The following is a 57,671-nucleotide window of genomic DNA, read 5'->3' as shown; positions in this document are numbered from 1 at the left end:
GCGGGACATTCACCGCACCCGTCACCTTTCACTCCGTTATAGCAGGTTAAGGTGTTTTCACGTATATAATCCAGTACTCCGAGACGATCGGCCATCTCCCAAGTCTGGGCTTTATCAATCCACATCAGCGGTGTGTGAATCACAAATTGTGCATCCATCGAGAGATTGAGTGAAACATTCAATGATTTCACAAAGATATCCCTGCAATCCGGATAGCCGCTGAAGTCCGTTTCACAGACCCCCGTTATGATATGTTTAGCACCGATCTGCTTCGCCAGCACCCCGGCAAATGAAAGAAACAGTAGGTTCCTCCCCGGAACAAATGTAGAAGGCAATTCCCCTTCCTCATGTGTAATGGCTTCATCCTTCCTTGTCAATGCACTCGGAGCCAGCTGATTCAATAGACTCATATCAAGCGTATGATGTGCTACATTTAAATCCTCAGCTATTTCTTTTGCACAATCCAGTTCAGCTGCATGCCGCTGCCCGTAATTGAACGTGACCGCTTCAACTTCTCTGAATTCCTTTTTTGCCCAGAACAGGCATGTGGTGCTGTCCTGTCCCCCGCTGAATACAACCAAAGCTTTTTCTTGTTTCATTATGATTCTCCTCTCTTTTTGCAGGCATCAACTTCACCTTGAAAAGAAGAAAAAAAGATTCCTTTATTTCTCTATAATCATGCTTTTCCCTCTGAATATCTGATACAACAGAGCGAAACTGTAAATGACAGCTATGAAAATCCGCTTAAACAAAAACAAACGACACCAAAGGATGCCGTTTCCCTTAGTTTTTTATAGAGGGTTGTGCTAGAACCTCTCGGGAATGTTCCTATCCCAATTCTTCTTTTGTCCTCAATCAATATAACGCGTTTTGAAATAAAAATCCACCGTTTTCCCGTATTTTTTTGCTAACAAGCCATTTAGCGAGATCCAAAAAGCCGATTCGGTTTATTTAAGCTTTAGCAGCCTTTTTCTTCTCCTTCTTTTTCTCCCACCAAATTTCAACCAGCCGATTTTTACAAAGAAACCGAACATGACCGCTGCAATAAGAGCCATTACTGTCAGGACAACGAAGTATCCGTTATGTTCATTCAGCTCCGGCATGTATACAAAGTTCATGCCATAAAGGCCAGCTATGAATGTAAGAGGCATGAAGATAGTAGTGATGACGGTCAGCGTCATCATGATATTATTCATTTTGTCTGAATTGATGGATAGATAATTATCCCGGATATCTGCGGAAAATTCACGATAGGATTCCAGCATTTCAACTTGCTTGATCAAATGGTCATATACATCATTAAAATACAGTTGTTCTTCCTTCAATGAATTCAATCTGCTTGAATTACTGATCCTATATAATAAATCCCTCATTGGAATGAGCGTCCTTCTCAACTTGGACATTTCATGGCGGATATCGAATAATTCATCCATCAGATTTGAATCGGATTCTTCATTCGTATTCTCTTCTATTGTATTCAGCCGGTCTTCAATGCTGTAGATCAACGGAAAGTACTCATCGACCAGCCTGTCGATAATTCCATGCATGATGGTGAACGGAGTCAGCTGTGCACCTTCTTCACTTACCATCTTCCACATATGATCGATTTGATTTACCGGTTTCTTATGAAAAGTAACGATAAATCTGCCATTAACAAAAAGATTCACTTCGTATGAATCAAGTGTATGACGATTTATCGCATGCATCAGCACAAAAATATATCCATCATAAAAATCCAATTTAGGTCTTTCACTAAAGTCATCCAGACAGTCTTCTATAGCCAGCGGATGAAACTGAAAGAAACGTTTCATCATGCGGATATCCTTATCTGCAGGTTCGCTAAAATCGACCCAGTACCATTTAACATTGTCTTCCTTCACCCTTGATAAAGGTATATCCTGAAGGATGTCCCCATTATTCAAAATTGCCGTCGTCCTGATCATTGCTGCTCACCTTCAATGCCATGTTATTTTCTTTTCTAACCATTCCCTGATTCTAATCGATTCAAACAAATGCATTCCTTTACTGCAGTAAAAGATGATAAAATATGTAGCAAATGAAAAAAGCAGGTGTGTATATTGGAACAATACTTGAATCCTAACGTGAGAAATATCAAAATATCAGGCATACGAAAATTTTTTAACTTGGTCGCTGATATAGAAGGAATGATTTCACTGACGATTGGCCAGCCGGACTTCCCGACACCTCTCCATATAAAGGAAGCAGCCAAAAATGCAATCGATGATAACTTCACTTCATACACCCATAATGCAGGATTTCTTCAGCTGAGAAAAGCGGCTGCATCTTTTATGAGCAGAAAATATAATGTGCATTATCAACCTGAATCCGAGGTGATCGTCACGACAGGGGCTTCACAGGGAATAGACGTCGTGCTAAGGACAATATTAGAACCTGGGGACGAGTGTCTTCTTCCTGGTCCTGTATATCCCGGATATGAACCAATCATTCATTTATGTGGTGGAAAAGCTGTACATATAGATACCACAAGTAACAATTTCAAGGTTACGGCCGAATCAATCGAGAAGCACATTACAGAGTCTACAAAATGCATCATCCTTCCTTACCCATCAAACCCGACCGGAGTCAGTCTTGATGCAGAAGAATTGAAAGAAATCGCAGCAGTGCTGAAAGACAGGAATATCTTTGTATTGGCAGATGAAATTTACAGTGAACTGACATTTGAAGGCGCTCACCGATCCATAGCTGAATACCTTAAAGAACAAACCATTTTGATTAATGGACTATCCAAATCACACAGTATGACAGGCTGGAGAATAGGGTTTATTTTTGCTCCTGAATCCATCAGCAAACATCTTTTGAAGATTCATCAATATAATGTGTCCTGTGCCTCTTCGGTCTCACAAAAAGCAGCGTATGAAGCTTTGACAAATGGAATCAATGATGCAGTGGAAATGAAGGAGGAGTATAGGGTCAGAAGAGATTATGTCTTTGATCGCCTGAAAGAAATAGGATTTGAAGATGTTGTGAAACCGGACGGCGCATTTTATTTCTTTGTGAAAATCCCGGAGCAGGTTAAGATGTCTTCATTTGAATTCGCACTTGCGCTTGCAAAAGAGCAAAAGGTGGCTGTCGTTCCAGGTGATGCATTCTCAAGCTATGGTGAAGGCTACGTAAGGATTTCATATGCATGCTCAATGGAGCAATTAAAATCAGGTCTATCAAGGATTCAGTCCTTCATTGACACTAACATTTAAAAGAGCAGACCTTGGTTTCGAAACCAAGGTCTGTCTTTTTCATTACTTCGTATATTCACCGTTGTTTTTAGGTGCTTTTTCTTTTTTTGCTTTATCTTTGTGAATCTTGTTTGCTGCTGCACTGCCCATTTCATGCGCGAATTCTTCATTTAAACGGGAAGAATCAAATCCCTTTTTATTTTTCTGCTGAGGATCATTCTTTTTTGTTCGCTTAGCCATTTTCTCAGGTCCCCTTTTCTCTTCTTATGCTTCTTTACTGAAACACTACAATTAGTATTAATCGCGGACTACATAAGTATTCAATCAAATCCTCCCATAAAAAAGAATAAAAAAAGACTGCCGGCTATAAAACCGGTCAGTCAAAAAAAAGGAAAAGGGGGTGTTAGTGAGAAATTAATCTCCAATTTCATGCTTAATTATAGGTTACCCCCCTTTTAAAATAACTAAACCAAAAAATAAAACTTTTATAAAAAATTTTTTTGGTTGTTAATATATACTGATTATTGCTCTACTCCAGAAGTTGATCGGAGTGCAATACGAAGACTCCAATGGATTATAACTTGTGCTCTCTGAGCCCTGCTGCCGCACAAATGCAAATGGCTTTGATTAGAGGCGGAAGCATAAGACGCCCCGGTGTTGAAGGCTTCCTTTGCTTTTCCAGCACGTCCAACCTATTGTTTGGGTATTTTCGGTAAGTGACGGAATAAATTTTAAAATTAAAAGATCTTCATCCCACAGAATTTGAAGATTATTGCCCGGAATTGAAAGAAAAAGTCCAGTTTTCGAAAGATTACGGGTCAAAATTAAAAGATTTCCCCGATCGCACCCCTTTCCGCAGGCCTCATTTTCGCATTCCCCGAGCCAAAACGCTGCTTTTACCTAATCAGGCGAGTGCAGCCATTTCGTCTCCTGCGTCAAGAACGCCTATAACCTCCATATAACCTACATAAAAATCCCGATCATTGCCCTCGAGGGTCTGGACCCTGGACCTGAACAGAATCTCCTGCGAGAATGCCTGTAGGCTCAACGTACGCCCGCAAAAAGCGAACTCTTGCACGTAAATCAACAGGGGTACAAAACCGGAACACTTTCAACTTTTAATAATTAGAGTATCTAGGTAAATTATTTTTGTGAAATACCTTTAAAAAAGCGCTTTCATAAAGTATAATGAACAAGTAAATTTCTGATAAATGGGGTTCGATCATGTATCGAAAACAACAATTTGTCTTCAGAAAAGATCAAATTCACAAGGCCACTATTCGAAACTATACCACTTCGGATTTCAACGGACTCATTAAAATCCAGAAGCGTGCCTTCCCTCCGCCATTCCCTCCGGAATTATGGTGGAATAAGGAACAACTGGCGAGTCATATTGACAACTTCCCATTAGGAGCACTATGTGTTGAAATCGATGGCAAGATTGCTGGCAGCATGACTGGTCTGATCGTCGACTTTGATCCTGCTCATCCTCATCATACGTGGGACGAAATAACGGATGACGGTTACATCCGCAATCACAGCGGGCTCGGGAATACATTGTATGTTGTCGATTTGTGCATCGATCCTGATTTTCGGGGATTCAAACTCGGGAAAGAATTGATGAATGCCATGTATGAAATTGTGGTGCATTTGCAGCTTGACCGCCTTCTGGGAGGGGGCCGCATACCCAACCTACCACAAATTTTCTGAACATTTAACCATTGATGAATATGTATATAAAATAACTTCGGGAGAGTATAAAGACCCCGTAATCACCTTCCTGCTTCAATGTGGAAGAACTCCATTGAAAGCAGTGAATGGATACCTTGATGATAAAGAATCTTGTAACTATGGCTTATTGATGGAATGGAAGAATCCATTCATTTAACCATAAAAAAAAAGGATTGAAAGCTGTACACTTTCAATCCTTTAGAAAAGGGGGAAATGAGAATGAAAAGGCCGTTTGGGTGCCTCAACTTCTTATTCTTTATTACATTACCCCCGCTTCAGACAAATAAACATTTTTTAGTCATTTGAAACAGCTTTTTCGACCGCCTTGATGACTTCATCATTTGTGTCGAGCTGAAGTACCTCTTCAGCAAGCTTTTTCATATCACTCTTGTTCAGACGATGGATTTGAGAACGTGCTCTCAAAATGGAAGTAGCACTCATCGAGAATTCGTCCAGTCCCAAACCTAGTAAGATTGGAACAGCAATTTCATCTCCAGCCATCTCACCGCACATACCTGCCCATTTGCCTTCTTTGTGAGCGGCATCAATGACCATTTTCACAAGGCGCAGGATAGCAGGATTGTATGGCTGATACAGGTAAGACACGCGTTCATTCATACGATCGGCTGCCATTGTATATTGGATCAAGTCATTTGTTCCAATTGAGAAGAAATCGACTTCCTTCGCGAATACATCAGCCATGACAGCAGTCGATGGAATTTCAACCATGATTCCCACTTCAATGCGGTCAGCAACCTTTGTACCATTCTCTTGAAGTGCTTTTTTCTCTTCTTCAAGAATCGCTTTTGCTTCGCGGAACTCCTGGAGATTTGAAATCATAGGGAACATGATTTTCAGATTTCCGTAAGGACTTGCTTTCAGCAAGGCTCTCAACTGCGTACGGAAGATGTCCTGTTCATCGAGACAAAGACGGATTGCACGATAACCAAGGAATGGGTTCATTTCCTTTGGAAGATTTAAGTATGGAAGCTCTTTGTCTCCCCCGATATCAAGCGTACGCACGACAACAGGTTTTCCTTCCATGCCTTCCAATACTGCTTTGTATGCTTCGTATTGCTCTTCTTCGGTCGGAAGCTCATCTCGTCCCATGTACAGGAATTCTGTACGATAAAGGCCGACTCCCTCACCGCCGTTGTTTCTTACACCTTCTAAATCTTTAGGTGTTCCGATGTTTGCTGCAAGTTCAACATGCTGGCCGTCTTTGGAAACTGTCGGCTCATTGACAAGCTTTGCCCATTCCGCTTTTTGTTCCTCATAGCGGGCATGTTCCTTCTTGTACTCTTCAATGACCTCAGGTGTAGGGTTGATATGTACTTCCCCATTTAAGCCGTCTACGATGACCACGTCTCCATTTTCAACGGAGGAAGTAATCGACTTTGTACCCACCACTGCAGGGATTTCCATTGAACGTGCCATAATAGCGGAGTGAGAAGTCCTGCCTCCGATATCAGTTGTGAATCCTTTAACGAACTGACGGTTTAATTGTGCAGTGTCAGATGGAGTCAGGTCCTCTGCAATGACAATCACTTCTTCAGTCACCATACTTGGGTTGGCAATTTGCACGCCAAGTAAATGTGACAGAACCCGTTTTGTTACGTCTCTTATATCTGCTGCACGTTCTTTCATATATTCGTTATCCATGGACTCAAACATATTAACAAACATATCAGCAGTTTCTTTCAGTGCATATTCAGCATTTACACTTTCAGTTTTCACTTTATCTTCAATAGGTGTCAATAATTCTGGATCGCTTAGTACCAAAAGATGTGCTTCAAAGATCTGGGCCTTGTCTTCCCCCAGGTCTTCCCTTGCCTTATCACGGATCGCTTCCAGCTCTGATTTAGAAGTTGAAATTGCTTTCTGAAAACGAGCAACTTCTTCGTCTGCATTTTCAACAGACTTCTTATCGAAGCTTAAATCAGGTTCTACCAGACGGTAGGCTTTCGCGATGGCAATCCCGTTAGATGCCGCAATGCCTTTTAAAATGCTTGACATTACTCAGCTAAACCTTCTTTATTTAATGTTTCTTCAAGGCTTTTAAGTGCTTCTTCTTCGTCGCTGCCTTCTGTAATGATTGTGATTTGAGCATCTTTACCGACACCTAGAGACATAACACCCATGATTGATTTCAAGTTTACTTTCTTTTCTTTGTATTCAAGATGTACATCGCTGTCGAATTTGCTAGCCGTTTGAACTAATAAAGTTGCCGGGCGGGCATGGATTCCTGTTTCAGCTGTAACTGTAAATGTTTTTTGTGCCATTATGAATCGACTCCTTATTCTACAATGTTTTTGGTTGCTTCATAAAAGTAATGGATTATGAAGAAAACGTCAACTATTTCTAGTGATTAATCCATTCTTCCTATAAGCCTGCTCAATAAAAAAGAATAGCATGCAATGGCGATATACACAATTGTAAAGCTTTATTTTTTTAGTATTTCATATATTTGCCACTATTATGTTTGCCATTTTAAGTTTCCCCCAAAAATGAGTTGCTGCGGTTGATTTCCGTGCAGGACTTCGTTTTCCGCAAGTGACCTGTGAGCCACCTCGGATTCATCTCTGGGAAATTAGCTTTTAACAGAGGGAGCAATCCGTCATTTAAACAAAAAATGAGATATTTCAAAAAGATCGAAGTTAGAATCAATCTCTTTTTTCAATATACTTATTATTCCTAACATTAATAGATGTGTTTTTAAGCAGTGTATTATACCCGATCCTGGCTTTGATCACTGTTCCGCTGAGTGTTGTTTGATGGTCTTCCGAGATATTGGTATATACGTTCACGAGGTCACAAATGCACCGTGCGAACAGTTCAGAGACTTGTTTCAGGTCTCTCGCTTCATAGCACGGTTCATCTTTCATCAATTCTTCTATAACATCCATCGCCAGACTCTTCACCCGAAGTGCTTGCTCTGTTTCATACTTCATAAAGATTTCTCCTCCCTATTCTTCTTTCTCTATCATATGCAGACATATAAGGTAAAAAGAACGGGAGGATCCTTCTTTCTATCATTTTTACCAAAACGGGAGATTAACCTAAATATTCAGCTGGGAATGTTTAGTGAAGAGGAACTTATAGCCTAAGTAAATGAATAGGATGACTGTCAGCGCAACACTTCCTACGATTCCAAGAAGAATGGCGATTTGATACTCGATTGCCACCAGCGGGCTGACACCTGAAAGAATCTGGCCGGTCATCATTCCCGGCAGGAAAATGATCCCCATGCCGATCATATTATTCAGAGTAGGCAGAATGGCAGAGTCGAAAGCATCATCGACATATTTCTTGGATGCCGCTTTTGGTGTAGCCCCCAACATCAATGCACCCTCCACTAATTCTCTCTGGTCTTTCAGCCCTCCGAGGAGCGTATTGAGCCCCAACGTGATCCCTGTCATTGAATTCCCGACGATCATTCCCGCTATCGGAATGAAATACCTCGGTTCATACCAGGGAGTGAAGTGAATGACTACGATATTGAAATAAAACAGGCAGCCAAGGGTACCGACCGTCATCGCAATACTAACCGTGGCTTTAAGCTGTTTACTTAACTCGTGTTTCACCTGTTTAAAGACATTCCGGATTGCGAATACCTCCATGACTAAGATGATCAACAATGTCAGCCACGGACTTGGGTTGTCAAAAATAAAAGTCAGGATGTATCCGGCGATGATCAATTGGAATGTCATTCTCAAAGATGCAATGATGATTTGCTTTTCCCGCGAAATCCCCCTTAGTTTTACGATGATTAACAAAAGCAGGATGAACGCATACGCTGCAATAAATCTCCAAAGCTCAATATTAATGATTCCTTTTTCCACCTGTCAATCGCTCCCTACCTTTTTGAAATCCTGATTATTTCGTCACCATATTGTTCAGCAACATTCGTTGAATGAGTCACCATAACCACTGTCCCCCCATGTTCCCGTGCAGCTACAATAAAGCTCTTCATCACTTCTAATTCTGTTTCCTCATCCAAAGCGGAGGTCGGCTCATCCAGCAGATATGCTTCAGGTTTCATCAGAAGCACCCTCCCAAGCGACAACCGCTGCCTTTCACCGCCGGATAGCTCTTTTGCATCCGTATCCAAATCCTTGTCCAGTTTCACAATTTTCAACGCCTGAGTCATTTCTTCACGGCTTGCGGTTTGCTTTTCAGAGAAAATCAATCCTTTCTGAAGATTTTCTTCTATGGTGTCACCAAAGAGTAAAGGTGTCTGAGATATCATTACCACTTCCCTTCGCAGATTCACAGGGTCCATATCCTTGATTGGATTGCCTTTATAATGAATCGTTCCTTTATCAGGTATGTACATTTTGTTGAACATTTTGAGAAGGGTGGATTTACCCGCACCGCTTTCTCCGATGATGCACGTATTTTTGTTTTCAGGTATGTCCATCTCTCCTATTTCCAGTATATCTTTGTAGACCAGGTCTTTGATGGCAAATAACAATAGCCAAACCTCCCTTTCCTTTATACACTGTTATCTTACCCTATGAACAAGCGAATTAAAAAAGCTGATGCAGGCTAAGCCCGCATCAGTTTATTTATCTATCTCTGTCATTCAAAGCAGTCATATGCTCTTTTGTGCGTTTTACAAAAGAGGATACTTCTTTTTCATCCGGGATCTTGGTTCCATATCTGACTGTTTCATATAGTTTAAAGAAAGCCTCATCTTCATTTAACCCCATTCTGAAAAACCAGGCCCGGATGTTTTCATTAGGTTTCCTGCCAATTTTTTTGGCAGCCGCCTCTTTTTCCAGCTCCTTCACCGCTTGTCGGATGGCATTCCCCGCTGCTGAATAATGAATAGCCCCTGAAATCTCTTTTTGTTTGAGCTCCCTCTTTTTAAACTTTGACATTAGAGGGGACATTTGACCACCGGTTTCTATTTCATATGCTATTTTCTTCTTTTTAATGAAATAGATGATGACACCCAGGATAAAGACAGCAATCAATATTTCGTTCAGCCAAGGATAAGACATTCCATCATAGAAAGCCGCTTGCTGTGCCTCATCAAGCTTTTCTTCAGGAAGCTTCAACCCAAAACCGGACAGCGTATCCCTCGAAATCTTACTCATGATCCAATCCCTTACCTTCACTAACAATGCAAATAAAGGATTGACAAGGAAGGAAAAGAGCCAGAATACTTTATTCAAAATCCAGTAAAACCCCATCCTTGCATATGAACTGAAAACCGATAAAACACCTCCTGCAGCCAACACAACGAGCAATACAGCAAAGGGCTTCATAAGATTTCTTTTATTAGAGCTCCCTTCACCGGTACCGCCTATGAGCATCCGCTGGAAGCTGGTCACGGTTGAAACAAGGGAAAACATTAGCAGGATCAGGGTCAGTATAATCATGCCATTACCCAAATCCCTTGCATTCCCTATGATAAGCGAAAAGGCAGATAGACATAAAAACCCTAGAATAATCGGGCTGGAGACATCAATTTGATCATCTTCACTTTGAAAATATGAGCCTATTCTCCAATGAAGAAATAATAGGATAACCGCCGTCATCCACAGGGTAATGTTAAACAGATAGAAACCTGCTGCCCCTGAAAACAGAAGGACTGAGTACAGTATCAAGGAATGAATGCCTTTCTTCTTGACCCAAATGATCATGGCCGGGTAAAGGAAGAGAAACACAACTGACATAAACGGGACGTATCGGGTCAGGATGCCCTCCTGTTCAATCAGCAGGGTTGCAGAGAGCATCACGAACAGAAGGTCCACCCCAAATAATAAACCTATTTTAAGCAGAAGCTGCTGCTCCCTGACGGTTAAGAAGGAATTTTCGATCTTTGTTTCCATATCGTGACGACTCCTTGTTTATCTTCAATATACATTGAGTAAATTTCCCTGTGACCCGCTCTGATCTTACTTAATCTTTTCTCACTTTCCACCGAAAGTATGCCTGCAGTGATCAATACTGAAGGGACAAGCTGACGGATGGAAAGATGCTGCAATACAATATGAAACGGAATCGTCGAATCGTCAGTCGATAATGCCGAAAGCATTTCAAGAGCTCTTTGCTGATGTTTCCTGCCTGTGCCTGACGGTAAGTAATAGAACGGGGTGATCCCCTGACTCCTGATATTCACTACCAGTGAAAAAGAAATCTGCTGCCCGGCAGCAAGATGCATTAAAAATGCAGTATGTTTAATGATCTTTTCGAGGTCCCTTGTAATCGAGTATTTTTCTGAAAGGTTTACGGCAATCATCCACTCTTTCTTCACTGCGGGTGCAAAGACCTTTGTCTGTAACACTTGCGTCCTTGCGCTTGCTTTCCAGTGTATGTCCTGAAACCTGTCACCAGGTACATATTCCCTTGTGCCTATCGGCTGAAATACATCGTAAAATAACGAATGCAGAGCAGGGACCTCGCCAATGTCATGGGAGTCATGATTATTCTCAAGCAAGACAGGAGCCGGGGTTGGGAATACCATGACAGTAGATTTTACTGGCTCCATCAAATCCATAAGCACTTTACCGCTTCCAAATAAATGAGGAATGAGGATTTGTACTTTCGTCAAACGGCAGAGGCCCCTTCTTTTACCTACAATCGGCAGAGAAACCTTTCCACTCTCCCCTCTCCCCATCGAAAAGGGAATCGACACTTCGATGTTTCCCCCGTGATATGTTTCAAAAGGAGTATCGGCCGGTTCTACGATATCTTTGAAAGTGAGTCTCAAAACAGCCCCCCATAACGGCATTCCTTCATTATCAAAATGGATTTCCCAGTTTCCTTTTTCTTCAGGGTGAAGACGTATGCGCTTCGGCAGCTGCCTTATTTTCAACTCTTTCCCGATATTTTCAAGGTACCATTTATGAATCCGAAAATAAGCGATACAGAGCAAAAATATCCCCGCTCCAGGGTAGAACTGAAAGAATAAGCTCGCTGTTGTCAGAATGATTAAAAGAATTTCACTTAATCCGTTATATGGTCCCTCCTCGATCACTTCACGCTTCCAAGTCACTTCCGCTACCTCGTTTCAACTGGAAGAATGATGGTTTCAATCAAGTTTGCTATAACTTCTTCCTCGGACTTGGTCAGTGAAGCTTCTGCGGTCAGTTGGATTCTATGCTGCAGGACATAAGGAGCTGCAAGTAAAACATCTTCAGGTCTGACAAAATCTCTGCCCTCAATAAAGGCCAGACCCTGTGCGGCTTTCAGAAGTGCCAGACTTGCTCTTGGACTTGCCCCTACTTCAATCAATTCGTGTTCTCTCGTTCCCCTTGTCATTTGCAGGATATATGACTCTATATCAGCTGAGACATGTACCTTCTTTACCTCTCTGGACAAAGCTTCTACTTCAGATAAACTCATGACGGCCCTCACCGCATTCAAAGGCGGTTCCGATTTAAAACGGCTCAAAATCATTCTTTCTTCCTCAAATTCAGGATATGTAAAAGGGATCTTCAGTAAAAATCGATCCAGCTGGGCTGCTGGAAGCGGAAACGTCCCCTGCTGTGATTCGATTGGATTTTGAGTGGCAACTACGATGAAAGGCGGGTTTAATGGAACCGTTTCGCCATCAATAGTAATTTGTTTCTCTTCCATGACCTCAAGTAAACTTGCCTGTGTTCTCGGAGTGGCACGGTTGATTTCGTCAGCCAGCAGGACGTTTGAAATCACCGGTCCGGTCCGGAGTTCAAATTCCTGGGTCTTGGGATTGAAGAACTGTATGCCGGTCACATCGCTTGGCAGGACGTCCGGGGTGAATTGGATCCTCCTGAACATTCCTTCTATGCATTGAGAGAATGTTTTCGCCAGTAATGTCTTGCCTGTCCCCGGAACGCTCTCCAGTAAAACATGACCACCTTGCAGCAAGGCAATCAAAAGCAGGTCTATTTCTTTGTCCTTTCCGACCAGTACCTTGTTCATTTCTTTTTTTATCTCTGTTAATTGTGTCATTCTGATCCCCCTTTTTCTGACCTAATTATAATGAAATAGTAAAAATATAGCAAATATTCATTATATTCATCAGTTCAAGAATCAGGAATCTCAAGTGGTTAATGTTCATAGATCATTTTTCTCGTCATGCCTCCGTCTATAACGAGATTTTCACCGGTGATGAAGTCGTTTTCAAGGTCAGCCAGAAAACGGCATGCCCTTGCAATATCTTCCGGTTTTCCTACACGCCCTGACGGATGCTGACTGTGATCTATTTCACGCAAGGCGGAATAGTCACCTGTTTCAATCCATCCGGGGCTGATGGAATTTACGCGGATGCCGTATTCCCCCAAGGTGATAGCAAGGGAGTGAGTCAAGCTTGAGATGCCCCCCTTGGTTGCAGAATAAGCTTCTGTATGGGGTTCAGACATCTGGGCTCTGGTGGAAGCAATATTGATGATTGCACCCCCTTTATCTTTCATTAGCCCGGCAGCCTCCCGTGAGCAGTGGAAGACACTGCTGAGGTTCGCGGATATAATGCTATTCCAATCCTCTGGCGTCATCTCCCAGAATGATTTGAATTTTGATACCCCCGCATTATTGACAAGTACATCGAGAAACTCGTGATTCCTTCGAATAGCTTGAAATCCGTTTTTGATTTCTTCAGGTGAGGAGACATCAATGTGATGGAACACGACTGAGCTGCCCCTTTTCACTTGTTCCCCCTCAAGCCTAACACCGGCTTCACGGTCTTTATCAAAGAAATGGACTACATCACCTAACTTGGCAAAATGCTCCACAAGCGATTCACCGATTCCATTGGCTCCTCCTGTAATACAGACTACACGCTTTGTCATACATCATCTCTCCTTCCTATTTTATACATAGATTAGATTACCCTTTTTGGGCAGGCAAAAAAACAGCTCCCATAAAAAAGATTAACCTGCCATATTAGTAGAATGGCAGGTTAATCGCTTTTCAACATATGTTGTTAATTTTATTATTTTGCAAAAACGTGGTTCCCGATCGTCAATACCGTATCGGTTGAAGTAATCCAGCTGCTGCTTGAAGTATCCGGGTTATAGAAAAACAGGGAACCCTGGCCCTGACCTCTAAAGGCAAGTGCTTCTTCTACGGCTTTTTTGGATTCATCCGAAGGACTATTATTGATTTCTCCATTTTGGACGGGTGAAAAGGCATAATGTCCATTGGAAACCTCGTATACTACTTCTTTAACTGAATCGGGAAACTCATCCGAGTCGACCCTGTTCAGGACAACAGTAGCAACTGCCACCTTGCCTGCATATGGCTCACCTTTTGCTTCAGCTTGAACCAGTTTTGCAAGCAGTGCTTTATCTTCTTCGCTTACATCTCTTTCCGGAAGGCTTATCGTTTGTCCCGGGTGGATCTCATGTGATTTCAAACCATTCTTTTTCATCAAATCTAGTACAGAAACAGAATTTGCTTTACCGATATCCCAAAGCGATTCACCATTCTTCACGGTGTGAACGCCTTCTGCCGCTGCCGCGGAACTAGTAAAAGCAAGCATGCTGATTGCTGCAAGACCTGAGATAATATGTTTTTTCATGTGATATTCCCCCTTAACGAGATTCACCCTATACAATAACAAGGTTGGTTAAGGATTTCATCCGGAAATGGTTACCTGCTCTAATCAAACCTGCCTTTATATCATAATGCTTGCAACACATTCATCACATCTCAGCTTCTCGGGTTCTCCAGATACTGATAACGTACATGGCCGCCGTGAGCGGCAATTCCCCTGAAATGTTTGAAATCCGGTTGTTTTACCAGGACAGCCCTGAAGGAAAGAAAATCTTCTTTTTCTACAGAGATTTCTTCTACTTCCTTATTCCTCAGTGCTTCCAGCATCTTTATGATTTCGCTTTCCATAATGGTATGAGCCTCCTCCCAAATTGTCTAATCTTATTGTAATCCACTCTAAGAATACTGCAAACATTAGTTTTTTTATTAAATTATTAGAAAACTCTTTACCTTTCAGTTCGTTTCAGTCAAAATATTAGTAATTGATTGTAGAATTTTGGCAAAAAGGAGATGCCTCTAATGAAAAAAGCAGAAATTGGAAATGTTATTGAATTTAAAGAAGGGTTAAAAGGAGTTGTGGAAAAAGTAAACGAGAATTCTGTCATTGTCGATCTGACTTATATGAAAAATTACAGGGATCTGGAACTTGAAGAAAAGACAGTTGTAAATCATAAAAACTATAAAATCATTGAGCAATAATCATTCCTTTTATTAGAGGGGGCCGGCTGCTCTATCATTACTTTTCTCTAAACACTAGCCATAATGGCCGGTGGAAGTGGGTACCGGCTGCCTGTACTAATCTAAATTTTTTACCGCGGGCGAAGGGAATGAATAGTTTCTTTTCTTTCGTTCAGGATATTCTTATAGCATATAAAACAAAAGGTGGCCCAACGAAGATGCATCTGAATGTCCATATCCTGAAAAAAGCCCAAAAAAGCTTTTGGTTCATACCGCTCGTTTTTTCATTGATTTCACTCGTGCTTGCACTTGTCACCTTTTCATTTGATTGGTGGCTGAGCAAGCACGACTATCCGCTGCTCCCTAAAGTATTGTTTGCCAACTTCGACTTAAGCATGACCATCATCAGTACCATTGCCTCTTCAATCATGACCATGACCACCATTACCTTTTCCACTATAATGGTTGTACTCACAACCTTTCTGTCCCAATATTCACCCAGGACACTTCAAAATTTCATCAATGACCGGCCAACCCAGCGCGTTCTTGCCATTTTTGTTTCAGGGGTCGTTTACTGCATCACCCTTCTTATTCTCCTGAAAGACGAATCCGGACAGGAGCTTTTCATTTCTGCTGCATTTGCTGCAATAGTGGCAATCATCTGCCTCTTTGTATTTGTTTATTTCGTTCATCATGTTTCGAACTGGGTTAAAGTCAGTAACCTTATTCATAATATTACGATTAAAACGAACCATAAAATTGAGAATAGCCCGCTTTACAGAAAAAAAGATAAATTGGAATCGACACACACTGGAATCGATCCCTTATCTTTTGAGGATACAGAGGCGTGTTACGTATATAGTAATGAATCCGGTTATCTGCAGCATATTGAAATTGAAGGGCTGCTTCATAGAGCGGTATCAAATGACTGCATTGTATGCATGATCAAGACGCCGGGCGAATATCTCCTGGAGGGAACCGCAGCAATGACAATCTGGTCGGAGGAAGATGATATAAAACCTGAAGAATATTTGAATTTTATTGTTCTGGGCCCGGATAAGGAACCGATCGAAGATATTGATCTCGGGATAAGAAAATTGGTCGAAATCGCCCTCAGAGCCATTTCTCCTGCCATAAATGATCCGAACACTGCTAAAAATTGCATCGAGGAGATAGGGATCATCTTATCAAAATTAGCAAGACACAAGCTTCCGGGATCTCATATTGCAGATGAAGAAGGCAATATACGCATCATCCTTGAGCAGCCGGATTTTGAGGATTATCTGTACCAGAGTTTTTATCAGCTGCGGCATTATGGTAAGCATGATATATCAGTGATCGCCGAAATGCTGAGATCACTCAGGATGATAGCAGAAAATAATAAGAAAGACGTTAAGAAGATCATTTGGACATTCAAGGATTATATCTTGGAAGGAATCGATTATGACAGCCTGCAAAACCTGGACATGAAGTTCTTGATGAAGCACCTCGAAGAACTGGCTTCCAGCTGCGGCCTGCCTGATTGGGACCGGGATGCAGTAAGAAATTCTTTTTTTCCAAATAAATATAAAACCGAAGACGCAAATCAAACGGTTGAAAACAATTAGATCAGCAATATATACAATAAAAGGGGAGTGGCCTGGAGCCACCCCCTTTATTATTTTCCTTTATCCGGCTGCGATAACTCTTTGAATGAAGGTACCTTGCCATGCGGTTTTTGGTCCTCTTTCCTTACATTCCATTGTCTTTCTTTTTCATGCTTCGATTTCGTCATTATGTTTCCTCCTTTATTAGCTACATGTTTATGTTAAGCAAAAAAAGAAGAATTAACCCCCCGAGGAGCGATCATTTTTCGCTGTCATGTTTCATCCAGAGAAGTACTAAAAACAATAGACTCAAATAACCGAACAACGGATATAAATATGATAATAATTCACTGTATTCAAAAAAGCTCAGTAAATAGATCATTGAAAAGATCGCCGTAAATGTAACGAGGGAAGGCCCTTTCCAATAACCTGCCAGCTGTTTCTCCAAACCGAACACACCGCCGATGACAGAAGTAAAGATTTCACCATAAATGATAAGGATATAGATAAAATACAACCCAGCAGCAAATGATTTCATCACTGCCGCCATTGGTATTTCATACAAAGTGACCTCCGGGATCAAGACCAGGGTCATATGGCTCGAGATCAAAATAAGCGTCAGAAACAAACCACCTAAATAACCTCCATATTTAATCACTTTCCTGTCCTCTACTTCACTCGCAACAGGCACAAGGACAGCCTGGGCCATAGCCAAATTGAAAGCAACATACGAAAAAGGGGCTACCACTGATTTCCAGCCGTCATCCACAGGCGGGATAGTCAGGAAAGCTTCTAAAAATCTTGCATCTGTAACCGAGTGTCCCATCAGGAATAAATTGAACATGATCATGAGCGGCACAACGAATGTGTTAACGGCAAAGAGTCCTTTCATACCGATCATCATTGTCAGGAAACCAAGCACGATTGTCAAGAGGACTCCAAACTGTTTTGGCATCAGAAGTTGTTCCTTGAATACTGCGCCTGCACCTGACAGCATGACCGCCGATACACCGATCAGCATCACCATCATCATGATATTCATGAATTTTGAGAACCATTTCCCAAAAAGGTATTCGTTAAATTGTTCAAAGGACTTTGCCTTCATATCATGTGACTTGAGCATGATCCGTGTACCCATTGTAATGAATAAGTATCCACTGAATAAGATGGCGATGAAACCGATGAATCCAAAACGGGTGAAAAATTCCACTATTTCCCTTCCCGTTGCGAACCCTGCACCGATTACCGTTCCGACATACACAGCAGCGATTTGAAATGCCCCTGATATTCTTTTCATTCACTCACCTCATACCTCTTCTACTTCACTCTATGTACAAGCTGAAGAAATCAGAAGCAAAAGGACAATAAATTACCTATTTACTTGAATGAGGTACTTGTTTTAACGAAAGTTTAAGAAGTGACTTAAAACACCGCTATTGATTTTCGTGCAATACTTCGCTTTACGCGAGTAGCCTGTGAGGCTCCTGTCATTTCAGATGCTTATTCTGCCCAAATCCGGCTTCCAGCCCGTTGGGTTCATGATGTCGTTGTTTATAGGGGTAACAGGCGTTCTAACGGGGGAATATGAGATTGCTGTACCCGAATAGTAGGTGTTAATCTGAGTTTTGGCTATATGAACGCTTTAATTCACCCTGCGGAATGAGGGTAAATCAGGGGAATCTTTTAATTTTTGTCCGTAATCTTTCGAAAACAGGACTTTTTCTTTCAATTCCATGCATTAATCTTCGAATTCTGTTCAATAATCTTTGAATTTTAAAATTAATTCCGTCACTTACCAAAAGTATCCAAATTTAACACCGATTGGACTAAAAAGGACACCCCTCCTCCCGGCAAACCCATTTTATGCTTGTCGGGGCTGAGCAATCCGCCTCCTCTTTTCTATTGTCCAGCTGCTGGGCTCAGAAAGCCAAATCGTTCGCTCAGGCAAACAACCCCTTCATGACTGGTACGTCTTATGCCACCATCCTTTGACCAAAGCCCTCCCGCCTTTCGGTCAAGAGTCTTCGTCTTACACTACAAGCAACTGCTGGAAAGTAATGACACATCCAATTGAATAATCAAAAAAAGCCGAACTAATCTATTTTCCAGAAGGCAAATTAGTTCGGCTTTTACTCAGATTGAAACACTTTTGTCCTGCTTGCACGTAAATGGCATGTATCCGTTCTCCAATTAGTATTGAGCAATGGTATTAATACATTCGAATAAAGAAAAAAGGAGTGACAAAATCAATTTGAATTGTCACTCCTTTTATGTGTTATTCGTTTGTACTCTATTCAGTATCTTATGAAAATCGACTGTTTAATTATTTTAAAGATTCTTATCATCTATTTGATCCAGCCACTTTGCGATCGGCTCGACCACTTCTTCTACTGCCCCTTCTTTAAAAGGTGAATCAAGGTTGGCTGAAGCTGCAAGCTCAGTGAACGAAAGACTTCCGCCAAGTTTACAAAGATCTACATAATCATTCCATGCTTCTTCACGATTCTCGTTCATTTTTACCCAGAATTGGAATGCACAGATCTGCGCAAGTGTGTAATCGATATAATAAAAAGGCGAGTTATAAATATGCGATTGACGCTGCCAGAAGCCGCCAGCTTCAAGATAATCGATACCGTCATAATCCCTGCGAGGCAGATATTCTTTTTCAATCTCCCTCCAGGCTGCATTCCTCTCTGCGGGACCCGCTTCGGGATTTTCGTAAACGAAATGCTGGAATTCGTCTACCGCGACTCCATATGGCAGGAATTGAAGGGCATCGCTTAAATGGGAGAATTTATATTTGTCCGTGTCTTCCTTGAAGAACAGTTCCATCCATGGCCATGTAAAAAACTCCATACTCATCGAATGGATTTCACAGGCTTCGTATGTCGGCCACTGATACTCCGGAATATCGAAACCCCTGCTGCTGTATACTTGGAATGCATGGCCGGCCTCGTGAGTCAGGACATCAATATCACCGGAAGTCCCATTGAAATTCGAAAAGATGAAGGGGGACGCATAATTCGGTATGTATGTGCAATAGCCCCCTCCGGCCTTCCCTTTCTTCGCTTCCAGGTCCATCAGGCTGCGCTCTATCATAAAGTGAAAGAATTCTTTTGTTTCCTGCGATAATTCTTCATACATCTTTTTACCATTTTCAATGATGAACTGGGGGTCTCCTTTAGGTACAGCATTCCCGGAAGTGAATTTAAACCCTTCATCATAAAATTTCATGGAACTGATTCCAATTCTGTCAGCTTGTCTCTCTTTTAATTTACTCACCAACGGCACCACATGATTTTTTACACCCTCACGGAACACTTTCACCATTTCCGGTGTGTAATCTGTTCTCGTCATTCGGTAATAGCCGAGTTCAACAAAGTTTTCATAACCAAGAGTGACAGCTATTTTGTGGCGGACCTTGACGAGATCATCAAAGATGCCTTCCAGTTCTTCCTGATTCTCTTCAAAGAAACGGACGGAAGCAAGCGTTGCCTCTTTGCGGGTCTCCCGGTTCACAGCTTGAGTGAAAGGCCCCATCTGAGCGAGTGTCCTTTCTTCCCCTTGGAATGGGATTTTTGCAGAAGCCATTAATTTCGTATACTTGGAAGATAGTTTATTCTCTCCCTGGAGCAGCTTTACCACTTCAGGTGAGTAGGTTTTGATTTCACTTTCCGCCAGTGAAAATAACTGTCTTCCAAAGCGCTCCTCCAGATCCGCCCTGAAAGAAGAATTCAGGAGCTCCTTATAATAATCAGTAACGAGACCCTGGAAATCAGGCATGACTTCATCGAAATAATCCTGTTCTGCTTTATAGAAATCATCATTTGTGTTAATTGAATGCCGGATATAGCAAATGTTTAGCATCGTATCGAAATGAAGTCGCAGTTCATTGATTTCCTTCATTGCTTTTACTTGTTCGTCCGCTGTATCGGCTTGTTTAAACGTTTTCAGTGCCTGGTTGATTCCATCTTTGATTTCAAGCAGATTCGGCCGTTCGTATGTATATTGTTCAAACTTCATATAAAATCCCCCTTTTTAAAGTCCATCTATTGTATTCGACCTGTACTTCTGTTTTTCCTACATAAAAAAAGAGTCTTTCCTTGGAAAGACTCTTTATATCTTTCAATATGATAGATTCTTGATGGAAAGCCCCAGCTTCTTGACCAAATCGATTACATCACTCTTTTCTTCTTGAGTAAGTGCCGACATCAATTCATGAATCCTCATTTCATGATTCGGAAAGATCTTGTCGATCAGACTCCTGCCTTCATCAGTAATTTGTGCATACGTCACACGCCGGTCATTGGGACAGGCAACCCGTTTAAGCAGCCCTTTTTTCTCTAATTTATCCACAACATACGTGATGCTGCCGGAGGCTAACAGGATTTTTCCGCCTATTTGCTGCAGCGGCTGATCCCCTTTGTGATAGAGCAATTCCAGAACAGCAAACTCTGTGGGATTCAAACCATTTTCTTGTATGTTCTTATTAATCTCTTCATTTAATGCTTTATAAGCACGTGAGAGTACGATAAAAAGTTTTAATGATTGTTTTGTATCTTGGTTTTCTGTCATGTTCTTCATTCCTTTGAACTAATATCTCAGTTTCAAAATATTATACTAGAAATTAGTGGATTAGTCAATCTCTTAAAGACAGCAGAAAAACCCCTGTACCAGTCCGTTGCCGATACAGGGGTTTTCACATGGAAGGTAATTTATTTTCATTTTTAATAAATGAAGTTGTTGAATTCATAGTTAGTGGTCATTCTGTGAGGTTTCTTATCCTAAAAGGTGTTATTGTGGGGATATTATGATGCTGTTTTTTTGAGTAAGGTTTTAATCGCCTGGCTGAATTCATAAGGAACAACTTCTTGAAAGTTATAAGTTCGTTTAGTACATTTTTGATATTGGTTCAAGAGATCATCCAATTGCTGGCTGCACTCGATCGTTTCCTGTGCTCCCAGCCCCATGTTTTCCCCGAGCGAAATCATTTCAGCACGCTTTTGATTAATTTTTACTAGTAACCACTTCTTTTTAAGATATTGACCCATTTCGTACTAACTCCTTTTTGTTTTGTGACTGTCGGTCTGAAAATCCAACTGAAATACTTATTGTATACAGTGATAACGCGGCAGTTGATTGTTCGAATCACCTTTTCCCTAAAGCTGATTCTATTAATAAAAACGTTACTTAGTTAGTATCGCAACTATTCTCAGAAAAGTAAATAGATTCGCAAAACAAGACAAAATCCCTAGTAATGTCTGTTTTTTTGACAAAAATCGCCACGTCAGTTGACACGCCCTTTCTGAATTTTCTTTCCCATAATGATGTATTCATAGGGTGTATTCGGAAAGAACCCATCCTTTATTACTTGCCAATTCAACTTTTTGTAAAAAAGAATGGCACCGGCATTATCTTTTCGGACAGTCAGTAACGCTGTGGATTCTTTTCTGTTTTTAAGCAATTGTCCGGTTAATGCTTTAGCTATCCCTGCCCTTCTGTAATGGGGATGGACTCCTAATTCGGCGAGTTCCAGGCAGTCTTTTAACCACATATTTTCCCTCTTGAGATGTTTAGCCAGTAAATCATGATAATACTGCCCATCTCGGGAGGTGTAGCCATAAATGAACCCCGCCAGTTTAGTGCCGTCGATTGCGAAATATCCTTCGAATCCGGGATACGTAAAATGTCTTTTGAATTGTTTCTGCATTTCTGATGGATCGCTGCCATGCAGAAGCCGGTATAAGTTAAGCATGTCAACGAAATAGCTGCTGTTTATTGCAATCGGAACCAGTTTCACCCCAACACTCCTCCATAACTAAGAATTACATTAACTTATGCTCTGGGTTCTTTTATCATACTTTTTATGTTCAATCCTCCTTTAAACAAAAAAGGAGGTTGGGACAAAACTAAAAATTCCATGTCTAAAGACGAACACTTCAGAAAGGACTCAAAACAACGCTAGTGATTTCCGTGCAAGACTTCGCTTTCCGCGGGCAGCCCGTGAGCCTCCCCGCATTCTCGCGGCAGATCCTGTCCAGCTCCGGCGGCTAGCCACTTGAGGTCATCTGCTGAATGAGTTAAAACCTAAATGTGCAATGAACAAATTAAAAACCCGAGCTAATTCGCCTCACCTCATGCAAATTAGTTCGGGTTTTACTTATACTAAATCCTTTTTACCGATATATTCCTTGCTGGCGTGCACTTTTCCAGACTGTACAAGATAGCTTGACTGGCAATTGCTGACTTTTCACCAGGGAATACCAACAATCTTTGTGAAAAGAGCTTACTTAATAGATCGGTACCCAGCCTTCTTGTGTGACAAATATACGGATGGCCACCACTTGTTTATCATCGCTCAGTGTAAAATAATGTCGAATATTTTCCGGTACCGAAATCAAGTCACCCGGATTCAAATGAACCTCGAAGAATCTTCCGTCTTTGCCTTGAATGATGAAGACACCATGCCCGCTCACGATGAAACGGACTTCATCGTCAGTATGATGATGCTCCTGCTGGAAGTTTTTAAGGAGTTCCTCAAGATTTGGTGTAGTGGGAGACAATGAAATGACGTCCCATGCCTTATATCCCCTTCTCGCGGATATATCTTCTATTTCTTCCCTGAACGCTTCGATGATGCTCTCCTTTTCGGAATCGGATAAATCAAACTTTTCATGCAGACTGTCATCCAGCTTTGAAAGTGTCCAGCTTTCATAAATGACCCCCTGGCCTTGTAAGAAAGAGACAACTTCTTCTTGGTTATCTATTATCTCCCGGGATTCCTGTATCTTGATTGTAGTCATATTGATTCCTCCTAAATGGGCTGTTTGATGTTTTTTAAAGTTAATAGTGATAGTTGGTACTGAAATAAAAATTCGCATGCTTCAAGAAGTTTCTTAGCCTCAAAAGCATTGCGTCCCCACACGGTGATTCCATGATTGCGGATCAGCACGGCCCCTTTATCCCCTTTTACATAAGGGGAAAACTCTTCTGCCAGACGGGGAATATGTGCGTGATTATGAATGATCGGAATAGTCAGCGTGTCATCCTCTTGCCATTTATCAAAAGCCTTAATCAATTCCTGGTCCTTGAAAGTAATTTCCCCTCTGTCACCGTACAGCTCACTCACTACGTTATTCGGGACTGTATGGACATGAAGGCTGCAACCAGCCTGACTGCTCTGAAAAATTTTGCTGTGAAGCAGTGTCTCCGCAGATGGGCGCAGGCTGGTTTCTTTAAGTGGTTCTCCTCTTTCGTCTACCAGCAAGAAGTCTTCATCCGTTTGCTTCCTTTTGTCTTTCCCGCTTGCTGTAACGAGAAAGGCGGTCGGAGAAGTACTGACCCTGATGGCCAGGTTCCCGCTCGTCCCCATGAACCAATCCCGGTCTGCAAGCTCTTTTTTCACTTGTGCAAGCTCATCCCATTGAGTACTATAATCATTTCTTGACACTGACAGCAGCCCCCTCTCCCCATAACTTGAGGGCTTCATCCAATTCTTTATTTGCAAATGCCGCCTCAACAAGAGTCGTTCCATCCAATACAGCTTCTATTGCCTGCCGGAAGGCCTTCCCTCCTCCTGCAGCACCATCCGGATGGCCATGCACTCCTCCCCCTGCATTTATGACACACTCATGCCCAAAGTCAGCAATCAACTGTGGTACCAGCCCTGGATGAATCCCTGCGGAAGGAACCGGGAATGTCTCATTGAATTCATCAGGTTTAACTAATTCATCCCTGATGGCCAACACTTGTTTTTTGTCTAATGCCACACTTCCATAAGGAGAAGGGAATAAAGATAAATCTGCGCCGGTCATCCTTAAAAATTTACCAAGCCACAAAGAATAACTCACCCCGTATTGAGGGGATGCAGCTGAAGCACCGGAAAAAGAAGGATGGGCCATAATAGGAAGGCTGATTTCTTCATCTTCCCTTAACTCCTGCAGTACATCCAGTCCATATGTAAACACATTGAACAATAAGGCATCAGCCCCAAGTTCTCTCGCCCTTCTTGCTTTTTCCCTTAATGTGGCTGTCCGTCCGGATAAATTGACTGCGTAGAGAGTGCGGGCCCCTGTTTCTTCAAAAACCTCTCGAAGAATGTTGGTGCCGGCCTTTATCCTTTCTTCAAATGGCGTCAATTCATTATCGAACAGGATTTCATCATCCTTTACCAGATCCACACCACCCAGTGCCTGAGCTCTCAGCTGTGACTGAAGGTAATCAAGATCTCTTCCGATCACCCCTTTAAAAATACTCATTAGAAGCGGTCTGTCGAAAACATTCACTTTTTCCCTGATTCCTCCAATCCCGAACCTTGGCCCGGGATATGCTTTCTTTAAATCATCGGAAAACTCAATATCCGTCAGTTTCACTCGGCCATCTAGAGAAAGTTTGCCAAAGACGGTCGTCAGGATGGCAGGTATATCGTTTGAGTAGTTACCGGATGGATACGCAATTCGAATTTCTGCCGTATCGCTTTCCAGTTCGTTTATTTCCACTACCCTTCCTTTGTACTTTCTTAATTGTTCTTGTTCCAACTGGGGAAGATCTGTCCATGAACCTACCGTCAGTCCAAGTGCGATTCCTTCCGCTTTCTTCTCGAATGTACCGCTCTTTCCGGACAAAACATATGTTGCAATCACTTCACTCATTCACGCTTCCTCCGATCATGTATGTTCTTTTAACGCAACTTTTCAACAAAAAAACCCCTTCGATAAGAAGAGGTTTTTATACAATACTCTGTCTTATCTCTCAGCAAAAATAATGCTGCAAGAATTAGCACCGTGCTTTTTTAAAAGTCGGTTGCCGGGCTTCATAGGGCTGGTCCCTCCGCCTGCTCTTGATAAGAAAAATCATTTGCTATTAATTTAATTTCAGTTGGATTATGGCATCATTTTTCATTTCTGTCAATCTATTTATCGAATAATTTTAAATTTTCAATTCTCTTCACGGCTTCAGAGAGGCGTTCTTCACTGGTCAATAATCCTGCTCGCACATACCCTTCTCCATATTCACCAAATCCCACTCCGGGTGCTACTGCCACATTGACTTCCTCAAGAAGAAAATCTGAGAATTCCACAGATGAGAAACCTTCAGGGACCTTCAGCCAGGCAAAGAATGAACCAGCCGGTGCCTTTACATCCCATCCGATTTCCCTCAGTCCGTTGATAAATGTCTTCCTTCTGGATTCATAGGAAGCCACCAGTTCTTCCACACAATTCTGGGAACCGAGCAAAGCCTCCACTGCCGCTTCCTGGACAGCACCGAAAAGACTCACATACATGTGATCCTGCAAGATATTGATAGCGTCGATCACACTTTTATTCCCGACTGCGAAGCCCACTCTCCATCCTGCCATATTATAGGTTTTAGAGAGTGTGTAAATTTCAATGCCCGTGTCTTTTGCCCCGTCGGCTTCCAGGAAACTGACAGGCTTTTTCCCATCGAAACCGATGGCACCATATGCAAAATCATGCACAACGCAAATCCCGTGATTCTTTGCAAAAGCTGCCGTCTCTTCAAAAAATGTTCGGGAGGCAACCGCTCCTGTGGGGTTATTTGGATAGTTCAAAAACATGAGCTTGGCCTTTTCCCTTTCCTCCAATGTTATATCTCCATAATCAGGCAGGAACTGATTTTCTTCTATGAGCGGCATTGTCACCATTCTGGCCTCTGCCAGGGATACCCCTGAAAGATAATCCGGATACCCCGGGTCCGGTACCAACACCGTTTCCCCAGGATTCAGAAGACATTGAGGCAGTTCAACCAGTCCTGCTTTTCCCCCAAACAACACGGCAACCTCTTCCTGTGGATCGATATCCACACCATACTCCCGCTTATAAAAAACCGAGATGGCTTCCTTGAATGAATCCAACCCCCGAAATGGGGAATATTTGTGGTTGTCCGGCGAGTTTACCGCCTTTATCATCGCATCGACGATATGCGGAGGTGTCGGTTGATCCGGATTTCCCTGACCCAAATTGATTACATCGTGCCCTTGTTTCATCACTTCCTGGACTTTCCCAGTAAGCGACGCGAAAAATTGCTGCGGCAGTGAGTTGATTCGTTCTGCTTTTTTAAAGGTTGTCATCTTTTCACCTTCTGCACTTTTTAGAAAATTATTTACTTTCAAATTCTAGTCACAAATGATATAACGTAAAGTAATGATTGTAAAGTGAAAATTTCAAAAATGAGGTGTTACTTTGAGTATGAAGATTGGACTGGCACAAATGGATATCACATTTGGCCGCCCTGATGAAAATAAAAAACGGGTTCAGATGTGGGTTAAGAAAGCCGTCGAAGCAGACTGCGATATCGTGGTATTTCCTGAATTGTGGACGACCGGTTATGACTTAACAAGAATCGGTGAAATCGCTGATGAAGATGCAAGAGACATTTCTGCATTTCTTTCAGATCTTTCTTCCCGATATTCCATTCATATTGTCGGCGGCTCGATTGCAAAGAAAACAGCAGATGGTGTGTCAAACACCCTCCTTGTTGCCGACAGCAGCGGTAACATCATTAAGCAGTATAACAAACTTCACCTATTCAAGCTGATGGATGAACACCATTATCTTCTCCCAGGTAAGGAAGACGGCCTGTTCAAAATACTGGATACAGTGATGGCCGGCATGATCTGCTATGACATCCGATTCCCTGAATGGTTCAGGAAACATGTCGTCAATGGGGCAAGAGCCGTATTCGTGGTGGCACAGTGGCCAGCAGAAAGAATTTCACACTGGAAGACCCTTTTAACAGCACGGGCTATTGAGAATCAATGCTTCGTCATCGCATGCAACCGTGCCGGAAGCGATCCAAAGAATGAATTCGGTGGCCATTCGCTGATCATCAGTCCGTGGGGGGACATCATAGCGGAAGGAAGCCTTGAAGAGGAATTGATCATTTCGGAAATCGATCTGAATGAAGCAGATGAAGTGAGGAAGAAGATTCCGATCTTTCAAGACCGCCGACCTGAATTCTATTAAAATAAAATTTTCCTAAAAAGTTATTGACTCTGTATTTCAAATAATGATACTATTCAAACCACAAAGCTTACTAACTGAGTTTACACTCGAATGAAACTAAATAACTCTTATCAAGAGCTGGCTGAGGGATTTGGCCCTGTGAAGCCCAGCAACCGACCGTAATACCGTTGTGAAACGGGGCGCTTTTTGCGCCGGAGATTCCATAAGGCACGGTGCTAATTCCAACAGAAAGGTTACCTTTCTGAGAGATAAGAGGCGAATAAGATTCGTTCTTAAAGCCTCTTTCCCCAATGAAAGAGGCTTTTTTCATTTTAGAAAATAAGCCTCCTGACTTTTCAAGAAGATTAAGGAGGAACCATAATGTCAATCAAAGCGATATCCAGCTATCAATCACTAAACGAGCAAACCGCTAAAGAATTAGCGGTCAACCTGAACTTTTTTGAAGAAGATGCCGATTTGACCTGCTGTGAAATAGGTGATGGGAACTTGAACCTTGTTTTCCGGATTACGGAAAATGGCAAAAAAGGGATCATTATAAAACAGGCCCTCCCCTATGCAAAAGTGGTTGGTGAAAGCTGGCCGTTAACAGTGGACCGTGCAAGAATCGAGGCGGATGCATTAAAGCTTCAGGAAATTCATGCCCCTGGGCTGGTACCTCAGGTTTACCATAGTGATGACTTGCTAGCAGTCACGGTGATGGAGGATTTGAGTTTCTTGAATATCTTGCGGGCAGGACTGATCAATGGTGATCCATTCCCGCATTTAGCTGAAGATATAGGCACGTTCCTTGCCAACACCCTGTACTTTACGTCCGACTATGCCCTGCATCCCTTTAAGAAAAAAGAATACGTAAAGAACTTTTCAAATCCTGAACTTTGCAAGATCACAGAAGATCTGGTTTTCACAGACCCTTTTTTCAACAGTGAAACAAACGATTTTGAAGAAGAACTCCTGCCCCTTTTAAAGGAATTTTGGAATGATTTCAGCTTGAAACTTGAAGTGGCAAAGCTGAAGAAAAGTTTCATCACTGAGAGCGAAGCACTCCTGCACGGCGATCTTCACACCGGCAGTATTTTCGCAGATGAAAAACACACTAAGGTCATCGACCCGGAGTTTGCCTTTTACGGCCCCATCGGCTTCGACATTGGGCAGTTCATAGCGAATCTGACTTTTCAGGCCATCACCAGGGAAGATATAACACGTAAAGAAGAGATCCTATTGATCATCACAGACACTTGGAAGGTATTCTCTGAAACGTTTTCAAAGCATTGGCAGGAAAGCGGAGATGCGTATACAAAAGTTCGTGGGTACCTGGAATATGTCTTGAACAAAGCCTTTCAAGACAGCGCAGGATTCAGCGGATGTGAGCTTATTAGGAGAACGGCAGGCCTAGCCCATGTGGAAGATCTTGATGGAATTGAAGGTAAAGAAAAAAGGTTAGACGCTAAAAGAAAATCACTCTCCCTTGGCAGAGAACTCATCCTGAACAGGCACAAACTCTCTTCAATCGAAGAACTGACAGAATTGATCCGAAACCATTCATCTTAAGGAGCCTATCATGACAAACACAACGACCATTCCGACATCACTGAATTTTCGTGATGACTGTTTAGAGATATTAAATCAGCAAAAGCTTCCCCATGAGATTGAATACCTGAAGCTTTCTTCATTAAATGAATTTTATGACGCCATCGTCACCTTGAAAGTAAGAGGTGCACCTGCAATCGGTATTACTGCAGCATATGGACTGGCAATGACCATGAATCAACATCAAACCGAAAACCTGTCTGAGTTCATTTTAGAATTCAGACAGGTTAAGGAATATTTGTATTCATCCCGTCCCACTGCGGTGAATCTCGGCTGGGCATTAGATTCATTGGAAAAAGCAATCGAGAAAGCCAAGTCTGTCAATGAAGCAAAAACCACCCTTCTTCACACCGCGATTCAACTTCATACGGAGGACGAAGTTATCTGCAGACAAATCGGCGAGTACGGCCTTGAGCTTCTTAAAGATAAGTCCACGATCATGACCATCTGCAATGCAGGTTCAATCGCAACCAGCAAGTACGGAACAGCCTTGGCACCTTTTCATTTGGGGAGCGAAAAAGGAAAAAACTTTGATGTATATGCATGCGAGACCCGGCCTGTCCTTCAAGGTTCAAGGCTGACAACGTGGGAATTACTGCAGTCCGGTGTGAATGTCACACTGATTGCAGACAGCATGGCCGCCCATACGATTAAGGAAAAGAAAGTCGAAGCTGTCATCGTGGGAGCTGACAGGATCGCAGCAAATGGTGATACAGCAAACAAGATCGGCACATCGATGCTCGCCATCTTATGCCAGTTTCATACTATTCCATTTTACGTGGCGGCCCCCTCTTCCACCTTTGATCTCAAACTGCCGTCAGGTACCTCCATCCCCATTGAGGAACGGGCACCGGAAGAGCTGACTGAAATCAATGGGGTAAGGATTGCTCCTCAGGGAACCCAAGTTTACAACCCTGCATTCGACGTGACGGCGAATGAACTGATATCGGGCATCATTACCGAAAAGGGTGTCATTTATCCTTCTTATGAAGAGAATATCGGAAGGATGATATCCGGAGGATGACGTAAGGAATTGCAGATTGGAGCACCAGTGTCTTTCCGGTGGTGCTTTTTTATGGACTGTTCCTGAGTTGACTTTGGAAGGTGGATTTGCGCAACGTCTGTTCGTTGCTGCCGGCGTTTTTTGGGATTCACCAACGCTTTTGGGAATTTTCTGACGTTTTTCGGAGTTTACCAACAAAAATTATTCACTTAGCGACAAGACCCGCAAAAGCGCACCTGAGCCACGATCAACCATACGCAGATACCGCCTTCCCCATTTCTCATTCCCCCTTATACAAAGCTGTCGATCCCCACATTTCCCGTGGGTTGACTTCATAAATCCCATTTTCCCTGAACATAAACTGGTGGATGATGAATTCCCTTCTCAGGGTGGCAAAGTCATCATGAAAGTTTTTAATGTACTCATTGATTTCCTTTTCAGTATATTTGGTTCCGGTCTTCAACCCTTCCACCATATGTTCAAGCAGAAAGAGCTTTTTCTTTTGCTGAGCAGGTATGGATTTCATTCTCCCGCTCTTTTCCATGAAATTATTCATGACTTTTTGCTTCTCTTTCAGTATTTTTTCATTCATTTGTGTCGTCACTCCCTTTTGATTGGTGAATCGCTCAAGTACTGCTGCGTGGTGTTCCAGCACTTTTTTATTCAGAAAATAATACATCGTATTCTTGTCCCTTCTCGAGTAGACAAGATTACATTCCTTCAGTTTGTTGAGATGATGGGAAATGGTAGGCGCCGTCAACCCCAATTTTCCGGCAATCGCATTTACATGCAGTGAACCGATCCCCAATAGATGCACTATTTTAATTCGTGTGGGATCTCCCATTGTTTTATGGAAAGCGACTTGTTTTTCCAGCTGCAAAGAACTCACCCCTCTATTTAGATATATATCTAATTAGATGATAATCTAAATGGATTAATATTACAATAAAAAAAGCATTCTTCCGAAGAAAAATGCTTTAAATCCTAAAGGCCCTGCTCGAGTGACAGCAGGATTTCTTTTTTATCCACCTGCTTACCCGCGTAGCCGGTCATTGTTTTATCCTTCCCGATCACCCGGTGACAAGGTATGATGACGGGGAATTTATTGGCTTTATTGGCCTGGCCGATGGCTCTGACGGCTTTCGGTCTATTAATGCGTGCAGCTATCTCTCCGTAGGAACAGGTTGTTCCATAGGGTATTTCGCATAATTCTTTCCATACTTCCTGCTGAAACTGAGTTCCTTCTATTTTAATGGGAAGGTCAAATGCTTTCCTTTCACCATTGAAATACTCTTGCAATTGATGCTTTGCTTCGAGGAGGACCCGGTGATCAGTAACTGCAGGATCCTGCCCTTCTCCCCCGAACCCCACAGATACTAAAGATTCATCATCAGCCAGAAGCTCCAATTGCCCAATCGGACTATCCATCACCAGTTTTGATACGGTCATAAACGTTCAACTCCTTACACCTTTGGCAGGTAGATATGAAAGACAGTGCCTTCCCCTATTTTACTATCGACTTCCACTCTGCCATTATGCTCTTTGATTATATTAAAGCTTACCATAAGACCAAGTCCGGTTCCGCGTTCTTTCGTCGTATAGAAAGGTTCTCCGAGTTTTTTAATTTTATCTCTTGAAATGCCGCTTCCCTGGTCCCTTATCTCGATATGGACACAATCATCATCTGTTTCATGGATGCCAATCGTGATGACTCCGCCATGGGTCATAACTTCAATAGCGTTTTTAATGATATTGATAAAAACCTGTTTTAACTGATTGGGTTCTGCAAAAATATGCGGAAGCCCTTCCTGATACTGTTCATCATATTGGACGTTATGCATGGTCGCCTGTGCACTTAGCAACTCGACGGTATCTTTCATGATTTTAATAAGGTTTGTTTCCTGATACTGAACGGCCTGAGGTTTGGCCAGCACCAAAAATTCTGTTATGATCGATTCAATTCTCTGAAGCTCGGACGTTATGACATTAAAATACATTTCGTGATCTTCACCCACACTGTTTTCAAGGAGCTGGATGAAGCCTTTCATTGCAGTCATCGGATTGCGGATTTCATGCGCAATCCCGGCTGCCAGCTCTCCTACAACACTCAGTGTGTCCGACTTTCTCAATTGTTCCTGCAATTCAATTTGTTCGGTGATGTCACGGATGATCGTCAAATTGAGATTGGAAAGAAGGTTATATTTTGATGATAATTCGATATAATGAAGCCGTTCATCCTGGGAGCGGAATGTCTTTAAAAAACTGGACTGGCCTTCCTCTTTTAATTGTACCAGATAATCGTGATACGCCTCATCTTCTGCTTTAATGCTTAATATTTCCCGTACATCTTTCCCGATCAACTGGTCCTTGTCCAGGTGCAAGATCTTGCTTGCCTCCGGATTTGCATCAACCACCACATAATTATGATTGGTGAGGAATAGGCCGTCCAAAGATCCTTCGAATATCTTCCTGAATCTCTCCTCACTTTCTCTCAGTTCCTTTTCCATCTGATACCGCTCGCTTACATTCCTGAAGATCGTCATATTATAACCATCCACTGAATGAAGCTTTGAAGTGAACTCCAGGTGCTTCAATTGATTATTAGGCATTAAGAAGAGAACTTCGTCTCTGACAGCTCCGCTTTTATACAATTGTTCCATTACAAGGTCGAACTTCTGGGTTTCCAGCGGATAGACGAAGTCTTTTATTTTTTTTGATAATAGTTCGGATAAGGAACATTCAAAGATCTTCAGCGCAGAAGCATTCGCCTTCAACACTCTTCCGTCCTGATCCCAAAGGACAATGGCATCAATCGCTTCTTCAAATAACCCCTTGAATAACTCTTCATTTCGCTTCACCTGGATTTCCATCTGCCTTCTTTCGGTAACATCCCTGAGGATGGCCATATGGAGTTTATGATGGATAAAGGGGCTTGTGGTGAATTCTACAATCGAAATCCCATTCGCCTTCTTTATCGGGATTTCCCCCCTCGCTTTTCTGTTCTTAGAAAGCAGTTCCTTGATTTTATCTATTTTATAATGCGAGTTTTCTGGAATGAATGAACGGATATTCCGTTTGATGATTTCTTTTTTATACATGCCGACTTGTTTGGTGAACGCCATATTCACGTCGTTTATGTTTCCCTCAAGGTCGAAAAGTACAATTCCTTCCGAGGCATTCTGGAATATATTCGACAGCAAGTGAACGTTGAGATGGTCTTTTCGTTCACTCTCCTTGGATTTCGTGACATCTTTAAAGTATAAATAGGCATTAGTAGAAACGGAGGATTTTTTTAGGATCAATTCAACATGGATGATTTTATCGCCTTTGATATTCATTAATGTTTCATCCTCGAGTGATTTTCCAGACTTCATCACTTCCTGGTAGTGTGCAACAATCGGGGAAGGCACCGATGAGAAAAAGCTGTTGAAAAGCCTGCCCGTCAGTGTGGAGAGGTCCATCTTCAAAACATTACAGGCTTGATCATTGGCATAACAGATTTTCAATTCGTCATTTATGATAACCATTGGCATCGGAGAGGCTAAGCAAATTTCCCTATCGACAGGATGACATTCTTCCTTAACTAATTGATTTTCCAACTTGCTGCTTTTAGTCATTTCTACATCCCCCTATATTCTCAAAAGAAGACTTTCGGCTTAACTTACCATAGAGATTGAATAGTACCGTTTCCAGATGGTGATAATTAACAGTGAAATTCAGGTTTTACACGTTGTATCCTAGGGTAGAAATTTTATTAGCGCATATTAGACAAAAAGACGGTGATGATTTTATGAAACAACGTGATTCATATTTTGACAATGCTAAATTCATTTTGATCTTTTTAGTGGTGTTCGGACATCTTATCCGTTCATACATCGAGAGCGATCCTTTTGTACTCTCGCTTTACAAAACCATCTACACGTTTCACATGCCTGCCTTCATTTTAGTTGCAGGTCTGTTCGCAAAAGGTTTCTACAAGAAAGGATATATCGGAAAGCTTGCTAAGAAGCTGATACTTCCTTATATCCTGTTTCAGCTCATCTATACCATCTATTATTATTTCCTGTATGACAAATCGACATTTGAACTCGACCCTTTGAATCCTCATTGGTCGTTGTGGTTCCTGATCAGCCTGTTCTGCTGGAACGTCCTTCTCTACGTGTTCATTAAATGGTTCAAGTTCAAACCCGCAATGGGATTGACTGCAGCCATTGTACTCGGACTGCTGGTCGGCTTTGTTGATGAAGTCTCTAACTATCTGAGTCTGTCCAGGACATTTGTATTCTTTCCGTTCTTCCTGCTGGGGTACTATATGAAAAAAGAGCACTTCGAATATTTCAAAACAAGCAAAGCCCGCATCTCTGCAGGAATCATCATTCTACTTGTATTCTTGGGAATGTATTTCGTACCGGAGTTTTCTGATAAATGGCTGCTTGGATCAAAGCCTTATGGAGATTTCGAATGGAACGACATCATCAGCTTAGGAGTAAGGGCCATTGTGTACGCCCTCAATTTTGTAATGATATTCAGCTTCTATGCTTTTGTACCAAGCAAAGAGCAATTCTTTACGAATTGGGGAAGAAATACACTTTACGTGTATCTGCTTCACGGTTTTATCATCCGATTGTTCAGGGTAAGTGATATAAAGGACTCAATCAATCCAACGGCAAGCCTGTTATTGTTCCTGGCCGTTTCTCTAATATTGACGAGCATTTTTTCCACAAAGCTTTTGACTTCGATAACACAGCCAATCATTGAGTTGAAATCTACCAAGCTTCAAAAGTTACTCTCGAAAAGAGAGATGAAAACAAGATAATATCTCTACACCGATAAAAGGCTGACCTCATGGGTCAGTCCTTTTTTATAAATGGATTGCAGTTTTTGTCTTGTTTATTAATTCTACTCTATATAATTCGGAACTATTCTCTGAAATCCTTCTTATTCATACAATAAATCCGAATTACTTTTAGACAAATATTGAGCTTTTTCGCTCCCTCGGATAAAATGGGTAGAGCGGTTCTTCGGATCATTTCTGACAGAGTTGGCATACATCAGACATGAAACGTTGATCTAAGAAGTAATAAAGGAGTTATTCTCAATGAAGAAAGTCGTATTAAGTACGTTAAACGCGAAATATATCCATACCAATCTCGCCATTCGCTGCCTGAAAGCATATATAGAACCCGATTATGATGCAGAATTGGCTGAATATACGATTAAGGACCCGATTTTGAATATAGCGACCGATCTTTTTTCAAAACAACCGGATGTCATCGGATTCAGCTGTTATATCTGGAACATCGAAGAGACGATTAAAGTCATCCAGGTGATTAGAAAGATTCTCCCTGATGTGAAGATTGTTCTTGGAGGGCCGGAAGTCACTTATGATGTGCCTTACTGGCTTGACCGATTGGACGGGGAAGTGGACTTCATTGCCCTTGGTGAAGGCGAAGAAACCTTCAAACAGTTCCTTGATGAACTGCACGGAGGTGAAGACTGGTCCAAGGTTCATGGCATCGCCTACTTAGACAATGGCAAGCCTGTTATTAAACCACAGCAGAATAAAATCGACCTTAGGGACGTCCCTTCACCTTTCAGGTTTGAAGAAGATCTATCTCAGCTCTCAAAAAGAGTCACATATATCGAAACGAGCAGGGGCTGTCCATTCCGCTGCCAGTTCTGCCTTTCATCAATAGAGGTCGGAGTCAGATATTTTGATCGTGAAAAGGTAAAGGAAGATATCCGCTTCTTAATGAAAAATGGTGCAAAAACAATTAAATTTGTGGATAGGACATTTAATATAAGCAGAAGTTATGCAATGGAAATGTTCCAATTCCTGATCGATGAACATTTACCCGGAACAGTCTTTCAATTTGAAATCACGGCGGATATCATGCGGCCGGAAGTCATTGAATTCCTCAATAAGGAAGCACCTCCTGGATTATTCAGGTTTGAAATCGGGGTTCAGTCTACAAACGATGAAACCAACGATCTGGTCATGAGGAAACAAAATTATAAAAAGCTCACGCGAACTGTAACCATGGTAAAGGACGGGGGAAAAATTGATCAGCATCTGGATTTGATTGCCGGTCTTCCTGAAGAAGATTATCATTCTTTCCGTAAAACCTTCAATGATGTATTCGAACTTCGCCCTGAAGAATTGCAGTTAGGTTTCTTAAAAATGCTGAGGGGTACCGGTCTGCGTATTCGGGCAAACGATCATCAATACATTTACATGGATCACTCCCCTTACGAGATACTCGGAAACAATGTTTTATCTTTTGATGATATCCTGAAGATCAAACAAGTGGAAGATGTATTGGAAAAGTATTGGAATGACCATAGGATGGATCAAACAATCGAGCACCTGGTTACAAATTGTTTCGAAACTCCGTTTGATTTCTTCCAGCAATTCGGTTCTTATTGGGAAAGCCGCGGCTGGTCCAGGATCGGTCACCAGCTTGAGGATCTGTACAAGAGATTATACGAATTCCTTTCTTCTCAAGAAAAGCATGATATGAGCGTGATCGAAGGACTTATGAAACTTGATTATTTACGAAATCAAAAGTATAAACCTCGCAAGGCCTGGTGGGATCATGAAATGACAAAAGAAGATCGTTCATCTGTTTACCAGGAACTCTTGCGATCGCCTCAAATTGCCGGGGAAGAATTTATAGGATTGAACCTTTCGGAAAAAGAAATCTACAAACATACACTGCTCGAGAGGATTGTTTCTCCAGATGGCAGCAATCAGTACGTACTTGCTTACTATGAGCCTGCTGACGGCCGCTCTTCATTGTTTTTATTTGATAGGGAATATTCAATATAATAAAAAAGTGCTAAGCGACGACGCTTAGCACTTTTTCTTATCTTCTTTATGCTGCTTGTTTTCTTTTAATGAAGCTTCAATCAGCTTCGCTGCATTGACATCTCCAAACTCCTGACCGAATTCTTCTCGAACGGTGTCTTTTTTATTCTTCATCAGCTTCTGCCTTCTTTACCTTTTGCTGAGTTTCTATTCTTACCTTTTATGGCATCCTCGCCATGTGTATAATCGGCAGCAAATTCAGTTTCCTGTTTATTCTTCAATGGTGTCTTATTATTTTTCTCAGCTGCATCATGCTGTGCTTTTCGTTTAGCCATGGTTGATCATCTCCTTTAATCATTACTTTTCCCACTTATATATATGCTCATCCAGGAAACTGTTTTAGAAACAATAACCAAGGAACATGAATAAATGAACACGATTACCAAAGACTAAAAAAAAATAGAATGAGGAAATAAAATGATCTTACTATTTTTACTCGTATATGCACTGGCAGGATGGAAATTCGGCAATTGGAAGGAGTTTCAATCTTTTTACCCGACATTGCTATTTTTTATCATTGGGGATTTACTTTCACAATTTCTTCTTTTCGATTATTCAATGTGGGAATTCCAGCCTGCCGATCCTCTTGCTCACTATTTAAAACTAAACCATACCTTTATCGCTCTGCTGAAGATGATCATCCAATATACAGCCACGGTGGCCATCTTTATCGGAAGACTTCCAGACACATTTACCAAAACGGTCCTTTGGGTGCTGTTTTGGACATTCATCTTCGGGATAACCGAGGGATTATCTCATTATGCCGGCATTATGACTTACCACAATGGCTGGCATTTTGGTTGGGACATCGCATTCAACCTTTTGATGTTTGCGATGCTCATCATACATCATAAGCGTCCATTGCTAGCATGGGCCGCCTCCCTTCCAGTGATAATTGGATTGTGGATCATTTTTGACGTGCCCTATTCTGTTTTAAAATAGCCGTTCGAGATTTACATCAGAAATAAAAAACGGTGCCAAAATTCAGGCACCGTTTTATTTATCCGATGATTACCCTCTCTTTAGGGTAATGAAAGTTTGCCTTCTTCTCCTTTCCACCTATCATGAAGAGGAAGGAGAGGATTCCGACACGGCCGATGAACATCAGGATCATGATGACGCATTTTCCTATCGTGCTCAATTCTGAAGTAATCCCCAGTGATAAACCACAAGTACCAAACGCAGATGCAACTTCAAAGATGATCTCGACTAGTGAGTGCCTTTCCGTCATGGTTAGGATGACGATGGATAGAAAACACATAAAGGTCGCTAGAATCGTCACAACAAGGGATTTTATGATATCTTGCTCATGAATTTCCCTTCTGAAAATCTTAATGGTTTGATTTCCCCTTGAGAAATGAAACAGGAATAAAAGGTTGAGCGCAAATGTAGTAGTCCTTATCCCGCCCCCCACTGAACTTGGGGAAGCACCTATGAACATCAACCCGCTTAAAACGAGTAACGTCGCTGTAGAGAATTCTGAAACATTCATCGTCGCAAGCCCACCGCTTCGGGTAGAAGCCGATTGAAAAAATGCATAAAAGAACGATTCATGCCAGACCATTCCGCTGAAGAAATGATTGTACTCAAGAATGAGGATCATCAATGTTCCAAACACTAACAAACATCCAAACGTCAACGTCGTTACCTTTGTAAAAAGTGAAAAATGATGCTTGCTTTTCTTATTATTCATTAAGTAGTCCTTTGTCTCAATCAACACTGGAAAACCGATGGCACCCATCGTAATGAGGATGATTGTGATGAACTGAACGAAATAATCATGCCTAAATGGAATCAGCGACTGGCCGGTGATATCGAAGCCTGCATTCGTGGTGGCACTCACCGATGCAAATAATCCTTGCATAAAGGCTTCCTGCCACGTGGGATAATAGCTCATAAAATACACACCGAGAGTAAGACCTCCGATAATTTCAATGATGATAATCAAAAGCAGTATCTGCTTCAAAAGATTGACCAGGCCGGATAAATTTGTTTGGTTTTGATCTGTCATGATCAATTGGCGTTCTTTTAAGCCGATTTTCTTTCCAACAAGCAGCCAAAAAAACGTCCCGACTGCCATGACACCGATTCCCCCGAACTGAAGGACGAATATCAGCAGGAAGATTCCCGTGGTACTGAACGTGTCGGCTGTACTTACGACACTCAGTCCTGTGACACTGACTGCACTGACAGAAGTGAATAAAGCATCTATGAACTTCCACTCCACCCCTGGCTTGTGGGCGACGGGCATACTAAGCAATAATGTCGCAACCGTAACTGCAAGCAGATAATAGCTGACAATCACTTGAGCCGGCGTCAACTTATTCAGTTTCGAACGTAATGATAACCACATAATGGACTTCCCTTTCAAAGCAATAATAATATGTACTTTATCTATCTTAAATAAAATGGACATGGAAAGAAAGAAAAAAAGCAGATTTCTTCTATTTTATTCTTACATATATCAAGGAAGCTTAAAACCAACTGTCCGCACCACTATCCAATCCGAATAAAAATTACCACTCATCACTTACTAATCCTTTACGAATACTACTTGTACGGAAGCAAATAAGCTTCACGTTTTTCAAAAAAGGAGGTCATTCATTATGGCTAGAAGCAGCAACAAGTTATTAGTTCCTGGTGTCGAGCAGTATCTTGATCAAGTGAAATATGAAATTGCTCAGGAATTTGGCGTGACACTTGGTTCTGACACTGTCTCCCGTTCTAACGGTTCAGTTGGAGGGGAAATTACAAAGCGTCTTGTAAAGCAGGCTCAATCCCAGCTTTCAGGCGGTCAAACTAAATAATATGGCTTAACCGGCCGGTTCACCGGCCGGATTTACATAATAGAATAAAGGAAGGCTCATCTTAATGCTGATGAGCCTTCCTTTATAGTGTTTACATTTATCGGTTATTTTTATCTTTATTCTGCTTTTCCCTTTTGTGAGATGACTGATCTCGCTGATCTTTTCCATTTTCCCGTTTAGAATGACCATTATCATCGCTTTTATTTTTCATGCGATTTTCAGATTTTCCTCCATTGCCATTGTTAGAACTGTTCCCCGATTCAGATTCATTCTTCTGAGAAGGATGATCCGGTTCAAAATGCTTGTTTCTCTCATTGCTTTTATTCTCATTGTTTTTATTCTCTTGACTTTTTTCTTTCCCGTTACTGCTGCTTGAATCCGTCTCACCTTCATGTTTTTGTTCTGAGCCACCATGCGCATTCTTTTTGCTTTCAGCAGATTGAGGTTCTTTTTCAACTTGAGAAGTGTTGGAGTCTGCACTTTTCTCCTTTTCCTTCTCACTTTCCTCAGGAGTGACCCCGGCAGGTTTAACAGGATTTGTTTTTTCGGATTTAACAGATTCTTTTAGAAAGGCACCTGCCGTTATTCCTTTCTTTATCGCTTTATCCCGAATGTCCTTGGACGTTTCATTCATGATGATTTCATTGCCGTGCAAATTGTTATATTGCTTAACGAAAGTATTCAAGTCTTTAAGTAATGCTGAATGTTTACTGCTTTCTGATGAGTCTGTTATGGTGGACGTGATCCACACATTTTGGTCTTTTTTTAAATAACCAAGCTTTTCACTCAGAATGAGTATTTCCTCAGTTACTTCACTGACATCTTCTTTATTCCAATCCTCTAATTTCTCAATTAATATCTTCGCATCTTCATTGTACGGGGTTAAGTCAATCACCTGGTTTTCCTTATTTATAGAAAGCTCAAGGCTTGGGTTGATATCAACTGATACATAGGCATATGCTTTATTGGTTTGAATGAATGATGCAGAGAAGAGCGTAATCATAAGGATTGCTGCTGTCAAGATGGCTGCAGCTGACTTCCAGTTAAAACCGGAAATAAATCTTCGTTCTTCTTTTTCAGGAAAAAAAGTTATCTCTTCGCCTACTGTAAAGTGCTCGTTTGAGGGCTTCTTTCCATTCATAAATTGTCCATCAGGCGTCATCATAATGAGCACATCACGTCTAATTTCCATAATGATCCCTTTTTTCATATATCTAACCGCCCTTTTAAGTAATCCTTTAAATACACATAATCTCCAATCATAATCAGAGAAATGGCAATTATGTACTTTCTATTTCTCTCGATTGTTTTTCTGCTTACATTCACCTGTTTTTCTAGTTTTTTAATAGGTAAACGCTTTTTTTCTATGAGGTAATTCATTAATTCTTTCGACGTGACGACTATTCTTGCAATTTCAATCGCATTGATTCTCGCATCTTCATGTTTCGGAGATTGCTCAACAAGATCTGTAAACGATAAGTTATATTGAGAAAGCTGGTCCTGAAATTCCATTATCTCTTCTCTTCTTTTCAGGCTGTCCTCCTGCTTTTCGTATTCCTCGACCGATACTACCTGTTCGATGGTCAATCCTGATGCGTTTTCCTCATCTTCGATAAGTTTCTTATCAATACTGACATTCTCAGCCCTGCCGTTTTTTCTGATGTAATCGATCACTTTTCTCTTGATGATCACTTCTGCAAAACTGATAAAGGAAGAACCACGTTCGTTATTATATTTATAGATGGCATCATGAAATGCAATAAGACCGATGCTAAATTCATCATCGCTTTCATAAATATACCGCTTGCAAACTGAGGAAACGGTTTTTTTTATAAATGGCTTATAATCATTAATGACCAGATTAAGCAGCTTCTCGTCACCCTCTTGAATGTCAATTGCCAGATCTTCAAGTGAAGGCTTCTTCATTTTCTTCGTTAGTATAAATAGTAATAAATTTAGCATCAGTCTCACCCCATCCTGCACACTATTATACTAATAAGCTGCCATTTTTCAATGAAAAATGAGAGGAAGGGGGCCTCCAAGCCCCTTTTTCACCAGATCATGCTTTGATTGACATTTCCCGACTTGCTTGGAATCTGGTAAATAGTGCTGAAGTTCCCCCTTCAGACTGATGGATTAAACCTTTTTACCCTTCAAGATGTTTCATCCTTTTTTAACAGCCGCAAAATTAGTTATGTCCGTTCCCTTTTTGACCCTGCCCTTTTTCATGGTCGTTCTTTTCATGTCCTTGACCTTTATTTTTATGATTTTCACTCTGGCCTCTTTCTTCTTTACGGCCTTCATTCACTTGCTTTCTTTCTTCTTTCAACGTTTCGCGATTCTCTTTTTTCTGCTGCTTTCTTTCTTCACGTTCTTCTTTCGCTTCCTGCTTGACAGCTTTACGCTCTTCTTTCACTGCATTTTTATCTGTCTTCACTGGTGCTGGTGCTGGAGCAACTTCTTCTTCAACTGGTTGTTCTTCTTCAGTAGTTTCACCAGTTGGTTCTTCTGAAGTATCTGCTTTAGGTGTTTCTGTTGTTTCTTCTGAAGTTACATCCGTTTCTTCGTCGGCTGTTTCCTCTGCCTCTTCTTCTTTTGCCCATTTATCTTCGAACTTGGCAAGCTTCTCAGCTAATTTTTCATAGCTCTTTTCAATATTCTTCTGTAACGCGGCTTTTGCTTTAGGGTTTTTCACTTTTTCCATTGCTGCACTTAAAGCTGCGATATTTTGGGACATGAGTTCTTTCATTTCTTCTGTATCTTTGTCTTCTGTTGTGTTTTCTTCTGTTTTACTGCTTTCGTCTGTTGTATCTTCTTCTGACTCAACCGTTCCTTCTGTGTCTTCAGTGTTATCTTCCTCTTCGGAAGGCTGGTCAGTGTCTTCGGAAGGGGGTTCTTCTTCAGTTGAAGCCTCATCTTCCGCAGCGTCATCTTTGTCTTCTGAAACCGTATCTTCTCCTGAAGCATCTTCTTCTGACCATTTGTCTTCAAATGAATTCATCATGTCGATTGCTTTGTTGATTGCCTCGACTGCTTCTTGCTCCTGTCCATTCTGGAACAATGCTTCTGCTTCAGCCAAACGCTCGGCTGCGTATTCTGCAAGTAGTTTCGCTTCTTTGCTATCGTCCATTGTGAAAGCAAGCTTTACTTTTTCCAAAGCGAGCTTTGCGAAATAGAAGAAATCACCAGGTAATAAAGATGGAGCTTCAGTGGATTCTTCTAATTTCTCAACTTCTTCTTTTACTGAATCGATTGTCGCCTCATCGTTCACTTGTACATTTGTCTTCGAATCCGTTTCTTTCTGGTCGATAGACACAGTATCAACTTCACTATCTGAATTTGCAAATGCTGAAGTCCCTGAGAAAGTAACTGATCCTGCAAGCAATACAGCCAGTGTAGATTTCATGATTTTTAATTGTTTTTGTTTTGTCATATGTAGCACCTCTGAAATTTTTTGTAAGCGATCGCTCTATTACAAGAATTACGTGATGAAAAAATTTTTTAAGGGGGTTGCACGGGGAAAAATTCATTCTTCTTTACGATACCTTAAAGAAAACCCTGTGAAAATGTGCAAAACAAAAAGCCGGTGCAGCAGTAAAATCACGGCACCGGCTTTATATTATTACTCAGTTTCCTTTAATTCTGTTTTCTTCGCTTTGCTTTTTGAAAGTAAATATCCCCCGGCAGCAAGCAGAATGAGGACACTCCAGAAAACTGCTTTCCAGCCTTTCGATTCCGGAAAGTGACGGTCCAGTACTGCAACTTCCGGGTGAGCGAGAGTGAACACTGCGAGCTTCACTCCGACCCATCCGACAATCAAGAAGGCAGTGGATTCCAATGTCGGATATTTTTCCAGCAATTTAACAAACCAGGTTGCAGCAAATCTCATGATGACCAGACCGATTATACCGCCAAGAAACATGACAGCGAACTGTCCGCCGTCGATTCCCCCGATTTTAAACCAGCCTGCCGGCTGAAGGGTCACGGCAAGAGCGACTGCGGCCAGCATAGAGTCGACAGCAAATGCAATATCGGCAAGTTCCACCTTTAAAACCGTTGTCCAGAATCCTGAACCCTTTGCATTAAAGGATTCGCCTTCGACTGCACCCGTCTCTTTTTTCTTTTTAATAAAATGATGAATGGCCACATAGAAAAGGTATATTGCCCCGATCGCCTGTACCTGCCAGACATCTACCAGGAATGAAATCATGAAAAGGGCAAGGAACCTAAATAAGAATGCTCCAAATAATCCATAAAACAAGGCTTTTTTCCGTTGATCTGCAGGTAAATGCTTAACCATTACAGCCATTACAACAGCGTTATCGGCAGCCAGGATGCCTTCAAGACCTACCAGGATAAGCAGTACCCATCCATATTCCAAAAGCATAGACGCGTCCATGTTCGTAAGATCCCCCCTGTTAGTAAATTGTTTTCAAGTTAGGCAAGGAATTTCATAAAATAAAAAAGACCCTTGCCCAATAAAGGCAAAGGTCTTGCTTAGCATTGTTCAAAATGCCAACAAAGCCGATGGAGATATCCATGAAATGACGACTTTGTTTAGGCCGAAGCCTATAGCTACTCCCCTTTGACAGGTAGAAAACGTATGTTTTAATATATACATTTTATTTCATTTCTAGAACAGCGTAAAGAAATATGCCTCACCTGAACCTGAGTAAGACGGAGCGCAGTGCAAGACCGATGAATAAACCGGGTATGACACACATCATCGGAAAGAAAATTGGACCTATGAACCGCCCCAACAAATATACTTTAGGCGAAAGCATCAGACCCACGGTGACAAAGTAAGCAGATAGTACAAATGGCAGGTACGCATACTCTTCTTCTTTTACCACGGAGATTTTATACGCATCCCACATGGCAAACATATAAAGACAAGGATAAAACATCAACCACTGATAATCAATCACATTTGCAGCCTTTTGTGTTTCTCCCAGAAAACTGAACATGATTGCCTGATTGAAGTTGCTTTGTACATTGATAATGATCTCAAGAAGGACAAACAGAGTTCCCTTAAACCACAGGCCGACCAATAATTGAGGAAACCCCGGAAGTGCAATACTCCAGAGGATCCCTTCTGTTTTCGTGATGGTCTTCTTCATGAATATCCACTGTTATTGAGTGAAATCTTTGATTCAATAATCAACATGTATCGCTTAAATATATTAATTAATCGGTTGTTATGTAGATAAAGGGAATGTAACATCTTGAGAATCCTCCTATAGATGTATCTCCATTTATTTTTACCATTCTCCTCCCAATTATTACGCTGATTCATTCTTGTGGTTAGTTTCCTTCTTATACGAGTGCTACGAAAAAAATAAGTTCACCCTTTCCACCGAACATTCTAAGCCCGGGATCAGGGTGAACTTCACTTAATATTTAAAGGTTGTCTTTTTTCTTTTCATCCGTCTGGTTTCTTTGTCAAAGAAACTGTAAACGACAGGAATGACGTAGATAGTCAACAAAGTACTGCTGACCAGACCCCCTATCACTGCAATACCCATCGGCTGATTGATCTCTGTCCCCTCTCCTATTCCGAGAGCCAAAGGAAGCAGGCCAAGGATGGTCGTCAGGGCAGTCATCAATATCGGCCTTGTACGATCCTGTACAGCTTCGACGATCGCCTCAAAGCTGTTAGCGGCGGTTTCTTTCCGCTGGTTGATGTAATCTACAATGACAATGGCATTATTTACTACGATACCAGCCAAGACGATCACACCGATGATAGCTGATATGCTGATCGGCGTTTTGGTCATGGTAAGGGCAAGGGAAACACCAATCACCATTAACGGTACAGTGAACATGATCACAAATGGATATTTAAATGACTCAAATTGCGCGGCCATCACCAAGTATACAAGAACAATGGCCAGTCCAAGTGCAAGAGCCATATCGTCAATCGAGTCTTCAAGAAGCTCTCTATCCCCGCTGAATGAAACTTGTGTGCCGTCAGGAAGATCAAGCTTTTCTATCTTTTCATCCACTTCTTTGGAAATGGTTCCAAGATTGGTCGCTGATGAATATTTCAGATCGAATTGGACAGCATGCTGCTGATCGATTCGCTGGATGCTGACCGGTCCATCTTCTATGCTGAAATCCACAACCGAATCGAGTGCAATATACTCCCCTCTTCCATTAGGGATCAGCAGTTTTTTTAATGAATCCAGATTCTCGGTTATATTGCGGTCATACTGTACAAATACACTAAGTACATCCGAATCCTTCGTCACGATTTGGGTGGCCATCACCCCTCTTGTGATATCCTGGACTGCCGCTCCGATTTGAGCTGGTGTAAGACCTTGTTTTAATGCCTTGTCTTCATCGACGCTCATTTGAATTTCTTTCACCGTCTCCATCTTATCCGTACTGAGAGCTGTTACGTTTTTCATATCCTTCAGTGAATCGAACAGGCGGTCTGCAGATTTATCAAGCCTGTTTGGATCAGTGTCACGGACATTAAAGGTCAAAGTTTGCGGACTGGTACCCGAAGTGGATTGCAGATTGAAAGAAATCTCAGCTGATTCATTCACGCTCCGGGCAGCTTTTTCTATCTCAGGTTTAATGTCATCTGCAAATGCAAAGATGGATCGTTCTCTTTCTTCAAGAGGTTTCATCTTTACGTATATTTCTGCTATATTTCCTTTTTCGGAACCCCTGAATGATTCTTCCTGAGTTGTGCCGACAAGGCTGACAAATACATCAACATCTTTTTGCTTTTCCAGATTCGCTTCAATTGCCTTAACTGTTTTATTCGTCTCGTTTATGGAGGAGCCGTTTTCAAGCTCGACTTTCATATTGAAAAATCCTTCGTCGGTCGGAGGCAGAAATTGAGTACCGACAGTAGTCAGTCCATAGCCTCCGGCTGCAAGGGTGGCAATAGTGATAAATAAAATAACGAACCTGTGGCGCAGAGACCATTTGATGCTTTGAATGAAACGTTTGCGGGTCTTTGAACGCCTGCGCCTTGCTTCAAGATTTCCTTTTGGTTTCTTCAACAGCCTGCTCGCGAGCATCGGGATTACTGTCAGGGCAACCACCAAAGAAGCAATCAAGCTGAATGATATGGTCAGGGCAAATTCAGTGAATAATTCCCCCAGCAATCCTGAAATGAATACGACCGGAAGAAAAACCGCAACCGTCGTTAAGGTTGATGCTGTAATGGCTGCCCCGACTTCCTTTGCACCTTCACTTGCTGCAGTCCGGGAATCTTTCCCTAGAGATAAATGTCTGTATATATTTTCAATCACCACAATTGCATTATCCACAAGCATTCCGATACCGAGTGCAAGTGCGCCAAGTGTCATAATGTTCAGTGTGAAATCCGCAAAGAACATGAGGACAAACGTGACAATGACTGAGTAAGGAATTGCAACCCCTATGATTAATGGGCTTTTTATATTTCTGAGGAATAAAAATAGCACGAGCATGGCAAAAGCTCCGCCAATCAATAGTGAACTGGTAATGTTGCCAATTGCTTCAGAAATATAGTCACCTTGATCAAATAAAATGTTGGATTTTATGGATTTATATTGATCCTGTTTCAGCAGCCTGTCTAATTCTTCTTGAAACGCTTTGGAAACAGAAGCTGTATTGGCATCTGACTGCTGAAGAACGCTGAATAGGACGGCAGGCTCCTGATTTGCCCGGGTGGAGGTATTGGTACTCTGTTCCTTGCGTTCCACAGTTGCTACTTCTTTTAATGTAATATTCTTGCCTGTTTGAGGGTTCACTCCTAAAACAAGCTTTTTTATGTCATCGATATTCTGCATTTGATTGATGACCCTTGTCGTCAATGTCTGGCCATCTGTTTCGATGGTATCGCCCGGTGAAGTGATATTGTTCGCCCTTACTGCATTGACGATATCAGACTGCTTCAATTGATACTTCTTTAATGACTCTTGATCTAGTTCAATGACCACTTCATCGTTAAAGGAACCTGAAACATTTACATTGGCAACGCCTTCGACCCTGGTCAGTTCCAACTTTAGTTTTTCTGCCAGTGCCTTTAAATTATTCCCTTCCCCTTCTTCTCTCAGTGATACCTGGATGATGGGAAACTGGGCCGGGTCGAATTTCAAGAATCTGGGCTGCTGTGCTCCGTCCGGCAGAGGAGATTGATCGATTCGCTGGAGTACGTCATTTTCAATTTCGTCGATGGAGGTCGTCCATGAAAATTCTAGGAGAATGAAGTTGGAACCTTCCCTGGAAGTGGACTGGATATTTTTCATTCCAGGAAGTGTGGATAGGTTTTCTTCCAATGGTTTTGTAACTTTCTCCACGACCTCTTCGGGGCTTGCTCCCGGATAATTGGTCACTACGACCCCTACTGGGGGATTCAGATCTGGAATGAGCTTTAAAGGAATTCTGAATAGGGAGACTCCCCCTAATATCAAAATTAATAACATCGTGACAACCGTAAATACTGGACGGCGTATGGAAAAATCACTGATCTTCAATGATGCTTCTCCCCTTTCTAGGTTTACTTCTATTTAGTTCATCATTTTTATCTATGTACTTTTATACCAAATCTCTGGCATTCCTATCACACAGGGAATAAATTGCAGCTAGCTTTACTATAAGTCCTTCCTGATGAACCTTCAATATTAAACCGTCCTGCCGTTCAAATGTTCACACATTGGTCACCAAATAAATAATTTCAGGCGTTTTTGCGAACGATAAACTTATCCTTTAATGAGGGAGTATAATAATGCCAAACTGGATTCCGTTTGCAGCCATCACCGTTTTTAGTATCTTCCTTATGGCCTATACCGTTTTAAAAAACCGTGATAAATCCCATATGATTGTAATCTTTTGGCTCTTTATCTGCGGGCTTGCTTTTTTATTTGAGTTCATCATTTTTGTTCTGTTCAAAAGCTATGAGTATGATCCCGGAATTCTTGCCAATGAATATAACGACAGTGTGCTGGGTTCTCTCGTTTCACAAGCCTTCGCCGTACCAGTGGCCATTACATTTGTCGTTGTAACACATTTAAGAATCAGGTGGATCATCCTTATTATTGGTCTTTTTTTCTTGATTGAAACGCTGTTCATATATCTGGATGTGTATGTCCATATTTGGTGGAGGACTATTTTCACTACATTTTTTCTGATACTGACTGTAATACTTTCAAAGATATGGTGGAAACACATGGATAACAACAGGTCACGCTACATCAACTTTACCACCCTGTTCTTTGCCATGCTGACCCTGGCTCAATCGGGAGGCTGGTTTTTTTCCTCTTTATTGAGTTTGTATGAATTGCCGATCTATGCGTTCCCAGAGGAAGCGAGAAATAATATTACCGGGAATTTTGTCTATCTATTTTTCACCACTTATCTTTATACACTTGTCATTTATTTTCGGAACACCGAACTTTCATTCACCATAATGACTGTCGCCTTTTTATCATTCATTGAGATAGCAATGGTGAATCAGGGAATTCTGTTCCTAAAGGCACCCGTTTATATATTCCTGCTTCCTGCATTTCACTTACTTCTGATTCAGACAGGCAGGCATGTATACAGCCGATACTTTAAGGTCTATCCAAAATCAGCACAAAAAAGACTGCCCCATCATGATTAACCAAGAAACCTGGCCAATCGGATGGAAAACAGTCTTTTTTCTTTCGTTATTGGTTAGTTGCAGGTTTTATTTTTGTATTTTCCCGTTTTATTGTCCACCCCGTAAACCCATACAGAATGGTAATCAGAGGGGAGACGATGCAGAATACGGCAAACGGAAGGTATTCAATGGTAGATACACCAAGGACATCTGTCAGAAAAATTCCACACACACTCCATGGAACTAAAGGGTTAACGACGGTCCCGGCATCTTCCAGGGTCCTGGATAAATTCTTCGGATGAAGGCCGAGTTTCTTGAATTGATTCTGAAAGGCTTCTCCGGTCAACAAAATGGACAGATACTGTTCACCAACGACCACATTCACTCCGATTGCAGAAAGAGCCGCAGCAAAAATGGTACGTCTTGCTGATCCGATTACCCCTGACAATTTAGAAAGAATGACAGGAATGATCCCCAGCTTGAATAGCAGACCTCCCAGACTCAACGAAAGAATGACTAAAGAAATGGTGAACATCATGCTTTCCACCCCTCCCCGGGTCAACAGCGAATCGACGGCTTCCACTCCGGTTTTTGATGTGAAGCCAGAGAACAGCACTGAAAAAATGTCTTTGAGTCCCATTGAAGAATGAATGAATGAAATGGATACTGACACTGCGACGTTTATCGCAAGTGCAAGCAGGGCAGGGACCTTAAATGCAATAAGCAGCAATAACAGTATGACAGGGATGAAACTGTACCAATGAATGAGACCCGACTGACTCAATCCATTTTGGATTGCCTGCAATTCCGCAAAGTCAACCTGCTGCTTCCCCGGTGATAAAAATAGAAACACGGCAAGGGTAATGATGAATGCTGGAATGGTCGTCCACGCCATATTTCGGATGTGGGTAAACAGATCCACTTTTACAATGGAAGATGCAAGGTTTGTCGTATCAGACAGCGGAGACATCTTGTCCCCGAAAAATGCACCTGATACGATTGCCCCTGCAGTAACTGCCATGGACAACCCCATCGCTTCACCAATTCCGATGAGAGCTACCCCGATGGTCGCAGCTGTTGTCAGAGAGCTGCCGATCATCACTCCGCTTAAAGAAGTCAGCAGGAAAGCGACCGCGTAAAAAAACTGCGGTGAAACCAGGTCAAATCCATGGAACATCAAGGTTGGAATGGTTCCGCTGATCAGCCAGCTGCTGATCAGAAGGCCAATGAAAATGAATAACAATACGGCTCCCAGTCCACCTTGCGCACCGAGAATCATCCCTTCTTCAATATCCTTAAACTTCAAACCGCGAATGAACCCGTACACCATGAGAATGAATAAAGAAATGATGATCGGGATGTGCGGTACTGCTTCCAAACGGATGATGCTGAAACTGATAATAGCTAGTATGATCATTAAAATAGCAATTGCCTCGATTAATCTGGGATTTTGTACAGGTTTGATGTTTAACACTTGTTGTCACTTCCTTTTATATTTGTGTCGTCATGGTTAGCTTTAGCATGTGCAGAAAATAGAAAAAACCCTTCTATCCCTCATATAGGGACGAAGAGTTTCTCCGCGGTACCACCCTAGTTGGAGTTCAATCTCAAAGTAAGATCATGAACTCCCGCTTCGTAAAGACTGCCTCTTTATAAAAGTCAAAGTGATACGACTTTTATGAACACTGTAATTCAGATCATCTTTGACCTAAGCTTCCACCTTCCGCTTAGTCTCTGGCTGCTGTCAAAAGAGCTCCTACTGATTTGTCCAAGACATTGACTATTTATTTTCACACTTAAACGCTTTTAAGCTTTTATGCACTAAAGTAATTGGTTATAGTTATTATTTTATCATGATGTGAAGGGAAGTCAATATGATAATATAAAAAAACTCCATGCTCGATTGACATGGAGTGAAGTTTCCACAAAAATTGCTTACAATGCGGAAATCAACGGCTTTTCAGGGACCAAAGCAGGCTTGCCGATCAGGTAGCCCTGACCATAGTTGACTCCGACCTCTTTGCAGAATGCGAGCTCTTCTTTTCGTTCAATTCCTTCAGCCAGTACGGAGATGCCCAACTCCCGCGCAGTTTGGATGACTGTTTTTAAAAATTGCTGTTTATCAGTATGCCTGTCGCATCCTGAAATATAGGTACGATCGATTTTGACAATATCGGGCTGCAGGAGTGAGAGCATTTCAATTGTGGCAAACCCGCTCCCCACATCGTCCAGAGCCACTTTCATTCCTTCACGTTTATAGACTTCCAATACGGACTTCAGATGGGATACATCCTCGATCTTCTCTGTTTCTACCACTTCAAAAACTAAATCCTCCGGGTTCACTCCGTATTTATCAACGATTTGGAAAGTATGTTTCAGGCAATACTCAGGATTGTATATGGTCGATGGCAGAAAATTAATAAAGCTCTTAACGCCTTTTTCAATATTGCCCACCCTGCTTTCGATCGCCGTCTTCCTTGCACGCTGATCCAGCATGGAATGAAATCCGGTTAATTCAGCAGCTTTGAACAATTGCCCTGGATTTATCTTTCGTGAAGGATCAGCACTCCGGAGAAGACTTTCATACGCATACAATTCATATCTCTCAAGCTCCATGATCGGCTGCAAGTAACTCACGAATTCACCTTTCTGGATCAGTTCTATCATGTCCCTGTATTTCATTTTATTTAGGAAATCCTCTGCGGAATAATATTCACCAGGTTTATCAGAACTCGAGATACTGCATGTCCATCCTTGTTCTACCAGTATATGAGCATATGGCTCAAGAATCTCATAAAGTGATTCTATATTATGAAATGGAAGAACATAGGTGTGATCATCTTTTTGTAGTGCTTCTCTCAACGGTTTGATATCGCATTCCTCATGAAATAAATAAAGATAACCAGTTTCATAGAAATTCATAGTGGTACGGCAATTAGCGCATCCAGTATTCAATAGATAACCCCATTTCCAAAAAATAGTCCTGGTTCCATCATAGACCTTTTTACCTATTCATTACTAATGATTAAGCTTAGAAAGCAAAAAAAACCCTTCAAAGACTTCTCTTTGAAGGATTTTTTATTACATCAGGCTGTATAGCTTTATGTCAGGATGCTTATCTGAGAACCATCTCATGGCAAAGTCGTTTTCAAACAAGAAGACGAGATTTTCGTGCCTGTCTTTTACCAGCATACTTCTTGAGCTGGACATTGTTTCTTTAACGTCTTCCTCATTTTCGATCCATCTGGCGATTTTTGAACCGATCGGCTCCATTCGGACGTCAACATTGTATTCATTTTTCATCCGGTGTTCGAAAACTTCGAACTGGAGCTGGCCGACTGCTCCGAGAATGACATCCTCGGTTCTAGTTTTATAGTATTGGATAGCACCTTCCTGTACGAGCTGCAGGATCCCTTTTTGGAAGTGCTTCTGCTTCATAACGTTTTTTGCGGTGACCCGGACAAATAGCTCAGGTGTAAACTGCGGCAGTTTTTCATACTGGAATGGTTTCTTCCCTGCGGTAAGGGTATCGCCGATTTGATACGTGCCTGTATCGTAAATTCCGATAATGTCCCCGCTGACTGCTTCATTCACCGTACTGCGGTCGTCGGCAAGAAACTGCGTTGATTGAGCCAATTTAATATTTTTCCCGGTCCTTGGGAGATTTACCGACATCCCTCTTTCAAACTGTCCGGAACAAATGCGCAGGAAGGCAATTCGATCCCGGTGGGCCGGATTCATATTAGCCTGGATCTTAAAGATGAACCCTGAGAACTCTTCATTCACGGGATCCACTTCCCCAATGTCCGAATTTCTGGGCTGAGGCGACGGTGCAAATTGTAGATACGTCTCAAGGAAAGTCTGAACCCCAAAGTTCGTCAGTGCGCTTCCAAAGAACACAGGCGAAAGCTCACCGCTCGCAATCTGCTCCCGGGAAAAGTCGTTTCCTGCCTCATTGAGGAGAAGTACATCTTCCAATGTTTGATTATAAAGGTTATTATCCTTTAGGGAGTGTTCACCGGCGATTTCCCCTTCATCATTAAGAGGAATGAAGCGGTCCTCGTCTTCAACACGGAATTGTTCAATCCGGTTGTGGAAACGGTCGTAAATCCCAAGAAACTCTTTCCCCATACCGATCGGCCAGTTCATAGGATACGATTGGATTCCAAGTACTTCTTCGAGCTCTTCCAATAATTCAAGCGGTTCACGTCCCTGACGATCGAGCTTGTTAATGAAGGTGAAGATCGGAATCCCTCTCATACGGCAGACTTTGAACAGCTTAAGGGTCTGGGCTTCTATCCCTTTGGCGGAGTCGATGATCATCACTGCACTGTCGACTGCCATCAATGTCCGATACGTATCTTCAGAGAAATCCTGGTGCCCGGGTGTATCCAGAATGTTCACCCGGTAGTCATCATAATCAAATGCCATTACTGAGGAGGTAACCGAGATTCCCCTCTGCTTTTCGATTTCCATCCAGTCCGATGTTGCAAACTTGCCTGATTTCTTCCCTTTGACGGTCCCGGCGGCACGGATCGCTCCCCCGAACAGCAAAAGCTGTTCCGTCAACGTTGTTTTCCCTGCATCAGGGTGAGATATGATAGCAAAGGTCCGTCTTGACTGGACCTCATCTTTAAAGTCTTTTTTCATTCATAAAATCCTTTCTCGACATTCTTCCCTTCTCATCATATTCTTTGTTCATACAGAAATCAATACTTTAAGAGGAGTACTCATGTGCAGTGGCATGGGGCTTAAGGCGAATTAGACGGGAAGGCGGTCTTTGCCTTCTTGGCCGATTTGGCTTAAGTAATGTGTCCTCTAGCTGCCGGAGCTGAATCATACTAAAGTGGAGACGGCCGGGGCAGAGACGTGAGTCTATTAGATGATCATGTAAGGGATCGTGCAGACTGTAAATGGCAGTTTCACCTAATGCATAGAGATTTATTTGACGAGTGGCGCAATTACCTTTGTAAGGGGCGCAATTATTTTATTTAAGGGTACAATTAAGGAGACTGCGGCCCCGTTATCACTGAAATCCTCCCTGGACTGGCTTGGAATAATCCCATAAATGATGATTAGAACCATATTCAAAAAGGTTTTTTTAAAAAACCACAAAAAAAGATCATATTTAACACAATATGACCTTCCACACAAAAACGTATTAAAGATAATCTCGAAATCCCCGAATTCCGGACAGCACATCCCCATAACGAATTAACAGCTGCCTTCGTTTCTGGGTGATTCCCAAGTCACATCTCCCTCGTCCACTGCAATATCCGACTGGCGATCACCCCTGCTTTTTCCTCAGAAACTCTCCTTTTCAATGATTGAAATATGTTCTCCTGAATATCATCATCTTCATATGTAAATAAATAAGACCATTCGATGTCGGGAATCGCAATCAAAAACAGTTCTTCTTTCTTATTTTCATGTATAAATACTTTTTGTTCCAGACCTTCCATAAAATTTTTTCTTATTTTCATTTTTGTATCCCCTTTCATGAAAACGCTGTAATAGCGCATACTAATTTGGAACTTGTCCGTACATCTTAGAAAAAAACGTGTAATTGTAGGTTGTCAGACTTCTGAAAGAATTGTAAAATAAAAAACCGAAAGCATCAAGTTTGTTACTTAATTATTATGAGGTGAAAAGAATGCAGTATTTATGGGGTATTGTTGGAATTTTGGTCGTACTTGGAATCGCTTTCCTGTTTTCTTCCAATAAAAAGAAAATCAATTTCAGGACGGTCCTTGGGGGACTTGCGATTCAATTATTATTCGCTTTCCTCGTCCTTAAAACATCTTGGGGGCAAAATAGCTTAGAATGGCTGACAATGGGAGTCAATCAAATCATTAACTATTCGAACGAAGGGATAGAGTTCCTGTTCGGAGGATTATATTCAGAGAAGTCAAATATCGCATTCGTCTTTGCGTTTAATGTTCTTCCTGTAGTTATTTTCTTCTCAGCATTAATTTCTGTACTTTACTATTTAAAAGTGATGCAGTTCTTCATTAAAATTTTGGGAGGCGGACTATCAAAGCTTCTCGGCACGAGAAAAGCCGAGTCCATGTCCGCTGCAGCAAACATTTTTGTTGGTCAAACTGAAGCACCATTGGTCGTTCGTCCGTATCTTGCCAGGATGACTGAATCAGAATTATTCGCGGTCATGACCGGAGGATTGGCATCTGTTGCCGGTTCCGTTTTAATTGGTTATTCACTGCTCGGTGTACCGCTTGAGTTCCTGCTTGCAGCAAGTTTCATGGCGGCGCCTGCCGGATTGGTCATGGCAAAATTATTTGTGCCAGAAACGGATGATACGCCTGAACCCGCAGAATTCGATATGGAAGCGGATTCCGAGTCTACAAACGTCATTGATGCGGCAGCAAACGGTGCCAGTGTCGGACTTACTCTTGCACTGAACATCGGTGCAATGTTACTTGCGTTCATCGCATTGGTCGCACTGATTAATGGAATCCTTGGCGGTATCGGCGGCTGGTTCGGTGCTGATAACTTATCAATCGAATTGATCCTTGGTTACGTGTTCTCACCGCTTGCCTTTGCAATCGGTGTCCCTTGGAGTGAAGCAGTTACTGCCGGTAACTTCATCGGTCAAAAGCTTGTCATCAACGAATTTGTTGCATACTCTGCTTTTGCTCCTCAAATTGAGGATCTTTCTGACAAGACAGTTGCGATCATCTCATTCGCTCTTTGCGGATTCGCTAACATTTCTTCATTGGGAATCTTGCTTGGGGGGCTTGGTAAACTTGCTCCAAACCGCAGAGGCGACATTGCACGTCTTGGAATTAAAGCGGTAATCGCCGGTGCTCTTGCATCATTATTGAGTGCTGCGATTGCAGGTATGTTCATTTAATAAGAAAATAGGTATTAAAATAAAAGAGAAGGCAATCTGCCTTCTCTTTTATTTTGCCTCTTTTATGACATGGTCCAAATCACCGGAATACATTCCTCCGCCTTCCAGGCACACCCTTTTCTTCCCGGACTGCTTTGCTTTATACAACCGCTTGTCTGCAAGCGAAAGAAGTTTACCGGGTTCGTTTTCCTCAAAAGAACCCGCCTGGCCGAAACTCATTGAAATCGGAAGCGAGCGTGCATTTCTCAATTCCTCGTATAATTTATCAAGGAAGCTGGTCAGATGTTCTTCTTCAAAACGGGGTAACAGCAATGCAAATTCTTCACCGCCATACCGGAATGCCTGTCCTTTATGATCGGATGAGAAAGCACGCAGTATATCACCGACTTCTTTGATCACTTCGTCCCCTTTTTGATGTCCATACTCATCATTCACTTTCTTAAAATCATCAATATCTCCGAGAAGTAAACTGAATGACTTTCCGGATGCTGCATTTTCCCTCAGCTTTTCCTGAAAGGAACGGTGATTGAATAACCCCGACAAATAGTCCTGATGCATCAGAAAATGATAAGTTTCTTTCTGAACAAAATGGGAGCGTTCCCTCAGCATGATCAATGCACCGAACACACCGATGATGCAGAGAAAAAAACATTCATCATCACCGTGAAATAATGCTCAAAAAGGCTTAAGTCAACTGTCATATAGCCCATGGCAATGTATGCAGCATTGAATGATAAAAGTGAGATGAAAGCCCCTTTTGTCCTCCAGTAAATGGTGGCATGAAGGACAAATAAAATTGAAATCGGATATAACGGACTATGTACTCCCCCTGACAATGCCATCAGCCAAATAAGGGCAATGTAATCAAACAGGATGCCGGCTTTTAAAACACAGTGAAGATTCTTTTTATTATCCCTCATCCGATAAAGAGCGATCTGCGTTACAAGCATATAAATACAGCCTGCTGTCAGCAGGTAAGGAAACAGCTCTGTTTGTGATGGAATGTTTATTGAAAACGGCGGGACATAGAAAATCATGACTGAAACCAGGAGGAACAGCCATCTCAGGTACGAAAATAATTTTTCCGTTTCATAATCATTCAAATACAATGATAGTTTCATTTTTTTCATTCTTTCTTTTCCAGATTTAGTAATACTTTAAATGTAGCAAAAACTGGCTGGCCCGTCTATGAAAAATCGAGTAGGAGGGGGTGACTAACCCCCGACCTCTCACACCACCGTACGTACGGTTCCGTATACGGCGGTTTCATT

Annotated in this window: 55 protein-coding genes, 1 pseudogene and 4 riboswitches (1 of these 60 running past the window's edge); of the genes and pseudogenes, 13 read left to right on the top strand and 43 right to left on the bottom strand. The window is 41.8% G+C overall.

The features are described from left to right. A protein-coding gene (queC, locus tag ACKA06_RS02450; protein ID WP_411158978.1) for a 7-cyano-7-deazaguanine synthase QueC crosses the window boundary here: on the bottom strand, positions 1–599 show its 5' portion. It extends 64 nt beyond the left edge of the window; 599 of the gene's 663 nt are visible here — the first part of the coding sequence; its start codon is at positions 597–599; its stop codon lies off the left edge, out of view. A 178-nt stretch (positions 600–777) separates the two neighbouring features. Then, positions 778–822, bottom strand: a riboswitch (PreQ1 riboswitch). Positions 823–947: 125 nt separating this feature from the next. Then, the gene (corA, locus tag ACKA06_RS02445) at positions 948–1,943 is read right to left on the bottom strand and encodes a magnesium/cobalt transporter CorA (RefSeq protein WP_411158977.1); all 996 of its coding nucleotides are present in this window, start codon (positions 1,941–1,943) and stop codon (positions 948–950) included. 135 nt (positions 1,944–2,078) lie between these two features. On the opposite strand from corA, the gene ACKA06_RS02440 reads away from it, so the two are divergent. Next, on the top strand, positions 2,079–3,236 hold the full coding sequence (locus ACKA06_RS02440) for an aminotransferase A (RefSeq protein WP_197670714.1): 1,158 nt from the start codon (positions 2,079–2,081) through the stop codon (positions 3,234–3,236). A 42-nt stretch (positions 3,237–3,278) separates the two neighbouring features. Here ACKA06_RS02440 and ACKA06_RS02435 read toward each other — a convergent pair whose 3' ends face one another. Beyond that, complete coding sequence (locus ACKA06_RS02435) at positions 3,279–3,455, bottom strand: hypothetical protein (protein WP_169792809.1); 177 nt, start codon at positions 3,453–3,455, stop codon at positions 3,279–3,281. A 664-nt stretch (positions 3,456–4,119) separates the two neighbouring features. Further along, positions 4,120–4,263, bottom strand: a complete 144-nt coding sequence (locus ACKA06_RS02430) for a hypothetical protein (protein WP_411158976.1) — start codon at positions 4,261–4,263, stop codon at positions 4,120–4,122. Positions 4,264–4,439: 176 nt separating this feature from the next. Between ACKA06_RS02430 and ACKA06_RS02425 the strand changes: the two are divergent. Continuing rightward, a pseudogene (locus tag ACKA06_RS02425) lies at positions 4,440–5,103 on the top strand (GNAT family N-acetyltransferase). A gap of 137 nt (positions 5,104–5,240) precedes the next feature. Here the strand turns inward: ACKA06_RS02425 and ptsP are convergent. From ptsP to ACKA06_RS02370, 11 genes are all read right to left on the bottom strand, one after another. Then, positions 5,241–6,962, bottom strand: a complete 1,722-nt coding sequence (gene ptsP / locus ACKA06_RS02420; RefSeq protein ID WP_058298317.1) for a phosphoenolpyruvate--protein phosphotransferase — start codon at positions 6,960–6,962, stop codon at positions 5,241–5,243. After that, positions 6,962–7,228, bottom strand: a complete 267-nt coding sequence (locus ACKA06_RS02415; RefSeq protein WP_032089054.1) for a phosphocarrier protein HPr — start codon at positions 7,226–7,228, stop codon at positions 6,962–6,964. The genes ptsP and ACKA06_RS02415 overlap by 1 nt, the downstream gene beginning before the upstream one ends. A gap of 381 nt (positions 7,229–7,609) precedes the next feature. Continuing rightward, positions 7,610–7,897: a hypothetical protein gene (locus ACKA06_RS02410; protein WP_032089055.1), complete on the bottom strand. Its 288-nt coding sequence runs from the start codon at positions 7,895–7,897 to the stop codon at positions 7,610–7,612. Positions 7,898–8,005: 108 nt separating this feature from the next. Then, on the bottom strand, positions 8,006–8,788 hold the full coding sequence (locus tag ACKA06_RS02405) for an ABC transporter permease (RefSeq protein ID WP_198259412.1): 783 nt from the start codon (positions 8,786–8,788) through the stop codon (positions 8,006–8,008). A 14-nt stretch (positions 8,789–8,802) separates the two neighbouring features. Next, the gene (locus ACKA06_RS02400) at positions 8,803–9,366 is read right to left on the bottom strand and encodes an ABC transporter ATP-binding protein (protein ID WP_052011653.1); all 564 of its coding nucleotides are present in this window, start codon (positions 9,364–9,366) and stop codon (positions 8,803–8,805) included. A 148-nt stretch (positions 9,367–9,514) separates the two neighbouring features. After that, positions 9,515–10,786, bottom strand: a complete 1,272-nt coding sequence (locus ACKA06_RS02395) for a hypothetical protein (protein ID WP_411158975.1) — start codon at positions 10,784–10,786, stop codon at positions 9,515–9,517. After that, positions 10,756–11,952, bottom strand: coding sequence for a DUF58 domain-containing protein (locus tag ACKA06_RS02390; protein ID WP_411158974.1), 1,197 nt, complete (start codon positions 11,950–11,952; stop codon positions 10,756–10,758). Before ACKA06_RS02390 ends, ACKA06_RS02395 begins: the two co-directional genes overlap by 31 nt. Before the next feature lie 5 nt (positions 11,953–11,957). Continuing rightward, positions 11,958–12,890, bottom strand: coding sequence for an AAA family ATPase (locus ACKA06_RS02385; RefSeq protein WP_411158973.1), 933 nt, complete (start codon positions 12,888–12,890; stop codon positions 11,958–11,960). A 98-nt stretch (positions 12,891–12,988) separates the two neighbouring features. Beyond that, positions 12,989–13,726 carry an SDR family oxidoreductase gene (locus ACKA06_RS02380; RefSeq protein WP_411158972.1) on the bottom strand — a complete coding sequence of 246 codons (738 nt, stop codon included), beginning with the start codon at positions 13,724–13,726 and terminating at the stop codon, positions 12,989–12,991. Between the two features lie 143 nt (positions 13,727–13,869). Continuing rightward, positions 13,870–14,457: a cell wall hydrolase gene (locus ACKA06_RS02375; RefSeq protein WP_411158971.1), complete on the bottom strand. Its 588-nt coding sequence runs from the start codon at positions 14,455–14,457 to the stop codon at positions 13,870–13,872. Between the two features lie 131 nt (positions 14,458–14,588). Next, complete coding sequence (locus ACKA06_RS02370; RefSeq protein ID WP_032089062.1) at positions 14,589–14,780, bottom strand: hypothetical protein; 192 nt, start codon at positions 14,778–14,780, stop codon at positions 14,589–14,591. Positions 14,781–14,951: 171 nt separating this feature from the next. Here ACKA06_RS02370 and ACKA06_RS02365 point away from each other — a divergent pair, with 171 nt between their 5' ends. Further along, positions 14,952–15,131, top strand: coding sequence for a YkvS family protein (locus tag ACKA06_RS02365; protein WP_032089063.1), 180 nt, complete (start codon positions 14,952–14,954; stop codon positions 15,129–15,131). Between the two features lie 197 nt (positions 15,132–15,328). Further along, on the top strand, positions 15,329–16,717 hold the full coding sequence (locus tag ACKA06_RS02360; protein WP_411158970.1) for a DUF2254 domain-containing protein: 1,389 nt from the start codon (positions 15,329–15,331) through the stop codon (positions 16,715–16,717). A 50-nt stretch (positions 16,718–16,767) separates the two neighbouring features. Here ACKA06_RS02360 and ACKA06_RS02355 read toward each other — a convergent pair whose 3' ends face one another. From ACKA06_RS02355 to ACKA06_RS02310, 10 genes are all read right to left on the bottom strand, one after another. After that, positions 16,768–16,884: a DUF6254 family protein gene (locus tag ACKA06_RS02355; protein ID WP_231938030.1), complete on the bottom strand. Its 117-nt coding sequence runs from the start codon at positions 16,882–16,884 to the stop codon at positions 16,768–16,770. A 71-nt stretch (positions 16,885–16,955) separates the two neighbouring features. After that, the gene (locus ACKA06_RS02350) at positions 16,956–17,993 is read right to left on the bottom strand and encodes a YkvI family membrane protein (protein ID WP_411158969.1); all 1,038 of its coding nucleotides are present in this window, start codon (positions 17,991–17,993) and stop codon (positions 16,956–16,958) included. Between the two features lie 1,031 nt (positions 17,994–19,024). Then, positions 19,025–20,719 carry a M3 family oligoendopeptidase gene (locus ACKA06_RS02345; RefSeq protein ID WP_411158968.1) on the bottom strand — a complete coding sequence of 565 codons (1,695 nt, stop codon included), beginning with the start codon at positions 20,717–20,719 and terminating at the stop codon, positions 19,025–19,027. Positions 20,720–20,821: 102 nt separating this feature from the next. Beyond that, positions 20,822–21,280 (bottom strand): MarR family winged helix-turn-helix transcriptional regulator, encoded by a 459-nt coding sequence (locus ACKA06_RS02340; protein ID WP_411158967.1) that lies wholly within the window; start codon positions 21,278–21,280, stop codon positions 20,822–20,824. 224 nt (positions 21,281–21,504) lie between these two features. After that, positions 21,505–21,747 (bottom strand): aspartyl-phosphate phosphatase Spo0E family protein, encoded by a 243-nt coding sequence (locus ACKA06_RS02335; protein WP_032089067.1) that lies wholly within the window; start codon positions 21,745–21,747, stop codon positions 21,505–21,507. A gap of 236 nt (positions 21,748–21,983) precedes the next feature. Next, entirely contained in the window at positions 21,984–22,496 is a 513-nt protein-coding gene (locus ACKA06_RS02330) for a GNAT family N-acetyltransferase (RefSeq protein WP_411158966.1), read from the bottom strand. 490 nt (positions 22,497–22,986) lie between these two features. Then, positions 22,987–23,499, bottom strand: a complete 513-nt coding sequence (locus tag ACKA06_RS02325) for a 1,2-dihydroxy-3-keto-5-methylthiopentene dioxygenase (protein ID WP_214873952.1) — start codon at positions 23,497–23,499, stop codon at positions 22,987–22,989. 11 nt (positions 23,500–23,510) lie between these two features. Continuing rightward, on the bottom strand, positions 23,511–24,146 hold the full coding sequence (locus ACKA06_RS02320) for a methylthioribulose 1-phosphate dehydratase (protein ID WP_411158965.1): 636 nt from the start codon (positions 24,144–24,146) through the stop codon (positions 23,511–23,513). Further along, the gene (locus tag ACKA06_RS02315) at positions 24,133–25,347 is read right to left on the bottom strand and encodes a 2,3-diketo-5-methylthiopentyl-1-phosphate enolase (RefSeq protein WP_032089071.1); all 1,215 of its coding nucleotides are present in this window, start codon (positions 25,345–25,347) and stop codon (positions 24,133–24,135) included. Before ACKA06_RS02315 ends, ACKA06_RS02320 begins: the two co-directional genes overlap by 14 nt. Positions 25,348–25,437: 90 nt before the next feature. Further along, positions 25,438–25,545, bottom strand: a riboswitch (SAM riboswitch). A 62-nt stretch (positions 25,546–25,607) separates the two neighbouring features. Beyond that, entirely contained in the window at positions 25,608–26,786 is a 1,179-nt protein-coding gene (locus ACKA06_RS02310; RefSeq protein ID WP_214873951.1) for a pyridoxal phosphate-dependent aminotransferase, read from the bottom strand. A 112-nt stretch (positions 26,787–26,898) separates the two neighbouring features. Here ACKA06_RS02310 and ACKA06_RS02305 point away from each other — a divergent pair, with 112 nt between their 5' ends. From ACKA06_RS02305 to mtnA, 3 genes are all read left to right on the top strand, one after another. Next, positions 26,899–27,681, top strand: coding sequence for a carbon-nitrogen family hydrolase (locus tag ACKA06_RS02305; protein WP_411158964.1), 783 nt, complete (start codon positions 26,899–26,901; stop codon positions 27,679–27,681). A 104-nt stretch (positions 27,682–27,785) separates the two neighbouring features. Next, positions 27,786–27,936: riboswitch (SAM riboswitch) on the top strand. Positions 27,937–28,041: 105 nt separating this feature from the next. After that, complete coding sequence (gene mtnK / locus ACKA06_RS02300; protein WP_214873950.1) at positions 28,042–29,229, top strand: S-methyl-5-thioribose kinase; 1,188 nt, start codon at positions 28,042–28,044, stop codon at positions 29,227–29,229. A gap of 10 nt (positions 29,230–29,239) precedes the next feature. Then, complete coding sequence (gene mtnA / locus ACKA06_RS02295; RefSeq protein WP_214873948.1) at positions 29,240–30,292, top strand: S-methyl-5-thioribose-1-phosphate isomerase; 1,053 nt, start codon at positions 29,240–29,242, stop codon at positions 30,290–30,292. 259 nt (positions 30,293–30,551) lie between these two features. Here the strand turns inward: mtnA and ACKA06_RS02290 are convergent, their stop codons facing one another. From ACKA06_RS02290 to ACKA06_RS02280, 3 genes are all read right to left on the bottom strand, one after another. Further along, positions 30,552–31,151, bottom strand: coding sequence for a DUF2087 domain-containing protein (locus tag ACKA06_RS02290; RefSeq protein ID WP_214873946.1), 600 nt, complete (start codon positions 31,149–31,151; stop codon positions 30,552–30,554). Between the two features lie 104 nt (positions 31,152–31,255). Next, the gene (locus ACKA06_RS02285) at positions 31,256–31,720 is read right to left on the bottom strand and encodes a methylated-DNA--[protein]-cysteine S-methyltransferase (RefSeq protein ID WP_214873945.1); all 465 of its coding nucleotides are present in this window, start codon (positions 31,718–31,720) and stop codon (positions 31,256–31,258) included. Positions 31,721–31,734: 14 nt separating this feature from the next. After that, entirely contained in the window at positions 31,735–33,888 is a 2,154-nt protein-coding gene (locus ACKA06_RS02280) for a PAS domain S-box protein (RefSeq protein ID WP_064565154.1), read from the bottom strand. Positions 33,889–34,061: 173 nt separating this feature from the next. Here ACKA06_RS02280 and ACKA06_RS02275 point away from each other — a divergent pair, with 173 nt between their 5' ends. Together ACKA06_RS02275 and ACKA06_RS02270 are read left to right on the top strand one after the other, a co-directional pair. Next, the gene (locus ACKA06_RS02275) at positions 34,062–35,087 is read left to right on the top strand and encodes an acyltransferase family protein (protein WP_032089079.1); all 1,026 of its coding nucleotides are present in this window, start codon (positions 34,062–34,064) and stop codon (positions 35,085–35,087) included. Between the two features lie 282 nt (positions 35,088–35,369). After that, on the top strand, positions 35,370–37,100 hold the full coding sequence (locus ACKA06_RS02270; RefSeq protein ID WP_032089080.1) for a B12-binding domain-containing radical SAM protein: 1,731 nt from the start codon (positions 35,370–35,372) through the stop codon (positions 37,098–37,100). 24 nt (positions 37,101–37,124) lie between these two features. On the opposite strand, the gene ACKA06_RS02265 is transcribed toward ACKA06_RS02270, so the two are convergent. Continuing rightward, complete coding sequence (locus ACKA06_RS02265; protein ID WP_269751571.1) at positions 37,125–37,253, bottom strand: hypothetical protein; 129 nt, start codon at positions 37,251–37,253, stop codon at positions 37,125–37,127. After that, entirely contained in the window at positions 37,253–37,414 is a 162-nt protein-coding gene (locus ACKA06_RS02260) for a hypothetical protein (protein ID WP_032089081.1), read from the bottom strand. The genes ACKA06_RS02265 and ACKA06_RS02260 overlap by 1 nt, the downstream gene beginning before the upstream one ends. Before the next feature lie 142 nt (positions 37,415–37,556). On the opposite strand from ACKA06_RS02260, the gene ACKA06_RS02255 reads away from it, so the two are divergent. After that, positions 37,557–38,081, top strand: a complete 525-nt coding sequence (locus tag ACKA06_RS02255) for a hypothetical protein (RefSeq protein ID WP_411158963.1) — start codon at positions 37,557–37,559, stop codon at positions 38,079–38,081. Positions 38,082–38,139: 58 nt separating this feature from the next. Here ACKA06_RS02255 and ACKA06_RS02250 read toward each other — a convergent pair whose 3' ends face one another. Then, the gene (locus ACKA06_RS02250; RefSeq protein ID WP_197671429.1) at positions 38,140–39,492 is read right to left on the bottom strand and encodes a TrkH family potassium uptake protein; all 1,353 of its coding nucleotides are present in this window, start codon (positions 39,490–39,492) and stop codon (positions 38,140–38,142) included. 253 nt (positions 39,493–39,745) lie between these two features. Here ACKA06_RS02250 and ACKA06_RS02245 point away from each other — a divergent pair, with 253 nt between their 5' ends. Next, the gene (locus tag ACKA06_RS02245; protein ID WP_032089084.1) at positions 39,746–39,946 is read left to right on the top strand and encodes an alpha/beta-type small acid-soluble spore protein; all 201 of its coding nucleotides are present in this window, start codon (positions 39,746–39,748) and stop codon (positions 39,944–39,946) included. 97 nt (positions 39,947–40,043) lie between these two features. Here ACKA06_RS02245 and ACKA06_RS02240 read toward each other — a convergent pair whose 3' ends face one another. The 6 genes from ACKA06_RS02240 to ACKA06_RS02215 all read right to left on the bottom strand — a co-directional run bounded on the left by ACKA06_RS02240 (position 40,044) and on the right by ACKA06_RS02215 (position 48,423). Next, positions 40,044–41,138 carry an anti-sigma factor domain-containing protein gene (locus tag ACKA06_RS02240; protein ID WP_411158962.1) on the bottom strand — a complete coding sequence of 365 codons (1,095 nt, stop codon included), beginning with the start codon at positions 41,136–41,138 and terminating at the stop codon, positions 40,044–40,046. Between the two features lie 14 nt (positions 41,139–41,152). Continuing rightward, positions 41,153–41,908: an RNA polymerase sigma factor SigI gene (gene sigI, locus ACKA06_RS02235; protein ID WP_198259522.1), complete on the bottom strand. Its 756-nt coding sequence runs from the start codon at positions 41,906–41,908 to the stop codon at positions 41,153–41,155. A gap of 226 nt (positions 41,909–42,134) precedes the next feature. Next, a complete protein-coding gene (locus ACKA06_RS02230) occupies positions 42,135–43,379 on the bottom strand; it encodes a DUF5667 domain-containing protein (protein ID WP_214873940.1) in 1,245 nt (414 codons plus the stop codon). 189 nt (positions 43,380–43,568) lie between these two features. Then, on the bottom strand, positions 43,569–44,345 hold the full coding sequence (locus ACKA06_RS02225) for a TerC family protein (protein ID WP_032089088.1): 777 nt from the start codon (positions 44,343–44,345) through the stop codon (positions 43,569–43,571). Positions 44,346–44,390: 45 nt separating this feature from the next. Then, positions 44,391–44,542: riboswitch (yybP-ykoY riboswitch) on the bottom strand. A 62-nt stretch (positions 44,543–44,604) separates the two neighbouring features. Further along, positions 44,605–45,066: a hypothetical protein gene (locus ACKA06_RS02220; protein ID WP_411158961.1), complete on the bottom strand. Its 462-nt coding sequence runs from the start codon at positions 45,064–45,066 to the stop codon at positions 44,605–44,607. Positions 45,067–45,339: 273 nt separating this feature from the next. Beyond that, positions 45,340–48,423, bottom strand: coding sequence for an efflux RND transporter permease subunit (locus ACKA06_RS02215; RefSeq protein WP_411158960.1), 3,084 nt, complete (start codon positions 48,421–48,423; stop codon positions 45,340–45,342). Positions 48,424–48,674: 251 nt separating this feature from the next. Here ACKA06_RS02215 and ACKA06_RS02210 point away from each other — a divergent pair, with 251 nt between their 5' ends. Continuing rightward, positions 48,675–49,550 (top strand): hypothetical protein, encoded by an 876-nt coding sequence (locus ACKA06_RS02210; RefSeq protein ID WP_214873936.1) that lies wholly within the window; start codon positions 48,675–48,677, stop codon positions 49,548–49,550. Between the two features lie 46 nt (positions 49,551–49,596). Here ACKA06_RS02210 and nhaC read toward each other — a convergent pair whose 3' ends face one another. The 4 genes from nhaC to ACKA06_RS02190 all read right to left on the bottom strand — a co-directional run bounded on the left by nhaC (position 49,597) and on the right by ACKA06_RS02190 (position 55,012). After that, entirely contained in the window at positions 49,597–51,003 is a 1,407-nt protein-coding gene (gene nhaC / locus ACKA06_RS02205; RefSeq protein ID WP_074439987.1) for a Na+/H+ antiporter NhaC, read from the bottom strand. 461 nt (positions 51,004–51,464) lie between these two features. Further along, a complete protein-coding gene (locus ACKA06_RS02200; RefSeq protein WP_318293674.1) occupies positions 51,465–52,484 on the bottom strand; it encodes an EAL domain-containing protein in 1,020 nt (339 codons plus the stop codon). A gap of 126 nt (positions 52,485–52,610) precedes the next feature. Beyond that, positions 52,611–54,179 (bottom strand): peptide chain release factor 3, encoded by a 1,569-nt coding sequence (locus ACKA06_RS02195; RefSeq protein WP_032089093.1) that lies wholly within the window; start codon positions 54,177–54,179, stop codon positions 52,611–52,613. Positions 54,180–54,778: 599 nt separating this feature from the next. After that, complete coding sequence (locus ACKA06_RS02190; protein ID WP_198259527.1) at positions 54,779–55,012, bottom strand: YueH family protein; 234 nt, start codon at positions 55,010–55,012, stop codon at positions 54,779–54,781. Between the two features lie 170 nt (positions 55,013–55,182). Between ACKA06_RS02190 and ACKA06_RS02185 the strand changes: the two genes are divergently transcribed. Then, positions 55,183–56,400, top strand: coding sequence for a NupC/NupG family nucleoside CNT transporter (locus tag ACKA06_RS02185; protein WP_198259528.1), 1,218 nt, complete (start codon positions 55,183–55,185; stop codon positions 56,398–56,400). Between the two features lie 48 nt (positions 56,401–56,448). Here ACKA06_RS02185 and ACKA06_RS02180 read toward each other — a convergent pair whose 3' ends face one another. Next, on the bottom strand, positions 56,449–57,009 hold the full coding sequence (locus ACKA06_RS02180; protein ID WP_411158959.1) for a GGDEF domain-containing protein: 561 nt from the start codon (positions 57,007–57,009) through the stop codon (positions 56,449–56,451). Positions 57,010–57,011: 2 nt separating this feature from the next. Then, positions 57,012–57,530 (bottom strand): hypothetical protein, encoded by a 519-nt coding sequence (locus ACKA06_RS02175; RefSeq protein ID WP_411158958.1) that lies wholly within the window; start codon positions 57,528–57,530, stop codon positions 57,012–57,014. Positions 57,531–57,671 lie beyond the last annotated feature (141 nt).

It is taken from the genome of Rossellomorea oryzaecorticis, from assembly GCF_045897515.1.
In the GTDB taxonomy this organism is placed as follows: domain Bacteria; phylum Bacillota; class Bacilli; order Bacillales; family Bacillaceae_B; genus Rossellomorea; species Rossellomorea enclensis.
This window is presented reverse-complemented; position numbering and strand designations above follow the sequence as displayed.

Bases quoted from the DNA above. Each gene is read 5' to 3' on its own strand.
- ACKA06_RS02280 (WP_064565154.1), bottom strand. From the start codon at position 33,888: ATGACTAAAAGCAGCAAGTTGGAAAATCAATTAGTTAAGGAAGAATGT.
- ACKA06_RS02400 (WP_052011653.1), bottom strand. From the start codon at position 9,366: ATGGACATACCTGAAAACAAAAATACGTGCATCATCGGAGAAAGCGGT.
- ACKA06_RS02345 (WP_411158968.1), bottom strand. From the start codon at position 20,719: ATGAAGTTTGAACAATATACATACGAACGGCCGAATCTGCTTGAAATC.
- ACKA06_RS02255 (WP_411158963.1), top strand. From the start codon at position 37,557: ATGATCTTACTATTTTTACTCGTATATGCACTGGCAGGATGGAAATTC.
- ACKA06_RS02385 (WP_411158973.1), bottom strand. From the start codon at position 12,890: ATGACACAATTAACAGAGATAAAAAAAGAAATGAACAAGGTACTGGTC.
- ACKA06_RS02410 (WP_032089055.1), bottom strand. From the start codon at position 7,897: ATGAAGTATGAAACAGAGCAAGCACTTCGGGTGAAGAGTCTGGCGATG.
- ACKA06_RS02220 (WP_411158961.1), bottom strand. From the start codon at position 45,066: ATGAAGAAGACCATCACGAAAACAGAAGGGATCCTCTGGAGTATTGCA.
- mtnA (WP_214873948.1), top strand. From the start codon at position 29,240: ATGACAAACACAACGACCATTCCGACATCACTGAATTTTCGTGATGAC.
- ACKA06_RS02370 (WP_032089062.1), bottom strand. From the start codon at position 14,780: ATGGAAAGCGAAATCATAAAGATGCTGGAAGCACTGAGGAATAAGGAA.
- ACKA06_RS02190 (WP_198259527.1), bottom strand. From the start codon at position 55,012: ATGAAAATAAGAAAAAATTTTATGGAAGGTCTGGAACAAAAAGTATTT.
- ACKA06_RS02230 (WP_214873940.1), bottom strand. From the start codon at position 43,379: ATGACAAAACAAAAACAATTAAAAATCATGAAATCTACACTGGCTGTA.
- ACKA06_RS02340 (WP_411158967.1), bottom strand. From the start codon at position 21,280: ATGAAGAACATGACAGAAAACCAAGATACAAAACAATCATTAAAACTT.
- ACKA06_RS02275 (WP_032089079.1), top strand. From the start codon at position 34,062: ATGAAACAACGTGATTCATATTTTGACAATGCTAAATTCATTTTGATC.
- ACKA06_RS02360 (WP_411158970.1), top strand. From the start codon at position 15,329: ATGCATCTGAATGTCCATATCCTGAAAAAAGCCCAAAAAAGCTTTTGG.
- ACKA06_RS02245 (WP_032089084.1), top strand. From the start codon at position 39,746: ATGGCTAGAAGCAGCAACAAGTTATTAGTTCCTGGTGTCGAGCAGTAT.
- ACKA06_RS02365 (WP_032089063.1), top strand. From the start codon at position 14,952: ATGAAAAAAGCAGAAATTGGAAATGTTATTGAATTTAAAGAAGGGTTA.
- ACKA06_RS02350 (WP_411158969.1), bottom strand. From the start codon at position 17,993: ATGAAAAGAATATCAGGGGCATTTCAAATCGCTGCTGTGTATGTCGGA.
- ACKA06_RS02310 (WP_214873951.1), bottom strand. From the start codon at position 26,786: ATGACAACCTTTAAAAAAGCAGAACGAATCAACTCACTGCCGCAGCAA.
- ACKA06_RS02315 (WP_032089071.1), bottom strand. From the start codon at position 25,347: ATGAGTGAAGTGATTGCAACATATGTTTTGTCCGGAAAGAGCGGTACA.
- ACKA06_RS02185 (WP_198259528.1), top strand. From the start codon at position 55,183: ATGCAGTATTTATGGGGTATTGTTGGAATTTTGGTCGTACTTGGAATC.
- ACKA06_RS02395 (WP_411158975.1), bottom strand. From the start codon at position 10,786: ATGGAAACAAAGATCGAAAATTCCTTCTTAACCGTCAGGGAGCAGCAG.
- ACKA06_RS02335 (WP_032089067.1), bottom strand. From the start codon at position 21,747: ATGGGTCAATATCTTAAAAAGAAGTGGTTACTAGTAAAAATTAATCAA.
- ACKA06_RS02225 (WP_032089088.1), bottom strand. From the start codon at position 44,345: ATGGACGCGTCTATGCTTTTGGAATATGGATGGGTACTGCTTATCCTG.
- ACKA06_RS02435 (WP_169792809.1), bottom strand. From the start codon at position 3,455: ATGGCTAAGCGAACAAAAAAGAATGATCCTCAGCAGAAAAATAAAAAG.
- ACKA06_RS02380 (WP_411158972.1), bottom strand. From the start codon at position 13,726: ATGACAAAGCGTGTAGTCTGTATTACAGGAGGAGCCAATGGAATCGGT.
- ACKA06_RS02265 (WP_269751571.1), bottom strand. From the start codon at position 37,253: ATGAAGAATAAAAAAGACACCGTTCGAGAAGAATTCGGTCAGGAGTTT.
- ACKA06_RS02195 (WP_032089093.1), bottom strand. From the start codon at position 54,179: ATGAAAAAAGACTTTAAAGATGAGGTCCAGTCAAGACGGACCTTTGCT.
- ACKA06_RS02250 (WP_197671429.1), bottom strand. From the start codon at position 39,492: ATGTGGTTATCATTACGTTCGAAACTGAATAAGTTGACGCCGGCTCAA.
- ACKA06_RS02375 (WP_411158971.1), bottom strand. From the start codon at position 14,457: ATGAAAAAACATATTATCTCAGGTCTTGCAGCAATCAGCATGCTTGCT.
- sigI (WP_198259522.1), bottom strand. From the start codon at position 41,908: ATGCTAAATTTATTACTATTTATACTAACGAAGAAAATGAAGAAGCCT.
- ACKA06_RS02260 (WP_032089081.1), bottom strand. From the start codon at position 37,414: ATGGCTAAACGAAAAGCACAGCATGATGCAGCTGAGAAAAATAATAAG.
- corA (WP_411158977.1), bottom strand. From the start codon at position 1,943: ATGATCAGGACGACGGCAATTTTGAATAATGGGGACATCCTTCAGGAT.
- ACKA06_RS02240 (WP_411158962.1), bottom strand. From the start codon at position 41,138: ATGGAAATTAGACGTGATGTGCTCATTATGATGACGCCTGATGGACAA.
- ACKA06_RS02180 (WP_411158959.1), bottom strand. From the start codon at position 57,009: ATGCTGAGGGAACGCTCCCATTTTGTTCAGAAAGAAACTTATCATTTT.
- ACKA06_RS02415 (WP_032089054.1), bottom strand. From the start codon at position 7,228: ATGGCACAAAAAACATTTACAGTTACAGCTGAAACAGGAATCCATGCC.
- ACKA06_RS02210 (WP_214873936.1), top strand. From the start codon at position 48,675: ATGCCAAACTGGATTCCGTTTGCAGCCATCACCGTTTTTAGTATCTTC.
- ACKA06_RS02285 (WP_214873945.1), bottom strand. From the start codon at position 31,720: ATGACCGTATCAAAACTGGTGATGGATAGTCCGATTGGGCAATTGGAG.
- ptsP (WP_058298317.1), bottom strand. From the start codon at position 6,962: ATGTCAAGCATTTTAAAAGGCATTGCGGCATCTAACGGGATTGCCATC.
- mtnK (WP_214873950.1), top strand. From the start codon at position 28,042: ATGTCAATCAAAGCGATATCCAGCTATCAATCACTAAACGAGCAAACC.
- ACKA06_RS02270 (WP_032089080.1), top strand. From the start codon at position 35,370: ATGAAGAAAGTCGTATTAAGTACGTTAAACGCGAAATATATCCATACC.
- ACKA06_RS02175 (WP_411158958.1), bottom strand. From the start codon at position 57,530: ATGAAAAAAATGAAACTATCATTGTATTTGAATGATTATGAAACGGAA.
- ACKA06_RS02355 (WP_231938030.1), bottom strand. From the start codon at position 16,884: ATGACGAAATCGAAGCATGAAAAAGAAAGACAATGGAATGTAAGGAAA.
- ACKA06_RS02325 (WP_214873952.1), bottom strand. From the start codon at position 23,499: ATGACTACAATCAAGATACAGGAATCCCGGGAGATAATAGATAACCAA.